This is a genomic window from Guptibacillus hwajinpoensis (assembly GCF_020171785.1).
In the GTDB taxonomy this organism is placed as follows: domain Bacteria; phylum Bacillota; class Bacilli; order Bacillales; family Guptibacillaceae; genus Guptibacillus; species Guptibacillus sedimenti.
This window is the reverse complement of the sequence record NZ_JAIVAE010000011.1, coordinates 115,343-163,345: the sequence shown is the minus strand read 5'-3', so window position 1 is coordinate 163,345 and position 48,003 is coordinate 115,343. Positions and strand designations below refer to the sequence as shown.

The 48,003-nt window shown below is 39.1% G+C and carries 48 protein-coding genes, 7 tRNA genes, 1 pseudogene, 2 riboswitches and 1 other annotated feature (1 of these 59 running past the window's edge); of the genes and pseudogenes, 13 read left to right on the top strand and 43 right to left on the bottom strand.

Going from position 1 to position 48,003, the window contains the following annotated elements; all coding sequences use genetic code 11:
- Window positions 1-203 precede the first annotated feature (203 nt).
- Entirely contained in the window at window positions 204-1,256 is a 1,053-nt protein-coding gene (locus LCL91_RS16895; RefSeq protein ID WP_224884015.1) for a M42 family metallopeptidase, read from the bottom strand.
- Between the two features lie 108 nt (window positions 1,257-1,364).
- Here LCL91_RS16895 and LCL91_RS16890 point away from each other — a divergent pair, with 108 nt between their 5' ends.
- Complete coding sequence (locus tag LCL91_RS16890) at window positions 1,365-2,273, top strand: hypothetical protein (protein WP_224884013.1); 909 nt, start codon at window positions 1,365-1,367, stop codon at window positions 2,271-2,273.
- Between the two features lie 13 nt (window positions 2,274-2,286).
- Here LCL91_RS16890 and LCL91_RS16885 read toward each other — a convergent pair whose 3' ends face one another.
- From LCL91_RS16885 to LCL91_RS16810, 16 genes are all read right to left on the bottom strand, one after another.
- Complete coding sequence (locus LCL91_RS16885; protein ID WP_224884012.1) at window positions 2,287-2,994, bottom strand: HAD family hydrolase; 708 nt, start codon at window positions 2,992-2,994, stop codon at window positions 2,287-2,289.
- Window positions 2,995-3,108: 114 nt separating this feature from the next.
- Window positions 3,109-3,282 (bottom strand): hypothetical protein, encoded by a 174-nt coding sequence (locus LCL91_RS16880; protein ID WP_224884010.1) that lies wholly within the window; start codon window positions 3,280-3,282, stop codon window positions 3,109-3,111.
- A 67-nt stretch (window positions 3,283-3,349) separates the two neighbouring features.
- A complete protein-coding gene (gene nhaC, locus LCL91_RS16875) occupies window positions 3,350-4,711 on the bottom strand; it encodes a Na+/H+ antiporter NhaC (protein WP_224884008.1) in 1,362 nt (453 codons plus the stop codon).
- A gap of 86 nt (window positions 4,712-4,797) precedes the next feature.
- Window positions 4,798-4,994, bottom strand: a binding site (T-box leader).
- A gap of 113 nt (window positions 4,995-5,107) precedes the next feature.
- The gene (locus LCL91_RS16870; protein WP_224884006.1) at window positions 5,108-6,127 is read right to left on the bottom strand and encodes a ThiF family adenylyltransferase; all 1,020 of its coding nucleotides are present in this window, start codon (window positions 6,125-6,127) and stop codon (window positions 5,108-5,110) included.
- Window positions 6,128-6,724 (bottom strand): molybdenum cofactor guanylyltransferase, encoded by a 597-nt coding sequence (gene mobA, locus LCL91_RS16865; protein WP_224884004.1) that lies wholly within the window; start codon window positions 6,722-6,724, stop codon window positions 6,128-6,130. It abuts the gene before it with no gap.
- Window positions 6,721-7,491, bottom strand: a complete 771-nt coding sequence (locus tag LCL91_RS16860) for a DUF92 domain-containing protein (protein WP_224884001.1) — start codon at window positions 7,489-7,491, stop codon at window positions 6,721-6,723. Before LCL91_RS16860 ends, mobA begins: the two co-directional genes overlap by 4 nt.
- Window positions 7,488-8,054 carry a 5-formyltetrahydrofolate cyclo-ligase gene (locus tag LCL91_RS16855; protein ID WP_224884000.1) on the bottom strand — a complete coding sequence of 189 codons (567 nt, stop codon included), beginning with the start codon at window positions 8,052-8,054 and terminating at the stop codon, window positions 7,488-7,490. The genes LCL91_RS16860 and LCL91_RS16855 overlap by 4 nt, the downstream gene beginning before the upstream one ends.
- A gap of 78 nt (window positions 8,055-8,132) precedes the next feature.
- On the bottom strand, window positions 8,133-8,282 hold the full coding sequence (gene rpmG, locus LCL91_RS16850; protein ID WP_048308894.1) for a 50S ribosomal protein L33: 150 nt from the start codon (window positions 8,280-8,282) through the stop codon (window positions 8,133-8,135).
- A 76-nt stretch (window positions 8,283-8,358) separates the two neighbouring features.
- Entirely contained in the window at window positions 8,359-10,341 is a 1,983-nt protein-coding gene (locus tag LCL91_RS16845) for a glycoside hydrolase family 15 protein (protein WP_224883998.1), read from the bottom strand.
- 114 nt (window positions 10,342-10,455) lie between these two features.
- Window positions 10,456-11,115 carry a phosphate signaling complex protein PhoU gene (gene phoU, locus LCL91_RS16840; protein WP_159783180.1) on the bottom strand — a complete coding sequence of 220 codons (660 nt, stop codon included), beginning with the start codon at window positions 11,113-11,115 and terminating at the stop codon, window positions 10,456-10,458.
- 21 nt (window positions 11,116-11,136) lie between these two features.
- Window positions 11,137-11,958, bottom strand: coding sequence for a phosphate ABC transporter ATP-binding protein PstB (pstB, locus tag LCL91_RS16835; RefSeq protein ID WP_224883996.1), 822 nt, complete (start codon window positions 11,956-11,958; stop codon window positions 11,137-11,139).
- 41 nt (window positions 11,959-11,999) lie between these two features.
- On the bottom strand, window positions 12,000-12,878 hold the full coding sequence (gene pstA, locus LCL91_RS16830) for a phosphate ABC transporter permease PstA (RefSeq protein ID WP_160918775.1): 879 nt from the start codon (window positions 12,876-12,878) through the stop codon (window positions 12,000-12,002).
- Window positions 12,878-13,810, bottom strand: a complete 933-nt coding sequence (pstC, locus tag LCL91_RS16825) for a phosphate ABC transporter permease subunit PstC (protein WP_098444237.1) — start codon at window positions 13,808-13,810, stop codon at window positions 12,878-12,880. Before pstC ends, pstA begins: the two co-directional genes overlap by 1 nt.
- A gap of 79 nt (window positions 13,811-13,889) precedes the next feature.
- Window positions 13,890-14,849, bottom strand: a complete 960-nt coding sequence (locus tag LCL91_RS16820; protein ID WP_224883994.1) for a PstS family phosphate ABC transporter substrate-binding protein — start codon at window positions 14,847-14,849, stop codon at window positions 13,890-13,892.
- A gap of 290 nt (window positions 14,850-15,139) precedes the next feature.
- Window positions 15,140-17,161: a peptidoglycan D,D-transpeptidase FtsI family protein gene (locus tag LCL91_RS16815; protein WP_224883992.1), complete on the bottom strand. Its 2,022-nt coding sequence runs from the start codon at window positions 17,159-17,161 to the stop codon at window positions 15,140-15,142.
- Window positions 17,162-17,274: 113 nt separating this feature from the next.
- Window positions 17,275-18,525 carry an MFS transporter gene (locus LCL91_RS16810; RefSeq protein ID WP_224883990.1) on the bottom strand — a complete coding sequence of 417 codons (1,251 nt, stop codon included), beginning with the start codon at window positions 18,523-18,525 and terminating at the stop codon, window positions 17,275-17,277.
- 101 nt (window positions 18,526-18,626) lie between these two features.
- Between LCL91_RS16810 and LCL91_RS16805 the strand changes: the two genes are divergently transcribed.
- Complete coding sequence (locus tag LCL91_RS16805) at window positions 18,627-18,914, top strand: hypothetical protein (protein WP_224883988.1); 288 nt, start codon at window positions 18,627-18,629, stop codon at window positions 18,912-18,914.
- A 47-nt stretch (window positions 18,915-18,961) separates the two neighbouring features.
- Here the strand turns inward: LCL91_RS16805 and LCL91_RS16800 are convergent, their stop codons facing one another.
- The 10 genes from LCL91_RS16800 to LCL91_RS16755 all read right to left on the bottom strand — a co-directional run bounded on the left by LCL91_RS16800 (window position 18,962) and on the right by LCL91_RS16755 (window position 23,020).
- Window positions 18,962-19,573 carry a superoxide dismutase gene (locus LCL91_RS16800; protein WP_224883986.1) on the bottom strand — a complete coding sequence of 204 codons (612 nt, stop codon included), beginning with the start codon at window positions 19,571-19,573 and terminating at the stop codon, window positions 18,962-18,964.
- A gap of 271 nt (window positions 19,574-19,844) precedes the next feature.
- Window positions 19,845-19,920: transfer RNA gene (locus LCL91_RS16795), tRNA-Phe, on the bottom strand.
- A gap of 133 nt (window positions 19,921-20,053) precedes the next feature.
- Window positions 20,054-20,127 (bottom strand) — tRNA-Met (locus LCL91_RS16790).
- Window positions 20,128-20,205: 78 nt separating this feature from the next.
- Window positions 20,206-20,298: transfer RNA gene (locus tag LCL91_RS16785), tRNA-Ser, on the bottom strand.
- A 10-nt stretch (window positions 20,299-20,308) separates the two neighbouring features.
- Window positions 20,309-20,385 (bottom strand) — tRNA-Ile (locus tag LCL91_RS16780).
- Window positions 20,386-20,397: 12 nt separating this feature from the next.
- Window positions 20,398-20,473 (bottom strand) — tRNA-His (locus LCL91_RS16775).
- Window positions 20,474-20,499: 26 nt separating this feature from the next.
- Window positions 20,500-20,576: transfer RNA gene (locus LCL91_RS16770), tRNA-Met, on the bottom strand.
- Window positions 20,577-20,579: 3 nt separating this feature from the next.
- Window positions 20,580-20,654 (bottom strand) — tRNA-Asn (locus LCL91_RS16765).
- A gap of 133 nt (window positions 20,655-20,787) precedes the next feature.
- Window positions 20,788-21,270, bottom strand: a complete 483-nt coding sequence (locus tag LCL91_RS16760) for a DUF456 domain-containing protein (RefSeq protein ID WP_224883983.1) — start codon at window positions 21,268-21,270, stop codon at window positions 20,788-20,790.
- Between the two features lie 121 nt (window positions 21,271-21,391).
- Window positions 21,392-23,020 (bottom strand): Na/Pi cotransporter family protein, encoded by a 1,629-nt coding sequence (locus LCL91_RS16755; protein ID WP_224883981.1) that lies wholly within the window; start codon window positions 23,018-23,020, stop codon window positions 21,392-21,394.
- 238 nt (window positions 23,021-23,258) lie between these two features.
- On the opposite strand from LCL91_RS16755, the gene LCL91_RS16750 reads away from it, so the two are divergent.
- The 5 genes from LCL91_RS16750 to metH all read left to right on the top strand — a co-directional run bounded on the left by LCL91_RS16750 (window position 23,259) and on the right by metH (window position 31,923).
- On the top strand, window positions 23,259-24,056 hold the full coding sequence (locus tag LCL91_RS16750; protein ID WP_224883979.1) for a DUF1189 domain-containing protein: 798 nt from the start codon (window positions 23,259-23,261) through the stop codon (window positions 24,054-24,056).
- 94 nt (window positions 24,057-24,150) lie between these two features.
- Window positions 24,151-24,261, top strand: a riboswitch (SAM riboswitch).
- Between the two features lie 74 nt (window positions 24,262-24,335).
- The gene (locus LCL91_RS16745; protein ID WP_224883977.1) at window positions 24,336-25,463 is read left to right on the top strand and encodes a methionine biosynthesis PLP-dependent protein; all 1,128 of its coding nucleotides are present in this window, start codon (window positions 24,336-24,338) and stop codon (window positions 25,461-25,463) included.
- The gene (gene metC / locus LCL91_RS16740) at window positions 25,453-26,646 is read left to right on the top strand and encodes a cystathionine beta-lyase (RefSeq protein ID WP_224883975.1); all 1,194 of its coding nucleotides are present in this window, start codon (window positions 25,453-25,455) and stop codon (window positions 26,644-26,646) included. The genes LCL91_RS16745 and metC overlap by 11 nt, the downstream gene beginning before the upstream one ends.
- Entirely contained in the window at window positions 26,643-28,499 is a 1,857-nt protein-coding gene (locus LCL91_RS16735; RefSeq protein WP_224883973.1) for a bifunctional homocysteine S-methyltransferase/methylenetetrahydrofolate reductase, read from the top strand. Before metC ends, LCL91_RS16735 begins: the two co-directional genes overlap by 4 nt.
- Window positions 28,480-31,923: a methionine synthase gene (metH, locus tag LCL91_RS16730; RefSeq protein WP_224883971.1), complete on the top strand. Its 3,444-nt coding sequence runs from the start codon at window positions 28,480-28,482 to the stop codon at window positions 31,921-31,923. The genes LCL91_RS16735 and metH overlap by 20 nt, the downstream gene beginning before the upstream one ends.
- 89 nt (window positions 31,924-32,012) lie before the next feature.
- Here metH and LCL91_RS16725 read toward each other — a convergent pair whose 3' ends face one another.
- From LCL91_RS16725 to LCL91_RS16680, 10 genes are all read right to left on the bottom strand, one after another.
- On the bottom strand, window positions 32,013-32,594 hold the full coding sequence (locus LCL91_RS16725) for an NAD(P)-dependent oxidoreductase (protein WP_224883969.1): 582 nt from the start codon (window positions 32,592-32,594) through the stop codon (window positions 32,013-32,015).
- Window positions 32,591-33,334 (bottom strand): sirohydrochlorin chelatase, encoded by a 744-nt coding sequence (locus LCL91_RS16720; RefSeq protein ID WP_224883967.1) that lies wholly within the window; start codon window positions 33,332-33,334, stop codon window positions 32,591-32,593. Before LCL91_RS16720 ends, LCL91_RS16725 begins: the two co-directional genes overlap by 4 nt.
- A 13-nt stretch (window positions 33,335-33,347) precedes the next feature.
- Window positions 33,348-34,133, bottom strand: a complete 786-nt coding sequence (cobA, locus tag LCL91_RS16715; protein ID WP_224883965.1) for a uroporphyrinogen-III C-methyltransferase — start codon at window positions 34,131-34,133, stop codon at window positions 33,348-33,350.
- A 55-nt stretch (window positions 34,134-34,188) separates the two neighbouring features.
- Window positions 34,189-34,794, bottom strand: a complete 606-nt coding sequence (gene cysC / locus LCL91_RS16710) for an adenylyl-sulfate kinase (RefSeq protein ID WP_159783212.1) — start codon at window positions 34,792-34,794, stop codon at window positions 34,189-34,191.
- A 14-nt stretch (window positions 34,795-34,808) separates the two neighbouring features.
- Window positions 34,809-35,957: a sulfate adenylyltransferase gene (gene sat / locus LCL91_RS16705; protein WP_224883963.1), complete on the bottom strand. Its 1,149-nt coding sequence runs from the start codon at window positions 35,955-35,957 to the stop codon at window positions 34,809-34,811.
- A 25-nt stretch (window positions 35,958-35,982) separates the two neighbouring features.
- Complete coding sequence (locus LCL91_RS16700; RefSeq protein ID WP_224883961.1) at window positions 35,983-37,047, bottom strand: inorganic phosphate transporter; 1,065 nt, start codon at window positions 37,045-37,047, stop codon at window positions 35,983-35,985.
- Entirely contained in the window at window positions 37,044-37,766 is a 723-nt protein-coding gene (locus LCL91_RS16695) for a phosphoadenylyl-sulfate reductase (RefSeq protein ID WP_224883958.1), read from the bottom strand. The genes LCL91_RS16700 and LCL91_RS16695 overlap by 4 nt, the downstream gene beginning before the upstream one ends.
- Window positions 37,767-37,864: 98 nt before the next feature.
- Entirely contained in the window at window positions 37,865-38,008 is a 144-nt protein-coding gene (locus LCL91_RS16690) for a YezD family protein (RefSeq protein ID WP_098444257.1), read from the bottom strand.
- A gap of 96 nt (window positions 38,009-38,104) precedes the next feature.
- A riboswitch (SAM riboswitch) is annotated at window positions 38,105-38,210 on the bottom strand.
- A 116-nt stretch (window positions 38,211-38,326) separates the two neighbouring features.
- Window positions 38,327-38,983: an NfeD family protein gene (locus tag LCL91_RS16685; protein WP_160918758.1), complete on the bottom strand. Its 657-nt coding sequence runs from the start codon at window positions 38,981-38,983 to the stop codon at window positions 38,327-38,329.
- Between the two features lie 71 nt (window positions 38,984-39,054).
- Window positions 39,055-39,930: a DUF1002 domain-containing protein gene (locus LCL91_RS16680; protein WP_160918757.1), complete on the bottom strand. Its 876-nt coding sequence runs from the start codon at window positions 39,928-39,930 to the stop codon at window positions 39,055-39,057.
- Between the two features lie 184 nt (window positions 39,931-40,114).
- Between LCL91_RS16680 and LCL91_RS16675 the strand changes: the two genes are divergently transcribed.
- On the top strand, window positions 40,115-40,444 hold the full coding sequence (locus tag LCL91_RS16675) for a hypothetical protein (protein ID WP_224883955.1): 330 nt from the start codon (window positions 40,115-40,117) through the stop codon (window positions 40,442-40,444).
- A gap of 140 nt (window positions 40,445-40,584) precedes the next feature.
- Window positions 40,585-41,703: a flavodoxin-dependent (E)-4-hydroxy-3-methylbut-2-enyl-diphosphate synthase gene (gene ispG / locus LCL91_RS16670; RefSeq protein WP_098444261.1), complete on the top strand. Its 1,119-nt coding sequence runs from the start codon at window positions 40,585-40,587 to the stop codon at window positions 41,701-41,703.
- Between the two features lie 70 nt (window positions 41,704-41,773).
- Here the strand turns inward: ispG and LCL91_RS16665 are convergent, their stop codons facing one another.
- On the bottom strand, window positions 41,774-42,175 hold the full coding sequence (locus tag LCL91_RS16665) for a DUF4190 domain-containing protein (protein ID WP_159783226.1): 402 nt from the start codon (window positions 42,173-42,175) through the stop codon (window positions 41,774-41,776).
- A gap of 151 nt (window positions 42,176-42,326) precedes the next feature.
- Between LCL91_RS16665 and LCL91_RS16660 the strand changes: the two genes are divergently transcribed.
- Entirely contained in the window at window positions 42,327-42,905 is a 579-nt protein-coding gene (locus LCL91_RS16660) for a hypothetical protein (protein ID WP_224883953.1), read from the top strand.
- A gap of 12 nt (window positions 42,906-42,917) precedes the next feature.
- Here the strand turns inward: LCL91_RS16660 and LCL91_RS16655 are convergent, their stop codons facing one another.
- Genes LCL91_RS16655 through LCL91_RS16645 form a run of 3 tightly spaced genes read right to left on the bottom strand, consistent with a single transcriptional unit; the run spans window position 42,918 to window position 44,971 of the window.
- A complete protein-coding gene (locus LCL91_RS16655; protein WP_224883950.1) occupies window positions 42,918-43,334 on the bottom strand; it encodes a Fur family transcriptional regulator in 417 nt (138 codons plus the stop codon).
- Between the two features lie 17 nt (window positions 43,335-43,351).
- Complete coding sequence (locus LCL91_RS16650) at window positions 43,352-44,191, bottom strand: metal ABC transporter permease (RefSeq protein ID WP_098444265.1); 840 nt, start codon at window positions 44,189-44,191, stop codon at window positions 43,352-43,354.
- 3 nt (window positions 44,192-44,194) lie between these two features.
- On the bottom strand, window positions 44,195-44,971 hold the full coding sequence (locus tag LCL91_RS16645) for a metal ABC transporter ATP-binding protein (RefSeq protein ID WP_160918751.1): 777 nt from the start codon (window positions 44,969-44,971) through the stop codon (window positions 44,195-44,197).
- Window positions 44,972-45,114: 143 nt separating this feature from the next.
- Here LCL91_RS16645 and LCL91_RS16640 point away from each other — a divergent pair.
- Window positions 45,115-45,630 (top strand): annotated as a pseudogene (locus tag LCL91_RS16640) (hypothetical protein).
- A complete protein-coding gene (locus tag LCL91_RS16635) occupies window positions 45,623-45,832 on the top strand; it encodes a hypothetical protein (RefSeq protein ID WP_224883949.1) in 210 nt (69 codons plus the stop codon). Before LCL91_RS16640 ends, LCL91_RS16635 begins: the two are co-directional and overlap by 8 nt.
- An 85-nt stretch (window positions 45,833-45,917) precedes the next feature.
- Here the strand turns inward: LCL91_RS16635 and LCL91_RS16630 are convergent, their stop codons facing one another.
- Complete coding sequence (locus LCL91_RS16630; RefSeq protein ID WP_224883946.1) at window positions 45,918-46,718, bottom strand: lytic transglycosylase domain-containing protein; 801 nt, start codon at window positions 46,716-46,718, stop codon at window positions 45,918-45,920.
- 78 nt (window positions 46,719-46,796) lie between these two features.
- Entirely contained in the window at window positions 46,797-47,663 is an 867-nt protein-coding gene (locus LCL91_RS16625) for a YitT family protein (protein WP_098444269.1), read from the bottom strand.
- Window positions 47,664-47,812: 149 nt separating this feature from the next.
- Between LCL91_RS16625 and LCL91_RS16620 the strand changes: the two genes are divergently transcribed.
- Window positions 47,813-48,003, top strand: partial view of a DUF2624 family protein gene (locus LCL91_RS16620; protein ID WP_098444270.1) — the 5' portion only. Its footprint extends 70 nt past the window's final position; the window shows 191 of its 261 coding nt (coding positions 1-191); the start codon lies at window positions 47,813-47,815; its stop codon lies off the right edge, out of view.

Here is a 48,003-nt window from a genome sequence, read left to right as displayed (position 1 = left end):
ATCACTTGATTCATGTTATAATCTTTAAACATAAGGGCACCTCCGATGGTTATTGTGTGGTAACTATAATTTTATCAGAGGTTGCCCTTATTTTATTGTTAAATTAAGATGAAAATATAAAAAGAGTGGCCCTGCGAACAAATTCTTTGTCCGCAGGGCCACTCTTATTTTAATTTACTGGGTTTTGTCCCAGCCTCTTTACTTCAGTCAATCATCTGTGATAAAAGATAGCGATAAATTAAATGAGCTGTATGAAGCATTGAATCCCCATGGGTGCGCTCATATGCATGGGAAGCATCAATACCAGGACCAATTAGAGCATGCCGGACATCGACACCTGCACGGATCGCTGCTGATGCATCTGAGCCATAGTATGGATAAATATCTAGCTTATACTCAATATCGTGTTCCTCTGCAAGGCTGACCAAATGCTCTCGGAGGCGATAATGATAAGGACCACTCGAATCTTTCGCGCAAATGGAAACGGTATATTCATCTGAGGATTGCCCATCACCAAGTGCCCCCATATCCACGGCTATGTATTCTACTGTTTCTTCAGGAATATTGGAATTTCCACCATAACCAATCTCTTCGTTATTAGAAATTAAGAAATGTGTTGTATGAGGAAGCGTTTTGTTATCTTCTTTTAGTTTTTTTATATTTGCAAGAAGCAGGGCAACGCTTGCTTTATCATCTAAATGTCTGGACTTAATAAACCCACTCTCTGTTAACTGCACTCGAGGATCAAAGGAAGTAAAATCGCCGACGCGTATTCCTAATTTCTTTACGTCTTCCGCGTTAGCAACACGTTCGTCCAGGCGTACCTCCATATTTTGTTCATCTCGTTTGATCTCTCCATTGTTTTTATAAACATGGACAGAGGTTTGGTGTAAAAGTATTGTGCCAGTAAAACGCTTACCATCTCCTGTAATAATTTCACAGTACTCTCCTTCTATTGCATTAAATCGAAAGCCACCAATTAAAGATAGACGCAGGCGACCATCACTCTTGATTTCTTTAACCATCGCGCCTAGCGTATCTACGTGAGCTGTTAACATGCGCTGTCGAGATGAATCAGCACCTTCTATCGTAGCAATTAGCCCACCTTTATGATTTCGCTTCGTTTCTACACCTAGTTCTTGCATTCTTCCTTCCACCCAACTAATCACTTCATCCGTGTAACCTGATGGACTTGGTATACTAACTAATTCTTTCGTCGTTTGTAGAAGCTCTTCTGCATGGAATAAGTCTCTCATTGCAATCATCCTTTCAAATTAGCTTGTAATAGGGAAAAAACGATCTTCATATTTTTGTTTACTATCTCATACATATGATGACAAGCTTAATGAATCGGAGGGCTCCGGATGATCAAAAGAATTCACTACGTTATCATGCTGGGAATGATTGGTTTTTTTGCGCTCATCCTTGTTAATACAAGTAGTAATCCTGTCAGGGAATCATTTACGTATTTCCCTCCTGACCCGGACGTTTCATTTGATTCAGCTAGTACATCTCTCACTATTTTAACGCAGGAAGATGAAGATGAATACACATTGAACTGGAAGACGGAGTCAACTCTTTCGGAAACGGCCTATTTACGTCAAGATTTATCATTTCTTTATGAAGAGGGGCGCTTAATTGACTCCATGTCAATCTGGAAAGAGAATACGGCAACCATTCGCCAAAAAAAAGGAATCACGAGTGAAGATAGTGGTCATTTTGAAGCTATCACTTACCATTATGGCGAAATACACTACCCAAATGATGTGATAAAAAGCGCTCAAAAAATGAGCTACGACCAGCTATACGTGATTGATTCGCCAATGACTCCACTAGAATCATTTAAACAAGCTTCAAGTGAAGAAGAAAAAGAATGGCAATATATTCTTGATCATGCAATCGATCAACAAGCTCAATTGGTTTTCAAATCTATGGTAGCTGAATATAACTTACATCCTGGAGATTATACGATTTTACCACTCACTTCTTTAAATCAATATGAAAACAAAGCACTTCCTGGCTTATCTCTAAAACAAACCACTGATGCTATTGGAGGAATATGGGAAGGGTTATATAAGAACTATTTTCTAGGCATCTTGCTCCCTGATAGTTCTACTGAAACACCTATAGGAAGCACCATTCCAGTTATACTCATTCATAAACAATCCCCTTATCTACTTATCTTATTTCAAACAAAAAGTGGAAAAAACGTTCAATTAATCCAATACTTTAATGAACCCTTACTAGAGCGTAAAGATGACTCACCAAATTAAAGGGAAGTGTTTGCTAATCAAATAAAATCTTCTTCAATTCATCATAAGAAACGATTTCAGAGACTTTATCCTCAAGATCCTGATCAACCTTTTCGTTTCGAGAATTGAAATAAATCGCATCAAAGCCTGCTTCTAATGCAGGTTTAATGTCATGTTCAAAGGTGTCGCCTATGTATAGATATCGCCCGGTACTACCTAAAACGTAGTGAAAGATAGAAGTTTCGGGTTTTTCCAACCCTACAACTTCTGAAATATAGATGTTTTCTCGAGGAATCCACCGTAACAGTTGTAACGCTTCAATCTTTGCTGTTTGAGTTTCCTTCCCACCGTTCGTAATGATGCCTAGTTCAATCCCTCTATTTTTCAGTAATGATAATATAGAATCACTTTCTGGATATAACTCAGCGAAAGAGGCCACTTTAGACTGATATTCTTCTTGAAAATCAATAGCTTCTTGTTCGGAGCATGTTAAATCAAAAAATTCATTCGTCTTACAATACCGATTAATTTGATAACGCTCTCTTGACCATTCTCCTTCTTCATAAAATCCCCAAAATTTATCACAGTTACATTTGAAAACAGTAAACCATTTATGAACTGGAAGAGATGATTTTTTCTTATATAACATGTTTTCTGCACAATGCAAAATGGTTTTTTCAAAAGCTTTTTCATGATCGTACAGAGTATTATCTAAATCAAAATAGATGTGTGTCCATTTCACAAAATCGCCTCCAATCTGAGTAGGATCAAATCTTACCTTTCTTATCATGATTCTTATTTTACTCTTTTCTATTTTTAGAAGAAAGGAAAAAACCTCCACCTTTCAAGGTAGAGGTTAGGATAAAAACGAGCTAAAAAGTTTGTTTCGTAAACCAGGAAATTTTAGTGAATTGCCCACGATGAAGCGTCTAATTACCGCCACACCTAATAGTCCATTTAATAAACGATACCGATATTCATAAATGACCACGACTAAGGATAAAAGAACGAGCACCTTCGTTATTTTCATCATACGCCTCCTGAAACTGTACTATACCTCTACTGTTTGCAGGTTATGGCGTTTTTATCCATAGTACCTATCCAAGTTTCTTATTATTCCAGTAGCCCAATATAATTGTAAATAATGGAGATAACCAAAGGAATATGGCAAATGGAAGATAGCTCATTACCGGTACACCTAGCGTATCTGCAAAAAACGCCCCCGAAACGCCCCAGGGAATTAATGGATTAATTAATGTTCCAGCATCTTCAAGTGTGCGAGAAAGGTATTTACGATCTACTCCTGCTTTGTCATAAAAAGGCTCAAACGTTTGCCCTGGAAGTAAAATTGACAAGTACTGCTCACCCGTTAATAAATTCACCCCAATGGCTGATGTCGCCGTCGCAGAGATTAAATGACCTCGCCTGTTTAGGAGCTTTGTTAAACCGCTCATGAGCGATTGAATGATGCCCATAGCTTGAAGTACACCCCCAAGTGCAAGTGCTAAAATAATAAGGGACACGCTCCACATCATGGATTGTAGTCCACCTCTATTTATAATTCCATTTACGAGATCACTGGACGTTTCACTTGCAAAACCATTTTGCATAGTTCCTATAATCAAGGAGGCTGAATTAACACCTTGTGTGACCATTGCCACAATAATTCCTGCAAGTAACCCAGCAAATAAAGTAACGAGAACCGGCACTCTTTTAACTGCAAGTATAAGCACAAGCAGTGGTGGGACTAACGTCCATAGCGATATATGAAACTCGCTTTTTAGCACCATCATTGCGTTGTCTAGATCCTCTGGATCAACAGAAGAAGATAAGTTTTTACTCATGATAAAAAAGAAAATAACCGTTACGATAATCGCTGGAATTGTTGTTCGCATCATGTGTCGAATATGCGTAAACAAATCTACTTTTGCCACTGCAGGTGCGAAGTTAGTTGTATCAGAAAGAGGAGACATTTTATCACCAAAACATGCACCAGAAATAACAGCTCCTGCTGCTAGCGCCGGACTTACCCCCATTGCAGCACCAATCCCCATCATCGCAACTCCAATTGTACCTATCGTTGTAAAAGAACTCCCCGTAAAGGTTGATACGATAATGGTAACAATTAACGCACTTATTAAGAACCATTCAGGTTGGATAAATTGAAGTCCTCCATACAATAATGTTGGCACAGTTCCACTTTGCATCCAGACAGCAATCATCATACCAACCACAAAAAGGATTAAAATCGGTTTTAACCCCGTTGTAATGCTCTCTAAAAGAGCCTTCTCAATTGCCTCCCACTTCATACCGAGTAAAAGTCCCATTATTCCCATGCCAACTACGCCCGCAAGGAGAGGAATATGAGGCTCCACCTTTAACCCAATAATACTAAATAACATCCAACTCATTAGTAAACCAATAACAACAAGCGCGATTGGAAATGATACTTTTTTCATTTTCTTTCTCTCCCTTAATCTATGTGTTCTCATCGATTAGTTTTGCTCTATCTGTATTTTTCCATTAAAAAAAGCCCTTCTTTAATTGAAGGGACGAAGTTCTTCGCGGTACCACCCTTATTGACAACATTAGCTGCCCACTCATCTCCCTTTTAACGGCGGGGATGCCGCGTACTAGTTCATCAGATGTAATTTCACTTCTAGACGCTCTGGTTTACAGCAACCACCAGATCTCTTCTGCTGCTCTTCTAAAGAAGTTACTTGTCTGAATCTTCACTTTTGTACTTTTATGCTTTTGTGCGTTTAAGTAACATCGTTATTTTATACTTGAATCCATCTTCCTGTCAAGAAAATCACGGATGTAAAAAAGCACCAGCCATGTGGCTGATGCTCTTTCTACATTCCGATATACCTTGCATAAAGCGCTTTTGCTCTTCCCCTATCTTCTGTTCCTTGGACAAGAACGCGACCGTCAGGAAATAATACAAGCCTCTCCCCTTCTTCTAGCTGAGCTTTAAGTAGGAAAGGTGTTTCCTTTACTTTTGTGGTTTTTTCAAGTTTGTCTGCCCATTCTTTTAAATCAAAATGACTTTCAAGCTGAATCTGAATCGTTTCTCTCCCACATAAAGAGGTAATATCATGCATTACTCCTGTCTTTAAAGAAGGATACTCGTTCGTTTGACAAGTTGGACAATCTTTTTTTGGAGAAGCAAACTTCATAGCATAACTGTGATTGTGCCAAATATCCATGGTCATTAGACTACGATGGAGCTTTTCATGATCTCCTGCTATATATTTCATAATTTCTGTCACTTGATACGATGCGATAATATCTACGATCGGAGAGATAACACCAATCGTATCACACGTTTCACCTGTCGTTCCTTCTCCTCCCTGAATAAAGCACCGTAGGCAAGGAGTTTCATCTGGGACAAATAGAGCTGTCATCCCCCTCGAACTAACTGCACCCCCATAAACAAATGGAATTTTATTTTTAAAACAAGCATCATTTAGAAGAAATCGCGTCGAAAAGTTATCCGTACCGTCCATTACAAAATCCATACTGGCAATAAATTCAGTAATGTTACTTGGGTTTACGTCGGCTGTAATGGCTTCGATTTCGACAGCGGAATTCATTTTTGTTAATTTATTTTTTGCAGCAACTGTTTTAGGTAATGCCGCTGCAACATCCTCTTCGTCAAATAACATCTGTCTTTGAAGGTTGCTTTTTTCTACATAATCTCGATCGATTATTCTTATGTAGCCAAAGCCTGCTCGAACAAGATGATTCGCAATAGCAGTGCCGAGCGCCCCCATCCCGACAATAAGAGCTCTCGACTGACTGAATTTCTTTTGCCCAACTTCGCCGATAGGAGAAAAAAGCATTTGTCTAGAATATCTTTTGAAGTCATCCATTTAATCTATCTCCTTTTGAACAAGTTTAAATTCTTCACGTGTATTTACATTTAAAAATTGTCTTTCTCGATTTTCAACTTCTACAAAATGGACATCAATTGATTGGAGAAGATCATGCATTCTTCTTTTCCCTGATATGAGTAGTTCTTCGATAACAGGCTGACATGAAGAATGGTAAAGAGCACAAAGTGGTTGGCGCCTTCCTGAACTAACAGGTATAATTGCCATTGCATCGCGATGCATTAATTGCTCTTCTATTAAAAGCGAAAATAAACCATCTGTTACAAACGGCATATCACAAGCTACGGTAAGATAATAATCCCCGTTCGATTGATTTATCCCAGAATAGATCCCTGCTAACGGACCCATCCCCTCGAAAGCTTCCTCATCTTTTATTACTCTTATATTTTCAGTTACCTGCATGTTAAACTGCTTTAAAAAATTTATTTTGGTTACAATCATGGCTTCATCTACTACAGGATGAAGCTGATTTAACACCACTTGATAAAATGGTTTGTCACAATAAGTAGCAAATGCTTTTGGAGACCCAAATCTTCGTGACTCGCCTCCTGCTAGCAATAAACCAGTTATTTTCATAACAACGCTGCACCTCCAACGAGTGCGCCAATAATAGACGAGACGAAATTGACTACATCATTATTCAAACCTTTTAAGCCTTTTATTTTGTCGGTCTTATTTTCACAATGAATATGGCGCTCGGTTTTTGTTCCACACCTTTGGCATTGAAACTCTTCTTGCAAGGTTGCTCCAAATAACGTATCGCTTAAACAACCGACAAAGCCTGCGAGCGTAACAAAGGCTATTGCTTGAAAAGATAAGTCAAAAACGAAAGCACCAACAACACCAATTAAACCCGCTCCTAGAATAGATGCTAATAAACCAAGCATACTAACTGCTCCAGAAGTGCCTGGTTGAACGAATTTCAATGTTTTTATATGAAGCGGTCTTCGCGCCGATAGAACGCCAAGTTCAGATGCCCAGGTATCAGAATTAGAAGTTGCAATCGCTCCTAAAAAAAGCAACAACCATGCTTCTCCAGGGGAAATAACCATCATTACTCCAGCAAAGGCGGCGATCCCACCGTTAGCAAGGACCTGAAATTCATCTCTTGACGAACCTTTCTCTACAATTTCTTCTACGTTATCTTTCAACTCCGTTTTATACTTACTCCAAATCGTTGAAGATAGAAAAAAGAGACCGAGAAGCAAAAGCCCTTTCCATGCAAAACCAAGTGCAATGGCGCACCCTATTCCTGTAGCAGCAACTGCTCCTCTTTTCGAAAGGGCTTTAGCTTTGTAACCTAGAAAACCTGTCAAAGCACATATAAAAAAATAAATACTCATTTAACGTTAACAATCTGTTCATCCGTGATTATTGCCTCTACAGGCAAATCAAACGTTTCGGTTGGTACATTTTCGACAACTTGAAATTGGTAAGCAAGCGAAACGGTTGAGTTGGAATAGTTCTTCAAATAGCGATCATAGTAGCCACCACCAAAACCAATTCTAAACCCATTTCGATCAAAAATGAGGCCTGGTACAAGCAAAAGTTCTATTTCGTCAGGAGGACACATTTCTGTTTTTTCGGGTCGTGGTTCTTCTAGACCAAAATATACTATTTCTAATTGATCCCATTCCGTTAAATAATAAAAAGTCATCTGTTTGGTTTTTGGATTACACTTCGGTACTGCTACTCTTTTCCCTTCACTCCATGCTCGTTCTATAATTTTTTTTGTATTTATTTCACCTTTCATTGCCACCGTTAAGCCGATCGTTTCTGCATTTGTGTACGGTTTATATGTATATAGACGATCAAGTATTTGTTGATCAAGCTTCCCTTTATCAGCAGCAGTTATTTCTTTTAATTTTATTTTCATATTTGTTCGCCACTCGTGTTTTGATTGCATCATCATTCCTCCTACTTTTCTCACTTACTAGTTTACGGGAAAATGAGCAAATAAAAAAGCAGTAGGATAACCTACTGCTTACTTTGTTTCGCGATGTAACGTCTGCTTTTTAAGTCTTGGGCTGTATTTTTTAAGTTCAAGACGATCAGGGTTAGTACGTTTGTTCTTCGTCGTGATGTAGTTACGATCGCCTGTTTCAGTGCAAGCCAATGTAATTTGTACGCGCATGAATATCCCTCCAAATCCTATCAAACTGTTCATTTAACAACATACTTCATTATGATAACAAACAAATCTCATTCAATCAAGTTGTTTTTGTTGTGGAAAGTGCTTCATACTTTTCAAGGTAATCTTTCACAACATCCACAAACGTAGCATGCGACCATGTTAAGGGCGCTACTGATAATGGTTTTCCTGTATACGGATGTACCTGCTCTGGTAGTATACCACTTGAAAGAGCCTGTTTATATACCCAATCTATGTGATGTTTCGCATCACGTAATTGTTTCAGGGTTTGGGCACGGGAAATTTTCCATTTAGCGATCCACAGAGTACAAATTACCCAAGGATTACCGGGTACTTCTTCAACATTTTGCGATTGTTGAAAATAATAATCGCTAACATAACGCGCTACGCCACCAATGCTCGTTTTTACAGAAAGTCTTTTTTCAATCTCTTCCATCGTTCGAACCATACGAGGATCATTAGCAGGAAAAACCCCAAATGCAAATAATCCAAATAGGCTGCTTTCGGTTGTATAATCTTTCGTTATTTCACCTGTTTCATTATTTCGATAAAGCCCCCTTAAGAAGCAGGAACGTGTTTCGTCATAGAGATGTTCCTCTATCCCCTTTTTAATCCGCTCTGCCCCTTTATAATAGCTCTCAGCACGATCATCTTCTCCGAACAACCTTGCAAACGAATGAGCAGCCATAAGACCACCATAGCAAGCGGATGCTGTAAAACTAAAAACACCAAACCTTTCTTCCCAAAGATCATAAGAAGGAAGTGGCAGGTCGAGGGTTTCATCCATAAATTGCAACAGAAATTTTGCACCAGGTCGAACTAAAAACTTATAAAGCGATTGAGCAAATTCAATATCACCTGTTGATTGGTAATGTTCCCAGAACGCCCAGAGAACAAGAGCCGTCTCATCCTCTTGTATCGGAAGCTGAGTTTTCTTTAAACGATCGACATAAGGATGCCAGCTCGACCCTACAGAACCATCAGGATTGTATTTATGATGTAAATACCCTTCTTTTGAAAGAAGTTCTGCACAGCAGCGATAAAAGTTTGTAACCATTCCATGATACCCTGCTTTAGACATGGCAGAAGCAATTAGCGCACCATCTCTAGGCCACATATAGCTATAATGATCGCGGTTATAATGCAAAATATCTGAGTCATTCGCTGCGATAATTGTACCATTTTGATTTGTTTGCGTTCGCACAATTAATAGACTTCTTTTATAAAGAGATACGATATTTGGACCTAAATCAGTCTCCGGAAGCACGGATTTGTTTACCCATCGATTCCAATACATTCGAATTTTTTCCACCGTTAATTGAGTACCAATCTCGCTCACATATTCATGAATGCTACTAACTTCTTCTTTAGTTCTACCTACTGTCATCCAGTAATAAGCTGTTTTTTGTCGATGCGGTTCCAACTTTGTCTCGAGTGAAAAAGTACTATCAACTGAACCTTGCGCAATTGGATTAACATGTAGATGGCCATCTTCAGCATCACGCCACGTGCCTTCAGCGGCCTGAAATCGCTTTACTCCAGTCGTGTACTGTTCAATTCCCTCTCCATCTAGCTCACCATTGAACAGAAAATACCTGTAGCGTTTATAATGAATCACAGACTTTGTATCTGGACAAAAGTAAGCTGTGTCGCCTACTTCTGTTTCATAAATATTTAAATCTTGATGAAAAAATAGTCTTACATCGCGACTTTGATTTTCTAAATTAACAATCGTAATTTTACGAATCATTAGCATTTCACGTTGATGTACGCCTTCTTCAAAAACAAGTTTAATTCCAAGATGAGGATGTACCGCAGTACTATACGTCACGAGCGTATCTTGATCATAATTTGGCTGGATATCCCATTCCGATGAGTGGAGCCATGAAAACTTCCCATCTACCCAAACCCCGATTCGATTTGCATGACCCTGAACGTGATTCTGTTGACCTACATAAGGGTAATAAATATCTCGAATTTGTAGAAATTGATCCATATTGATAAGCAGTTGACCGTTTCCAATAACTAAATGTCTTGGCATCTTGCTCCCCCCTATCCATCTCCTACACTAGTCTATTGCAGAAGTGGACAGGTCATTACTTAACCTTACTAAATAGATTAAAAAACCACACTCATTTAGAGTGTGGTTTTATGATTAAGCATTTAGGTCGTAGCGCTTCCCCTTCACAACGTAGATCACGCTTTCTGAAATATTTGTGCAATGGTCTCCAATACGTTCTACATAGCGGCAGATAAAAGAAAGCTGTTGAATTTGGCTAACACTTTCAGGATGTTCTGTCATCAATTCAAGTAGTTCTTTTACCAGTCGTCCGTACATGTTATCAATTTCATCATCAGCATCCGCAACAGCCATTGCTTGATTCACATCTTCATCATAAAAGGAGGCAAGTACTTCCTTTAACATATTATTTGCTTTTTGAGCTAATGCTGGAATTTCTTCAATCGGTTTAACAAAAGGTTTGTCCCCGATTCGAATAATTGACTTAGCAATATTAACAGCAAGATCGCCAACACGCTCAACATCCGTTGTTATTTTCAATGCCGAAATAAGTCTTCTTAGATCTGTTGCAAGCGGCTGCTCCTTCGCAATTAACCATATCGCAGTTTCATTAATTTCTTCTTCAAGGCGGTTAATTTTATAATCATTATCAATGATTTCAAGTGCTTTATCAACATCCTGATTCTTCAATGCAGTAATTGCTTCGTCAACCGCCACCTGCGCTAAAGAGCCTAGCTCAAGAAGCTTAGTTTTTATTTCATCTAATTGTTCTTGGAAATTTTCTCTCACTACCATAAATGCTCACCCCCGAAATAATTAACCGAAACGGCCTGTAATATAGTCTTCTGTTCGCTTATCTGTAGGATTAGAGAATAACTGGTTCGTATCAGAAAACTCTACGACTTCACCGTTTAAGAAAAAGGCCGTTTTATCAGAGATACGAGCTGCTTGTTGCATGTTGTGCGTTACGATAATAATACTGAAATCTTTCTTTAATTCTTGAACAAGTTCTTCTACTTTAAGAGTAGAGATTGGGTCAAGCGCAGATGTTGGCTCATCCATCAAGATAACATCAGGCTCAATTGCTAGACAGCGAGCGATACAAAGGCGCTGTTGCTGACCACCAGATAAACCGTACGCATTTTCGCTAAGACGATCTTTTACTTCTTCCCAAAGCGCTGCACCTTTTAAGCTTTTTTCGACAATTTCATCAAGTACTTTTTTGTTTTTAATGCCATGAATTTTGGGACCATAAACGACATTTTCATAGATTGATTTTGGAAATGGATTCGGCTTTTGGAAAACCATTCCCACTTTTGTACGCAAATCTTCTACTTTGTATTTGTTCTCAAAAATGTTTTTCCCACGATAGTTAATATCACCAGACATTTTTACAATTGGCACCATTTCAACCATTCTATTAAGAGCTTTAATAAACGTGGATTTACCACAACCGGATGGCCCGATAATTGCTGTTACCTGTTTTTCTGGAATTTCGAATTTAATATCTTTTAGAGCCTGGTCTTTTCCGTACCATAAATTAAAATTTTGAATGCTATATACAGAATCTTTTTCTTTTATCTGTTCTTCTGACCGAGGAGCTTTTACGACTTTCTTTTCATCCATAACTGTTTTCATTTTCAAAATCCCCTTTACACATTGATGAGAGTTTTACGTAGCTACAGTCTTTTAGAAAACTTATTTCGAATTAAGACAGCAATTGAATTCATAATGAGCAACATCGCAAGAAGAACGATAATTCCAGCTGCCGCAACATCATGGAACTCTGTCTGAGGTCGACTTGTCCAGTTGAAAATTTGGATTGGCATAACGGTGAAGCCGGACAAGAAATTCTCAGGCAAGTAAGCTACGAACGTTAATGCACCAATCATAAGAAGTGGCGCTGTTTCACCGATTGCGCGTGATAGCGCAAGAATTCCTCCTGTTAAAATCCCAGGGATCGCAGCTGGTAATACAACCTTTTTGATTGTTTGCCATTTCGTAGCACCCATGGCATAAGAAGCCTCTCGAAGCTCTTTTGGAACCGAACGTACAGCTTCTTGAGCAGCAACAACGATTATTGGCAAAATTAATAAACTCATCGTTAAACCACCGGCTAGAACACTGCGCCCCATTTCCAACATCCGAACAAATACAGTTAGACCAAGTAAACCAAAAACGATCGAGGGCACACCTGCTAAATTTGAAATATTTATTTGAATAAACGTTGTAAACTTATTTTTCTTTGCATATTCTTCAAGATAAATCGCGGTTCCAACTCCAATTGTAAGTGCCACTGGAGCTATCACTGCCATCATCCATAAAGTACCGAAAAATGCTGCTTTAATCCCTGCTTTTTCAGGGAAACGAGACGCGAAATTTTGAAAGAACTCAAGATTTAAGTAACCAATTCCTTGAGTGAATATCCGATATAACAAGATAACAAGCACTACGAGTGCTAGCATTGTTGCACCAAAGAAAATTCCTTTAAGAATCTTATTTTGTGCTAATCTGGTTTGCATTTTACTTTTTACTTTTGCCTGATCTACTAATTGCATTAGTATTCCTCCCTGAATCTACGAGAAATATATTGCGCGATAAGGTTCATGATAAGTGTGAAAAGGAAGAGCGTCATCCCAACAGCATAAATGCTGTAGTAAATTGTTGTTCCATAACCAGCATCCCCTAGACTTACCTGCACAATATAAGATGTCATTGTCTGTATAGACTCCGTTACATCTAGAGTAAGTTTTGGTGTTGCACCACCTGCGACTGTTACGATCATTGTTTCACCGATTGCTCTTGAAATCGCAAGTACAAAAGATGCAATAATTCCTGATAATGCTGCTGGTAGAACTACTTTCACAGCAACCTCAAATCGTGTAGCGCCAAGTCCGAGTGCACCTTCTCGAATTGCGTTCGGTACAGAGCTCATCGCATCCTCTGAGAGAGATGCAACCATAGGAATAATCATAATCCCTACAACGATACCGGGGCTCAATGCGTTGAAAATAGGAAGACTCGGAATAATATTTTGTAGAACTGGTGTAACAAAAGTTAAAGCAAAGAAACCATATACAATCGTAGGAATACCTGCTAATACTTCCAGAATCGGCTTAATGATTCTTCTAACGCTATCACTTGCATATTCACTCAAATAAATGGCTGCTGCTAAACCTAACGGAATGGCAACGAGCATGGCGATCCCGGTAATCATTAATGTTCCAGAAATCAGTGGCCAGATTCCATAATCAGGGTTGTCTCCAAAAAACGGGTACCAATCTTTATTCGTAAAGAATTCAATAATTGAAACACGGTTGAAAAACGTAATTGTTTCTACAATCAATGTAAAAACAATACCAAGCGTTGTTAATACAGAGATAATTGCACATAAAAGCAATAAGCCCGGTACAAGTTTCTCCATAAACTTCGCTCGTGATTGATTTTTCTCTTTTTTGTCTTTAATCATCTGACGAACAGAGCTTTGCATTTATTACTCCCCCTCACAAAGAGCAAAACAGGATAAAGTGAGGAGCCGTAACTCCTCACCAACCTGTTTCATTTTATTCTTACTTACCAGCGATTTCTTCTAGTTTGTTCATGTCTTCTGTATACTTTTCTTCTGGAAGAGCTACATATCCAACTGCTTCTGCCATTTCACCAGCGTTTTCTAGTGCATATTTAGTGAAATCATATACTGCAGGATTTTCTTCTACTGCAGAGTGCTTCACATAAGTGTATAGCGGGCGAGACAGTGGCTCATATGTTCCATCTTGAATTGTTTCTGCATTTGGTTCTACAGCTTCACCGTCACCATTAACGATTGGAACAATGTTAAGGCTATCTTTGTTTTCAAGGTAGTAAGCATAACCGAAGAATGCCATACCGTTTTTAGAGCCAGTTACACCATTTACAAGTACATTGTCATCTTCAGAAAGTGTTGCTTCTTTCACCATTTGCTCATCTTCTAGTACTACTTCATTAAAGTAGTCATACGTTCCAGAATCTGTACCAGGGCTAAATAATTCGATTTTTTCTTCAGGCCATTCAGGGTTGACGTCGCTCCACATTGTTGCTTCGCCTAACCAGATTTTCTTTAAGTCGTCAATTGTAAGCTGATCTACCCAATCATTCTCAGAGTTAACAACGATAGAAAGACCGTCTTTTGCAATTTCAAATTCTGTGAAGTCAATACCAGCTTCTTCAAGTGCAGCTGTTTCTTCTTCTTTGATTGGACGAGAAGCGTTACTCATGTCTGTTTCACCAGCAGAGAATTTCTCAAATCCACCACCAGAACCTGAAACACCAACACTAACTTTTACATCAGGTTGTACAGAAGCGTATTCTTCAGCAACTGCTTCCATAATTGGGAATACTGTAGAAGATCCGTCCATTAGAACTTCGCCAGATACTTCATCACCTGAAGCTTCTCCGCCGCTGTTTGTGTTACCAGAGTTATTTCCGCAAGCTGCTGCGAAAATCATTACCATCGACATAACTACCATAAGCATAATGCCCTTGAACTTCATGTTATTTCCCCCTAAATGGATGTTTGTACTTGTGACTAACCAGGTTGTTTGTGTACTGGCCTCTCAATCACAATTCTTAGAATACAGCCCAGATATTAATGTCGTATAAACCAATTGTAAAGAGATTGTAAATGCTTGTCGGAAAACGTTTTAATTTCTCTTTTTTTGGGGAAATGATAGATTTTTCTCTTCAATTAGCTTTAAGTTACATTTCATCCAGGAGGATTCTATTGTTAATTTGTCCTTATAATATAAAAAAAACCGCTTTTTCAGCGGTTTTTTATTCTTGCTTATTCAGTTTCTTTTTCTTCATACCCAATTGGTTTCTTAGCTTCATCTTTCAGTTCAAAATAGGCATCAAGAATTCGACCACCTATTTTTTTGTTCACGGAACCAGAAGAAGAATCATTCACTTCTGGCACAACAACCGAAATCGCAACTTCTGGATTGTCATAAGGGGCATAGCCAACTAGAGTTAAATTATACCCATCTCCAATCTGAGCTGTACCAGTCTTTCCAGCTGCTTGATAGTCATCACTTTGGAAGTAAGGATAGTGTGTGCCTGCAGTACCATTTTCAGTATTCATAACCATCCACATTCCCTTTTGGACATGAGCCACTTCTTCTTCACTCATTTTAATTTTGTTTAACACTTCCGGAGTATTTTGGAACAGAATCGTATCAGACAAACCATCTTTTTCAGAAGGTTCATGGACTTCTTTCAAGAGATGGGGTTCAATACGATAACCTCCATTTGCAATTGTAGAAGTATATTGAGCCATTTGCAATGGTGTATACGTATCGTACTGTCCAATCGCAAAATCTAGAATTTTACCAAATTCACTTATCCCACCATTTAATCCTGAACTTTCCCCAGGCAAGTCAATTCCTGTTTTTACTCCTAAACCAAACTGAGAGAATGACTCTTTTAGCTCATTATAAGCTGCCGGGTCATAACCACTACTTTCATAAGGAGCGTAGTCATAATCAGCCATGCTCATCGCAATTTTCCACATATATACGTTTGAGGATCTTTGTAAAGCAACAAGATCTGAAATAGGTCCCATTGCATTAGCCGTATAAGATGACTTTTTACCTTCATCCTTAAAGTATAAGACTTCGTCTACAAGAGTTGTATTTGGATTAATTACCCCATACTGATAACCTGTTAAAACTGTTGCTCCTTTAACTGTTGATCCCATCGCATAAGCGTCTCCAATCACACCAAAAGTGCGATCTTTAAACTCGCCATTATTATATTCTTTCCCTGCAAACGACAAGATTTCCCCAGTATTTGGATCCATCATCACAACATAGCCTCTCGTTGCTCCATATTGCCTTGCATCGTTAAGCTCTTCATCAAGAATTTTCTCAACTTCTTTTTGAAGATCAATGTCTAATGAGAGTACCAAATCATTTCCTCTTTGTCCTTCAATCACTTTTGGCTCGCCTATTGGCTCACCTGATTTATCTGTCACGTAAGTTTGCTTTTCTTTTTGACCTTTAAGGTACTCTTCGTATTCTTTTTCAAGATAGCTAATGCCAACTTTGTCATTTCGCTCATAATCTCTTAATCCATAATAACTCAATTCATCTTTAGGAATAGGTCCGACTCTCCCAAAAATGGTTTGAAGGGTGTTTCCATAAGGATATTCTCTTGTGGCATCTGCTTGTATCTCTATGCCTGGTAAAGAACCAAGATTTTCACTCACTTTAGCAATTTCATCTTCATTTAAACCAATTTTAATTGTCTGAGACGACAAAGCATAACCAGTGTCCATTGCTCTTTTTATAGCAGCAACTTCAAGCTCTTGGGGATTGTCTTTAATTTCTTCTAGATCTTTATCACTAATGCGTTCAATTTGTAGCTGATAAGCTTCACTAGACTCCATCTCTTCCCATTCTTTTTCCGTTAACTTCGCCTTCGCTTTTTCTGGATTCGTAACAATCCAATAATCTTTTAAATCTCGATCTATAACATCTTCCGTATCCATCTCAATATATTCAGCTAATTTTTGAGCTAGTTCAAGCCTTTCAGCTTGTTTTGTATTCTGCGTTCGAATATATGTAAGAGCAAACTGTGGATTATTATCTACAAGAACTCGTCCGTAACGGTCATACATTTTTCCACGAGGTGCAGTTGACTCTGCAGTCACGTTTTCCGTTTGCTCAGAAACACGCTCGTATTCTTCTCCATTTACAATCTGAATAACACCCAATCGAAGAATTAAGGTAGAAAACAAAAGGAAAACCGATAAAAATAATATATTTAGCCTAAAAGGTACATGATTTTTCTTTTTCTTAGCTTTCACAATAAACTCCCTTCCCCTTAAACAAATATAGACACCTGTTTCAGACAGGTGTCTCTGATCTCTCTTCTCCTTACTATACTTAGTGATAATAAAAAAGTAAAGGGACTAATGAGCTATTGTAATGGGTCAGGAGACGGTTCTGCCACGGTTGGTGAAGCCGATTGAAGTTTTCTTACGAACAGGTAAATAAACGTATGTCCCGCTCCAACAATTAATAACAGAATTGGAATGCTTTTTTCATTGTTAAACAGCGACACTGTTAGTAGGAATAAGAGGATTGATACAATTCGACCGAGGTTTAAGTAAACCTCTCTAACAACAATATACTCAATACGCATTTCTGCAGCATTCCATGCTTTACCAATGACATCATAAGTTAGTGAAATGTACGGAACAAGAAGTAATGGATAGGCAAGAGAGATACAAACACCGTACATTAACAATCGCGCAAATGTTAGATCTGTTACAAGTAAGAATACCGATGCATAAAGGATTAGCCCTCCATATAAGATTGCTTTTTTTCGAAACCTTGGTTTTATTAGACGGGTCGCCAAGTAATACGCTAAAAAGGAAACTGCCGAGTTTACAAGTCCGAATGTACCGATAGCAAGTTCACTTTCCGTCGTTATAAAAACAAGAACGACGATAATAAAAATAAAAGTACCTTCTCTTATCCCTTGAAAAAAATGCGCGTGCAATATATTGAGCCAATCGGCATTCGCTTTTCTTTCTTGGAAAATTCGGGTAAATGAAAAGTTGCCTTTCGCAGATCGCCGTTCAAGAAAGAAACTTAAGATGACGGCTGCAAAAAACAAGGATAGTGAAACTCCAAAAATCACCTTATACCCCGTAAATGCTTCGAGACTGGAAATAATCACACCCGCAAAAATCGGACCAATCATACCTGCAAAAGAAGTGAGTAAGCCGAGAAAACCATTAAAAAAATCCCTCGTTTCTGGCTCAGTAATTTCAAATGTTAACACATTAAACGCTAGCCAATAAAAACCAAACCCAATTCCAAGTAAGGAGCCAAGTAAGACCAATAAATGGCTCGCATTTTGGCCTAAAGAAAGAACCGTTATATAAAAGAGGGCTAGGAAAATGACACCTATTCGTAAGACGATCACTCTATCCATTTTCTTCGCCCACCTGCCTGCGAGAATAAAGGTAAGTGGCTGGCTAATAACAGCGGAAAGGTTATATATACCAATGTCAGCAAACTCTCCAGATTGCTTCCACAAATACACATTCACAAACGTATTTGAAAGTGCAATGCTCAGGGCATATAAACCACCGATTGTTAGCAATAACAACAGATCTTTTGTTACTTCTATTTCACCAATCATATGTTTTATCACTTTCATTAGAAACTCCCCTTTTTTCATCCACCCTTATTTTGACTTAATTCTTCCTCGTTATGCGGAAGAATCAAAAAGGATAAACTACGTTTGAAAGGGGACTATGTATGTATTACTTTCTATATCGAACAGATTATCTTACTAAACAGCTACGTAAACAACTAATTCAAAGCATTGAAACTGTAGTAAATGAGGATAGAGATTCTTTTTTCATTTGTAAGATGACGCACTATTTCGTTATTAGTTATCGAAAAAAAGAAGTGTCACTCACCTTATCTGATCAACAAGTACTTGTAGGTTCACCTACCGACTTCGAAAATGGTTGTGATTTCACCGATTATTTAATAAATCATATCCTTTATCAATTAGGACCTATTTATACACTAATCGAATGAGAAATCAAAAGCCCTCAGCAAAGTGCCGAGGGCTAAGATAACCTATTTTATTTAGCTGCTTCGTAACGCTTAGCAACTTCATCCCAGTTAACTACATTCCAGAATGCAGCGATGTAATCAGGACGTTTGTTTTGATACTTAAGATAATAAGCATGCTCCCAAACATCTAGCCCAAGAATTGGTGTAACACCTTCCATTACTGGAGTATCTTGGTTTGGAGTGCTTGTTACTTCAAGTTCTCCACCTTTTACTACTAGCCAAGCCCAGCCTGAGCCAAAACGACCAGCTGCAGCATTAGCAAATTCTTCTTTAAAGCTTTCAAAGCTACCAAATTTCTTTTTAAGTGCTTCGCTTAAATCACCTGATGGTTCGCCGCCACCGTTAGGGCTTAGCAATTGCCAGAAAAGTGAGTGGTTAACGTGTCCGCCACCATTGTTTCGAACAGCAGTGCGAATGCCTTCAGGAAGTGCGTCAAGGTTGCCAAGAAGATCTTCAAGGCTCTTAGATGCATGCTCCTCATGACCTTCTAGTGCACCATTTAATTTTGTTACATATGCGTTATGGTGCTTGTCGTGGTGGATCTTCATTGTTTCTTCGTCGATGTGTGGTTCTAGTGCATTGTAGTCGTAAGGTAGTTCTGGTAGTTCAAATTTAGCCATTGTGAATCTCCTCCTTAAATATAGTATGTAACTTGCTGTTAGGGTAGCGTTAGCCACCACTTGAACATGATGTCGTCACAAGTTTACACTAGCAGAATTGTCATGCGTTTTCAAATAATAAACCTTTGAATTTCCGCAACACAGGTAAAGTTTCCCCTCATTATATGGAATTAAACATCTTAAAGGAAAAATCAATAATTAATAGTGGGAACTAGTGCACTTAAAACATAAAAAAACTCGTCATTAAATGACGAGTGGGATCTTTATTGAGTGGTGGCTCCGGACGGAATCGAACCGCCGACACGAGGATTTTCAGTCCTCTGCTCTACCGACTGAGCTACAGAGCCAAATATGTATATCGGGTATTGTACATTTACTTTTAATAGTAATAACACCTTGTTATGAGTTTAGGGACCCCCTGGGGACTCCGATTAAATTCTAACAAAGAAGTAACTCGACGTAGTCAGAATTTGGTATTAGTTGCGGGGGCAGGATTTGAACCTGCGACCTTTGGGTTATGAGCCCAACGAGCTACCGAACTGCTCCACCCCGCGATGATATAAATGTAATAATGCTTAACCTGCTTTAAGATGATGCTGCACCTATTGCAAGCCATTACGGGAAATGAAAAATGGAGGAGGAAGAGGGATTCGAACCCCCGCGGGCGACTAAGCCCCTGTCGGTTTTCAAGACCGATCCCTTCAGCCAGACTTGGGTATTCCTCCGATATGCATTTGGTGGACCCTGCAGGACTCGAACCTGCGACCGGACGGTTATGAGCCGTCAGCTCTAACCAGCTGAGCTAAGGGTCCTTATGTAAATAGTGGGGCGGCTGATGGGAATTGAACCCACGAATGCCGGAATCACAATCCGGTGCGTTAACCACTTCGCCACAACCGCCATGCTTAGTTATATTTTAAATGATATGGTAGCGGCGGAGGGGATCGAACCCCCGACCTCACGGGTATGAACCGTACGCTCTAGCCAGCTGAGCTACACCGCCATATGGCTCCACAGGTAGGATTCGAACCTACGACCGATCGGTTAACAGCCGATAGCTCTACCACTGAGCTACTGTGGAATATCTCTTAACGACAAGAACTAATATACCATATGATTAATTAAAGCGTCAATGCTTTTTGTGAATTAAATTTCATCACTTTGCAAATCAATCATGAAAATACTATATCACTCTTTCATTTCACCATCAAGATCTACAAAACGTAGACCAAAAATACGGTAATCATGATGGCCTGAAGAACCCCTTTCATAACTGCACCCCCAAGGAAACCAAGTAAAGATCCTACACCAACTTGCACAGACTCTTTAAATGGTTTTCGATGAATCGCTAACTCTGCTACCACCGCTCCAATAAATGGACCAAGAATAATTCCCGCAAATGGAATAATAAACGGGCCGACCAACAAACCGATCGTACTTCCCCAAATCGCCGCTTTAGAGCCTCCATACTTTTTAACACCAAACAAATTACTTGCATAATCTGCTGCAAATAATAAAAGCGTGAGCATTACCTGAATGATCCAGAAAGATAATGTCATTGAACCAAAATCATAAAATATACCGTACAAAATAAAACCAGTATAAATAAATAAGACCGCTGGAATAATTGGGTAAATCAATCCAACAAATGCGATAATAAATGAGGCAACGATTAAAGACCAAATTAAAATATCCATACCTTCTCTCTCCCCTCTAACTGTAGTCTATTTTATAGTAAATAGTATTTTCCTTCTATATAATATACAAAATCCCTGTGAAAATAAAAAAGAAGCAGAGGCAATCCTCTGCTTCTATCGTTTACTCTTCTCCAATAACGGCTTCTGCGATATTTACCGCGTGATCACCAATACGCTCAAGGTTACTGATGATATCAACAAAAACGATTCCAGCACTTCCAGTACATTCACCCTCATTTAGGCGAAGGATATGCTGTTTACGAAGAGTTCGTTCCATTTTATCAATTTTATCTTCCAGTTTCACAACTTCCTGTGCCTTTGCAATATCCCACTTATCAAGTGAATCAAAGGCTTCATGAAGTGCAGAAAGGGTTAGATTGAACATTTCATCAAGGTCTTGCATAGCAACGTCAGTCATTTTTACTTTATTGCTGATTTGATAATCAACCAATTCAACAATATTCTCCATATGATCGCCAATACGCTCGATATCACGAACAGAGTCCATTAACATACCGTGACGTGTTGACTCATCACCTGATAGAGAAGTTGCGGATAGCTGAATAAGATAGTCTGTAATCTTAGTATCTAAATTGTTAATGGCTTCTTCATACTGAGCGGTTTTTTCTGCGCTTTTCTGACCTTTAGATATTAAGTAGTTAGATGCTTCTTTAACACCTTTATAAGCAAATTCACTCATTCGAATTACTTCTTCTTTAGCCTGTCCTAAAGCGACAGAAGGAGAACGTTCGATGAATACTGGATCAAGATGCTTCGGTTTATATTCGATCGTCGCATCGTCACCAGGAATAATTTTTGTTACAAGATAAGCAAGTCCAGCAATGAACGGGAATTGGATCACAGTATTCGTAATGTTAAAGATCCCGTGTCCGAATGCAATTGTCATTTCTGGTGTCAAATTTAACGAATCTCTAAGATACTCAATAAATGGTGTATAGGCGAACAAGAAAATTAAGAATATCGCCGTACCAATTAAATTAAAAATAACGTGAGTCAGCGCCGTGCGTCTAGCTGCAACAGAGGCACCGATCGAAGCAAGAACTGCTGTAATTGTTGTACCGATATTATCTCCGAAGAGTACTGGCAACGCAGCTTGGATATCCATCGCATTCTGTGAATAAAGTCCTTGTAATACACCAATTGTAGCACTAGAACTTTGCACAATAACTGTAAATACCGTACCAATTACAACGCCTAATAGCGGGTTTGAACTCATGCTCACTGTGAGTTCTTGAAAAGCCTCAAGACTTCTAAGTGGCTTCATTCCTGTACTCATTAATTCAAGTCCAAAGAATAACGCACCAAAACCAAAAACAATTTGCCCTGCGTAATTAATTTTCTTGTTTTTAAAGAAGAAAATTAATAGAGAACCAATAGCAATGATTGGTAGAGCGTAATCTTTAATAGGAAAACCAATAATAAATGCTGTAACAGTTGTTCCAATGTTAGCTCCCATTACAACACCAATCGCTTGCTTGAGAGTCATAAATCCTGCATTAACAAGACCGACTGTTAAAACCGTTGTCCCTGAACTACTTTGGATGAGAATCGTAACAATGACCCCGGCTAGCACACCCATAAATGGGTTCGTCGTAAAGCGATCAAGAATGTCTCTTAATCGATCACCTGCAGATCGTTGAAGGCCATCTCCCATATACTTTAGTCCAAACAGGAAAATACCAAGACCTCCCACAAACTGAAAGATCATCTCCTGAACGTTGAGTTCCATCATTTCAACCCCTTGCACTCATGTTTTATTTTTTTCGACAATACTCAACAAAGTCCCTTGTCTATTATCTACATCGCTCCCCTCTTTGTAAAGAGTTAATATAGAATTGTAATGATATTATGATGAAATCAATTTTGTTTCAAGAAAGTTTCAGCAAGTTTATTGTTCCCATCTACTTATATAAGATAAACTGGTTTAGTGGGATTACTCTCACATACTTAGAAAGGAGATTTTCAATTTGAACGTTTTTAAACAACTATATTATAGCTTATTTTCCCCAAAAATGATGGCGCGATTCCGTTTTCAGAAACTAGGGAAGCCGATCTTGTATGTGTTTCTCCTAATGCTACTTTCTTCTGTACCTATAGGGATTATGACCGCGGTTTCGTTTACCAATGCTTATGAAGACCTTAAAACACATATGGGAGATTTACCTGAATTTACTTTAGAAGATGGCATACTAAAAAGTGACCAATCTGAACCACTCATAAAAAAAGAAGATGGAAATACATTTATTTTTGATGCTACAGATAAAATGAAGCCAGACGACGTTGATTCCTATGAATCAGCTATTGCGTTCCTTAAAGATCGAATTATCGTAATGGATAGTGGGACAAGACAAGAGTTTAATTATAGTAATTTCAGTTCAATGACTTTTACAAAACAAGATGTAAGTGAACTCACGAAAAATTTAGATAACTTACTTCCGATCTTTATCCCACTCTTAATCTTTGTCGTCTATTTATTCCAAACTGGCCTCAAATTTATCGGAATTACCGTTCTAGCGACAATCGGTTTATTATTAAAGTCACTCGCGGGTAGAAAAGTATCTTATAAACAACTCTGGGTCCTATCGGTTTATTCCGTTACGATTCCAACCCTTTTCTTTACTATTATGGCGTTAGTAAGAACAACTGTCCCATTTGGATTTCTCCTCTATTGGTTTGTAGCCATCATGCTACTCTACCTAACCATTAAGGAAATTCCTCTCCCGAAAAAACGTGTAACGAACGAAAGACCTAATTCACCTGAGTAAAAATTTTGATTATTTTATCAAATCACTTGATTTTCGCTTTAAAGTAATGTAGATTATGTAAAAAGCGACACATTAAAATTCCATATACTTTCAATTCTTATCTAGAGAAGCAGAGGGACTGGCCCGAAGAAGCTTCAGCAACCACCGGATATTTTCCGGAAAGGTGCTAACTCCAGCAAGTTGTATTCAACTTGGAAGATAAGAAGAAGAGCAACCAAAGTCTTCTTCTTATAGAGGGCTTTTTTTTATTGCCCTTACTTAATGAAAAGGAGATTGATTATGTCAAATAACCATTACGATACACTGCTTGTTCAACTAGGTAATAAATCAGATCCACAAACAGGCGCTGTAAATCCACCTGTTTATTTTTCCACTTCCTATAGGCATGAAGGAATTGGCCAATCAACAGGGTTTGATTATTCAAGAACAAAAAACCCTACTCGCTCGATTCTAGAGTCTGCAGTAAATGAACTTGAACATGGTGACCAGGGCTTTGCATTTAGTTCCGGCATGGCTGCCATTCAATCAATTATATCTTTATTTAAAACCGGAGATCATATACTCGTTTCGGATGACCTATATGGTGGCACATATCGATTATTTGCTCACGCAGAAAAGCATTACAACTTATCATTCACGTATTTTGACAGCCAAAATATTGATAGCATCGTAGCATTAATAACTCCGTCTACTAGGGCAATCTTTATCGAAAATCCTTCAAATCCCCTAATGAAGTTAACCGATGTTGAAGAGATCGTGACGATTGCAAAGACATACAATTTATTGTCAATCGTAGACAATACGTTATTCACCCCTCTTCTACAAAACCCTCTTTTACTTGGGGCTGATATTGTTATTCACAGCGCAACGAAATACCTTGGGGGTCACAATGATGTGCTTGCAGGACTTGTCATTGCCAAAGGTGAAAAGCTCTGTGCTGAGATTGAACAATATCAAAACGGTGCTGGAGCGGTTCTTTCTCCGTTCGACTCCTGGCTCCTCATTCGAGGAATGAAGACATTACCTCTTCGACTAAAGCAACATGAGGAGAATGCTCGAGCTATCGCAACATACTTAAGAAATCACGACGCAATATCTGACGTCTTCTATCCTGAAAAAGGCGGTATGCTGTCGTTTCGATTACAGTCTGAAGCTTGGGTTGATCCATTTCTAAGGAATTTGAAACTGATTACCTTTGCGGAAAGTCTTGGAGGCGTTGAGAGCTTTATTACTTATCCAGCCACACAAACACATGCCGATATCCCAGAAAAGATCAGACTCGAGAAAGGTGTTTGTAATCGACTTCTCAGATTTTCAGTAGGAATTGAACAAATCAACGATTTAGTGAAAGATTTGGATCAAACGCTAGCAATTTTCAAAGAGGATGGTGTGCGACATGACAACTAATTCATATACATTTCAAACAAAACTTCTTCACAACGAACATAAATTTGATAAAAGCACAGGAGCTGTCAGTGTTCCAATTCAACAAGCATCTACCTTTCATCAATTGGATTTTGATCAGCCAGGAAAATATGATTATAGCCGCTCTGGTAACCCAACACGTGAAGCTCTAGAAGAAACGATTGCAGACCTTGAAGGTGGCGTTAGGGGGTTTGCATTTGCTTCTGGCATGGCTGCTATCGCTACTTCTTTTATGCTCCTGTCACAACATGATCATGTTTTGATTTCAGAAGATGTTTATGGCGGGACGTACCGGATGATTCACGATGTTCTCTGCAGATTTGGCATTAGTCATACTTTTGTTGATATGACTGATTTAAATCAAGTGGCGAATGGGATTCAATCCAATACAAAGGTGATTTACATCGAGACACCTTCGAATCCCTTACTTAAAGTGACTGATATTCAAGCGGTCGTTAAATTAGCAAAAGCGAATCATTGTTTAACGTTCGTTGATAACACCTTCATGACACCTGCCCTCCAAAGACCACTGGATTTCGGTGCGGATATCGTTCTTCATAGTGCCACAAAGTTTATTGCAGGACATAGTGATGTTGTTGCGGGGCTTGCCGCAGTTAAAAATGAAAAGCTGGGTGAAAACCTTGCTTTTTTGCAAAACTCTTTCGGTTCCATTTTAAGTGCTCATGATTCCTGGTTAGTTCTTCGTGGATTAAAAACGTTACATTGTCGGCTCGAGCAATCTTCTAGAGCGGCTTTCCGGCTTGCTCATGCACTCCTTAAAGAGCCGCTTGTAGAAGAAGTTTATTATCCTGGATTCTCTTTCCATCAGGGACATTCGACTCACCTTTACCAGGCAGCGGGTCCTGGGGCTGTTCTTTCTTTTCGACTACCTGATGAAAACGCGGTTCGATTGTTTACAAAGCACGTGCAACTGCCAGTTTACGCTGTTAGTCTTGGTGCGGTTGAATCAATTCTCTCTTATCCAGCGAGAATGTCTCATGCCTCTATGTCACCTGCCGAACGAAACAAACGCGGAATTACAGATGGCTTGTTACGCTTATCTGTGGGACTTGAAAATGCTGATGATTTGCTTCAAGACTTTAAACAAGGTTTTGCTGCCATTACTAAACTTTACGCTCCTACAGCCGGAGGTGCTAAAGGATGAGCTTACTTGAAGATCTCGAGCACAAAATTTTGATTGGTGACGGTGCGATGGGGACCCTTCTTTATTCATACGGCATCGACCAATGTTTTGAAGCGCTGAATCTTTCACATCCGGATCAAGTATTAAATGTTCACCAAGCTTATGTTCATGCCGGCTCAGATGTGATTCAAACCAATACGTACGGCGCGAACTATAGCAAGCTATCACGATATGGACTTGAAGATCTAGTAAAAGAGATCAATAAGGAAGGCGTTAAACTCGCTCGTAAGGCTGCGACAGACTCTACTTACGTTCTTGGGACAATAGGAGGAATACGAGGAATCAATACACGGTCGACGCCCCTTGATGAAATTAAGCGTAGCTTTAGAGAACAGCTCTATTGCCTTCTATTAGAAGGAGTCGATGGTCTTTTATTGGAAACGTATTACGATCTAGAAGAGATCATAACCGTACTTAAAATAGCTCGAAAGGAAACGGACTTGCCTTTAATTGCACAAGTTTCCATGCATGAGCCAGGCATTTTGCAAGATGGCACTTCTCTTATTGCTGCCTTAGAACAGATTGAGAATGCAGGAGCGGATGTAATAGGCGTTAACTGCAGACTTGGCCCTTATCATATGATTCAATCATTAGAACAAGTGCCTCTCTCAGGTCGTTTTCTTTCTGCCTATCCTAACGCTAGTTTACCTGATTATGAAGAGGGACGTCTTGTTTATCCTACCGCGCCAGACTATTTCAAACAAAGCGCAGAAGCCCTACGTCAACAAGGCGTTAGACTTATTGGTGGTTGTTGTGGAACAACTCCTGAGCATATAGCTGCTGCAGCTAATGCACTAAAGGGTTTAAAACCTATTACAACGAAAGAAGTAACCGTTAACGAAAAAGAGGCTGGGATCATCGATTTTGAGGAAGAAAGGCTCCCTCACTTACATGAAATAGCAAGAAAACAGCGATCTGTTATCGTTGAGCTCGACCCTCCAAAGAAATTATCGATTGATAAATATCTTGAGGGAACAAAAGCGCTACAAGAAGTTGGCGTTGATGCGATTACGCTGGCTGATAACTCTCTTGCCTCACCGCGAATTTGCAATACCGCCATGGCTTCTACGATTAAAGCACAGCATAACGTTCGACCACTTGTTCATGTTGCCTGTCGTGATCGGAATTTAATTGGCTTACAATCCCATTTAATGGGGCTTCATACACTTGGAATTAATCAAGTTCTTGCCGTAACAGGCGACCCTACTAAAATCGGCGATTTCCCTGGCGCTACTTCGGTTTACGACGTCTCATCATTTGACCTAATTCGTTTAATGAAACAATTTAATCAAGGACGTTCTTATTCTGGTAAATCACTTGGAGTTAAAACTTCATTTTCAATAGCAGCCGCCTTTAATCCGAATGTACGCCATCTAGATCGCGCTGTCGAACGACTTGAAAAAAAACAGCAGTGTGGAGCGGATTATTTTATCAGTCAGCCCATTTACAGTGAAGAACAGTTACTAGAAGTCTATGAAGCGACGAAACATTTAACTTGTCCCATTTACATTGGGATCATGCCACTTACAAGCTACCGAAATGCTGAATTTCTCCATAATGAAGTACCGGGAATTAAACTATCCGATTCCATACGCAATCATATGTTACACGCTAAAGATTCAACGCAATCAATTGAAGCAGGGCTTGCAATTGCGAAGTCGCTAATTGATGCTGCTTATGATTTGTTTAATGGAATTTATTTAATCACCCCCTTCTTACATTATGAATTAACCGTAGAATTAACGCGATACATTAACGAGAAAACTCGCCTTGAAGAAGAAAGGAAGAACCGAAATGGCCTACACCTCATTTGAAGATCTACTTACGAAAAGAATCCTTGTTCTTGATGGAGCTATGGGAACAATGATTCAACAGGCTAATCTGACAGCTACTGATTTTGGTGGTGAAGAATATGAAGGCTGTAATGAGTACTTATCCTTAACTAGGCCAGAGCTTATCTCCTCTATCCATGAAGAGTACTTAGCTAGCGGAGCAGATATTATTGAAACGAACACCTTTGGAGCCACAGATCTTGTCTTAGATGAATATGATCTCGGTCATCTTGCAGAAAAGCTAAACTACACCTCTGCAAGGCTTGCAAAGGAGGCTGCTGCTAAATTAACTACGCAGAATAAACCACGTTTTGTTGCAGGCGCCATGGGACCAACTACCAAAACATTATCCGTCACGGGCGGAACGACTTTTGAATCACTTTCTAACTCATATGCCATTCAGGCTAGAGGCTTACTTAACGGAGGCGTGGATCTTCTATTAATTGAAACCAGTCAGGACATGCTTAACGTAAAAGCTGCTTATATTGGTATTTCGAGAGCATTTCAAGAATTAGAAATGACCGTTCCTTTAATGATCTCGGGGACTATTGAACCGATGGGCACAACACTCGCTGGTCAGAGTATTGAGGCATTTTATTTATCGCTTGAACATATGAATCCAGCAGTCGTTGGACTAAATTGCGCAACAGGACCAGAGTTTATGAGAGATCACCTCCGCTCCCTTTCTGATCTTGCCACAACTTCAGTAAGCTGCTATCCCAATGCGGGTCTTCCTGACGAAGAAGGAAATTATCACGAAACGCCTGAAAGCTTAGCAGCTAAAATTCAAGGATTTGTAGAAAAAGGTTGGCTTAACGTTGTCGGTGGCTGTTGCGGAACAACTCCTGCTCATATAAAAGCCATTTCAGAAGCTATAAAAGGACTACACCCGAGAAAAGCTCCTGTGAGTCATCCTCACGCTGTTTCTGGAATTGAACCATTTATATACGATGATAGCACTAGACCTGTACTCGTTGGAGAACGAACAAATGTCATTGGATCGCGTAAGTTCAAACGTCTTATAGCAGAGGAGAAATTTGAAGAAGCATCTGAAATTGCGCGTTCACAAGTAAAAAAAGGTGCACAGGTGATCGACATTTGCCTGGCAAACCCAGACAGTGATGAACTTAGAGATGTAGAGAATTTTATGAAATATGTTGTAAATAAGGTTAAAACCCCTCTTATCATCGATTCTACAGACGATGCGGTTATTGAAAAGGCCCTCTCTTATTCACAAGGGAAAGCGATCATTAATTCCATTAACCTTGAAGACGGCGAAGAACGTTTTGAAGCTGTCGTTCCACTCATTCATAAGTACGGCGCTGCCATTGTTGTTGGCACAATTGACGAAACCGGCATGGCGGTTACAGCAGAACGCAAGCTTGAAATCGCAAAACGCTCACATGACTTACTTGTTACAAAATACGGACTTAACGCATCTGATATTATTTTTGACCCTCTTGTTTTCCCAATCGGTACTGGTGATGAACAATACATTGGCTCAGCTTCCGAAACCATCGAGGGGATTAGACTCATTAAATCGCAATTGCCAGAATGTCAGACAATTCTCGGGATAAGTAACGTCTCTTTTGGTCTTCCTCCAGTAGGGAGAGAAGTACTAAACGCTGCCTACTTGTATCACTGTACAAAAGCCGGATTAGATTATGCGATCGTAAACACTGAAAAGCTAGAAAGATACGCTTCTATTTCTGAGAAAGAAATCCAGCTTGCCGACGACCTCCTTTTTCAAACAAATGATCAGACATTAGCAGATTTCACTGCATTCTATCGAGGTAAAAAGAAAGAAAGTAAAGTGCAAACTTCCACACTCACACTGCAAGAACGTCTAGCTTTATATGTCGTCGAAGGCACAAAAGAAGGACTTCTACCAGATTTAGAAAAAGCCTTAATTGAATATCATTCGCCGCTTCAAATCATTAATGGTCCTCTAATGAAAGGAATGGCAGAGGTTGGAAAGTTATTTAATGATAATCAATTAATTGTTGCAGAGGTACTCCAAAGCGCAGAAGTCATGAAGGCCTCTGTCGCTTTCCTTGAACCTCATATGGAAAAAGAAGATTCTTCTAGTTCTAAAGGAAAAGTACTTTTAGCGACTGTAAAAGGTGACGTGCACGACATTGGCAAGAACCTTGTTGAAATTATTTTAAGTAATAATGGTTTTGAAGTTGTTGATCTTGGCATTAAGGTTACTCCACCAGACCTCATTAAACAGGTTCAAGACCACCAGCCAGACTTTGTCGGTCTTTCTGGACTACTTGTTAAATCTGCTCAGCAAATGGTATTGACTGCTCAAGATATGAAGCAAGCTAAAATTTCAATACCCATTATGGTAGGTGGTGCCGCCTTATCGCGAAAATTTACTGACAATAAAATTTCAGCTGAATATGACGGACCTGTTTTCTATGCAAAAGACGCTATGGAAGGATTAGCCCTTTCAAATCAGTTAAGTAACGAAGAAGATAAAAGAAAACTTGTAGAAGAACATGCGATCAAAAAAGCTTCTTCTGAGTTGCAACCAAAACCGATTTCAAACGGTGGAACAGCGGTTGCCATTAAACCAGTTTCTACTGTATCGACTGATGTACGCGTTTATCAACCTTATGATTTAGAACCTCATATATTAAGAAACCACTCGATTGCACATATCGAACCATACATCAACATGCAAATGCTAATCGGTCATCATCTCGGCCTTAAAGGAAAAGTATCAAGATTACTTGCAGAAAAAAACGACAAAGCCGTTCATTTAAAAGAAGTGGTGGATCAGCTTTTAACACGAGCCAAAACTGAAAGTTGGATACAACCTTCAGCAAAATATCAGTTCTTCCCAGCACAATCTGTTGGAAATGACGTCATCATTTACTCTCCTCATGATCATCAGACGATCATTGAACGCTTTTCATTTCCTCGTCAACAAAAAGAACCTTTCTTGTGTCTTGCCGACTACCTTCGTTCCGTATCTAGTGGCGAGATGGACTACGTTGGATTTTTTGCGGTTACAGCTGGAAGAGGCATTCGAGAACGTTCAGTAGCGTTGAAAAATCATGGGAATTATCTGGAAAGTCACGCTTTACAAGCCCTTGCGCTTGAAACAGCTGAAGGTCTAGCCGAACACGTTCATCAATTGATGCGTGATAAATGGGGCTTTCCTGATCCAACGGATTTTACAATGCAAAATCGCTTTTCAGCTAAATACCAGGGACAGCGCTTTTCCTTTGGCTACCCCGCTTGCCCTGAGCTAGACGACCAGAAAAAACTTTTTAAACTTATCCAGCCTGAAGATATTGGTGTAGAACTAACAGATGGGTGTATGATGGAACCAGAAGCATCTGTTACTGCGATGGTTTTCGCGCACCCTGAAGGAAGATACTTTAATGTTTTATAAGACGTAAAAAGAGGAGCCTGGGCTCCTCTTTTTATGTCTTATTACATGATTAATACCATCCTGACACACCATTTATGTAAAAGTCTAGACTAATCAATTTCAAGTGGTTCGGTTAATGCATGATTCATAACTTTTTCCAATTCGTTCTTCTTTTCAATTTCGCTTATGTTTTCGCTCTTTATGGCCAACCGCTTTTCATATAAATACTCCAAACGTTTGCTATATGACTCATCATACTTAGAAGAGAGATCATCTCGGATTTTTCTTGCGAGCAGAGGACTCGCTCCACCTGTAAAAACAGAAATAATTAGTCTCCCTCGCTTAAGCGTAGCAGGTAAAGACACATTTCCTCGATCAGCCTGGTGAGAAGCATTGACTAGCTGATGATCTCCTGCTTGATTAATGACAAATTCATTCACTTCAAACGAGTTTGTCGCTACAATAATCAAAAATGCGTCTTGTAAATCACTTCCTTTAACTTCTCGTTCAACGAAAGTGATAGAGTCAAAATCCACAAGATTTTTGATCTCTTCATTAATTTCAGGACTAACCACTGTAAGAATAGCACCGCACCCAAGTAAACCTTTAAGCTTTCTCAGTGCGATACGACCTCCGCCAACTATAACGATTCTTTTTTCTGTCAAGTTTAGAGAAACAGGATACTCGCTCATCCGCTTCCTCCCTCAAATGCTTCTACAACCCTTTCTTTCAATACATCTATCAATAATTTGTGGTAGCCAAGATAGTGACAAAGATAAAAATCTGGACCACCTTTTTCTAGACTGCTTATTTTTTGTTCCATTTCTTTCATTAATATACCTGTAAATAGAAGGTAAGGAATGACAAAAACCTGACTATTGTTGCCTAATTGGGCCTGTTTAATCCCCTCATCAAAAGTTGGGTTCGCTGCTGCAAGATAGCACACAGACACTTTTTGAAACGGTATCTTCTCAAGTATTCGATTTGCGATTTGATCTAAATCGCTTAGGGTATCAGGGTCACTACTTCCCCTCCCCACGAGAAGCGCACTAGCATCCTTTCGAGGGGAGACATTCATTTCCATTACTCTTTCTTCAATGACAGAGATCAACTTATCATGAATACCGAGTGGACGACCTATGTGAAAAGTTACCCACGGGAATTGTTTAGAGACACGCTCTACTTCATTCGGAATATCTTTCTTCACATGAGTAGCAGCAAGTAACAAAACCGGTATGACTACAATTTCGAGCGCACCTTTTTTGACGCAAGCAGTGATGCCTCCGAAAATATCAGGCTCTGAAAGCTCAAGAAAACAAGTTTCTTGAATTGGGTACGAAAGTTCTTCTTTACATTTATTAACGAATTCTAAAGCTTGATTTCTTCCCTCTTTTACACGGCTACCGTGACAAATATAGAGAACAGCTTTCACTTTCATTCACCTCCTATAATGCACTTACGACAGTCTTCGTGGTTTGTTTATCTAGCGACATTTTTTCAAACCAGTTTAACTTCGCCCTTAAGTTCACAACTTCCCCTACTATAATCATACTCGGATTTTGAATATCTGCCTTTCTCACATCGTCTGTAATTGTTTCAAGAGTTCCTGTAACTGTTTGTTGAGTATGAGTTGTACCCCAATGGACGAGGGCAACCGGTGTCTCTTTCTTCTTGCCATACTTACGAAGCATTGAGCATATATACGGTAAGTTTTTCACTCCCATATAAATGGCAAGGGTATCGATTCCCTTTGCAAGACTTTCCCAGCGTAATTCTTCCTCTTCACCATCTTTACGATGTCCTGTTACAAACGCAAATGTTGAACTTAAATCGCGATGTGTCACCGGTATGCCAGCATAGGCAGGTGCAGCTATCCCGGAAGTAATACCAGGTACAATTTCAAACGGAATCCCATGGTTCGAAAGAGCTTCAGCTTCTTCTCCTCCTCGACCGTATACAAAAGGATCACCACCTTTTAATCTTGTCACAATCTTTCCTTTTAGCGCATGTTTTACGAGAAAACGATTAATGGTTTCCTGTTTTAAAGTATGGTAGTCTGGTAGCTTGCCGCAATAGATTAGCTCAACGCCTTCTTTGGCATACTCTAATAGTTCTTTGTTAATGAGTCGATCATAAAGGATGACATCTGCTTGCTCAATGCATTTCACACCTTTTACTGTAATTAAATCAATGTCACCTGGCCCTGCTCCAACTAGGAAAACTTTCCCCATTTCATTTCCTCCTCTATATGATTTATTTCAATAAACCCAACTGTTTATTGGATACTCATGTTGTGATTAACTGATGATCTACTAGATAAGAAAGAACGATTTCTGCGCACCTCTCTCTTGTTTCATTGTACGTATCAACGATCAATTCAGGGTTAACGGGTTCTTCATAGGGAGAGGACACCCCAGTAAAGTGAGGGATTTCTCCACTACGAGCTTTTTTATATAACCCTTTAGGATCTCGGAGCTCACACTCATTTAAAGGACACTTTACATACACTTCAATAAACTCATCCTTCAAAAGGAGTTCTCGCACAACTTGTCGATCACTTTGATAAGGAGAAATAAACGCAGTAATCGCAAATTGACCGCTATCTACGAGGAGCTTTGATACCTCTCCAATACGCCTTATGTTCTCCTTACGATCTTCTTCTTTGAAACCAAGGTCTTTGTTTAATCCCTGTCTAATATTATCTCCGTCAAGCACATAGCTTTGAACGTTTAATTCATGGAGCTTTCGTGATACGTCATTCGCTAATGTAGATTTCCCCGACCCTGACAACCCTGTAAAGAAGAGAACAGCACTTTTGTGCTGGTTTCTCTTCTGTCTCATTTCCTTTGTTACTACTGTATCGTGCCACGTTAAATTATTGTTTACTGTCATGACGAATCTCCTCCTTATGCTTTAACCGCATTTTTGCTCATTCCTTTAATAAGAATCTCAACTACCTCAGGACGACTGAACGTTGCAGGAGGTTGCTCGCCATTTCGTAAAAGCGCCCGTACTTTCGTACCTGATAAAATGACGTGGTGTTCCTTCCCATGAGGACACGTCTTCGCTGAAGCCATGCTATCGCACTTCTTGCAATAGAAACTATGTTCAAAAAAGAGCGGAGTGATCCCTAATTCTTCACTTGTAAATCGACTGAAAATTTTCTGGGCGTCATACGTGCCATAATAATTACCTACACCAGCATGGTCTCTGCCAACAATAAAATGTGAGCACCCGAAATTCTTCCGAACAATCGCATGGAAGATTGCCTCTCTAGGCCCTGCATAGCGCATCGCAGCCGGGAAGACTCCAAGATGAACACGATCAGCAGGATAGTAATTTTCAAGCAAAACCTCGTAGCTCTCCATGCGGATTTCTGCTGGAATGTCATCTGATTTCGTTTCACCTACCAGTGGATTTAAGAAAAGCCCATCCACTGTTTCGAGAGCTGTTTTTTGAATATACTCATGGGCTCGATGAACAGGGTTTCTCGTTTGAAATCCAACCACTGTCTGCCAACCTTGATCTTCAAAATAAGCTCTCGTTTCAGCTGGATCAAAATGATAACGATCGAACTGACCTTTTTCGCTTCTTTTAATAAGTGAAATAGGTCCACCAATGTATACATTAGGTCGATCATAGACTTTTTTGACACCCGGATGATCTTTATCCTCTGTTAAATAAACATGTTTTGCTTCTACTACCTTATCTGGTTGATAGATCGATTCAACGGTCACAGTACCATATACGGTTCCTTCGCTTATAAGCTTCACTTCATCGCCAAGAGAGAGTTTCTTAGCGACTTTATCGGTTACTGGTAACGTAATGGGAATACTCCATGGCAAACCGTTTTCTAATTTAAGATGATGAACAACTGATGTGTAATCACTTTCATTAAGAAAACCGGTTAATGGACTATATGCTCCAGTTCCAATCAATTCCAGATCGCTTAAAGCGGTTTTATCTAATTCTATTTCTTTTTGAATTCCTTCTATCTTTTTATCTGGGTTAAAACGATCGATTAGTTTTCCACCATGTGCTTGAATTGTTGTCATGATAATTCCTCCAAAATAAAATGTATTATAAACTTTCTTTTTCTTGTAAGGTTCTTTTTTGTGTACGAATTGATCGAATCAAACTTCCTGATCCTACCGTTGCAAGAATAACGCTTCCGATTGCGATTAACGTGTACAGGTCACTTTCTAGAAAAAGCTTAATCATACTGTAAGAAATAACTAGTGAAAAAACTGGTGAAACGGCCCATACCTTCAGCATTTTTGTAATAACATCTTTTTGCCAGAGCTGAAAACCATCTTTTGCAGTTCCTATTCCAATGATTGAAGAAGTGGTGATTTGAGTAAGTGGTACTGGAATGCCAAACAAGGAAGCACCGATTACTAGCCCAGCGCTCGTACCCGATATCGCACACCCTTCACCTAGCGAAAACCGTGTAATGCGATAGCCATTTGTTTCAAGTACGCGGCTTCCAAATACAAGTGCACCTAAAGCAACAAATGCCCCTCCTAACCACGCACCGTGAGAAAGGGAAAGAACTCCCGCTCCCACTAAAGGACCAACTGCATTGGCTACATTATTCATTCCTGCAGAGAATGCTTCAAGAAATCCAGCAACTATTAGTACAACAGTAAGCGATCTTTGCCATTTTGTTGTAAGGTTTAAACGCTTTTTGAAAGCATTCAACACCTTCCCCACTAATAAGGCTGCCACAAAAGCAATAACCGGAATAATAATCCACAGGAGCATAATGACCATCACATTTGAAAAAAACAATGCACGATATGCAATGCCCACCCCTACAACCGAGCCAACAGTCACTTCGCTTGTTGATAAAGGGATGCCCATTAAATTTGCTAGAAAAAGTGCCGTTGTAGCTGAAATGAATATTATTAAAATCACTTTTAGATTTAGTACTGAGGTGGGAATAATCCCACTCCCCATCGTTTTTATAACATTTCCTCCACCAAAAGCAGCCCCGGCTACTATTCCTAAAGCACATAATGCTAGTGCAGTTCCTCTTCTCTTAATGGCCCCAGCTCCATAAGCCACACCCATTGAGGCAGCTGCACCACTTGCTCCAATATTCATTGCAAAGAACAGCGCAACTATAATGACGAGAATCGTCATCGGCCTGATGCAGAATCAAGATGCAATCCGCACTCTGTTTTCTCCTGACTTGCCCATCTTCCCGCTCTAGAATCGCTCCCACTCAAAACACTTTCTGTGCATACGGCACAGCCGATACTCGGATAGCCTTGATCATGAAGGGGATTATATGGTAGATCCTTCTCGTAGACGTAGCGCCAAATTTCTTTCCACGTCCAATGAATGAGTGGGCAAACTTTTATGGACTGAAATTTTTTATCTCGATTTAAATAATTCGTTTTTTGTCTTAGAGGCGACTGTTCTCTTCTTAAGCCCGATATCCAGGCACTTACGCCGTCTAATTCTTCATGTAAAGGAACAATTTTTCGTAAATTACAGCATTGCCCTGGATCCTTCTCCCAAAGTGCCTCCCCTTTACTTAATGCTTGCTCTTCTACAGACTCTTCTGGTTGCTTCATCTTTATCTTAAGCTTTGGATATCTTGCTTTTACTTTCTCAATTAATTGATACGTTTCTTTAAAGTGAAGTCCGGTGTCTAAAAAAACAATTTCAGCTTCCTCATTTACATGAGAAATCAAATCAATGAGAACAATACCTTCCACACCGAAACTACATGCATATACGATGTCTTCTTTATAAGTTTGATAGGCCCAATTAAGAACTTCCAATGCTCCTTTTGTATCTGAATCCTGATTGAATTCCGGCTCCTCGCCTGACCAGTTCTCATATAACCATTCCATTACAAAACCTCCTATGGCAATCAAATTATCCTAAAAAAAGAGGCAGTCCTAACCACCGTGGTTAGAACCGCCTCTAGTGTCTCTAGTCAGCGCTAAAATTAAAGTCGTTCTTTTTCTTTTCTTTCAAGTTGAATCACCTTTCCATCTTGAATGACAAGTGTAATCGATCCATACTTCAACGTGCTTAGCATTCGTTCAATACGCGCTGCAACGTCTGAAAAGTTCTGCTCCTTGCTTCCCATCTTGCAACCTCCCTTGCTCATCATAATCTATAGGAGAGGCTAAACAACTAAAAAAGCCTTCCCAAATTGGAAAGACAGATTAGGTTACCTTAATTCACCTTATCTTCCAAAATGGACTCCATTTTGCTGGAAGTAGCACCTTGCCTCGAAGGCAGGTTGCTGGACGTCATCGGGCCAGTCCCTCGGTCTCTCTTGATAAGTTATTTTCTAAATCTTAACTATTATCTAACAATCTGTCAACCCTAGTTTAGAGATCGGGATAAACGGATTAGTAAAGAATATGAAAAAAACCCCGAATCTATGACTCGAGGCTCAGTTTTATATCGGATGACGTTTACTTTCTACCTTCTTTTCTTCCACTACAATGCGCGTTCCATCAACGGAGGTTACGACAACTACCGTATCCTTATCGATCCAGCTTCCTGCTGAAATCGCGCTATACTTTTTATCGTTCATTTCAATTGTACCACTCGGTCGAAACGGAGTAAGAGCGATAGCTGTTTCTCCAACTAATTTTTTATACTCCACATTCATTGAGTTGTACCCCATTTCACTACTAAGACGATCTTTTAGCGTCATCTTCGTCCACATAGACCTGGCAGGAAATACTCTTAAAAATAGAAAGGACGCCGCGGTTCCAATTAAAAATCCACTTGAAACAAGCAGTCCATATAGAAAAGTTGGGGAAGGTATAGCAACTGCCGTTACCATCATTGCTAATCCAATCAGGCCAAACGTTCCGTCATTCAATAATTTTCCGTCTAGAATAACTAATCCTAGACCAACTGCAAACACAAGACCCATCCAAACCATAGATGATAATGATGTTAAATGGTAACTGAAATAGAATGTAAGGATTAGGATTCCAATCAATCCAAAAATCCCTTTTACTCGAACAAGCAACTCTCCGAATAAGAAAAGCACGCTAAGTAAGACAACAAGAAAACCAACTGCAGGCAAAGATAGGATTTCCATCCTCGCTCCCTCCTTTTCTTTCCACTCTTAATACGTATAACGAGAGAAGAAAGTTTCAGTCCATTGTCACTTTACGATTGAAATACCCCTTTTATTCCATCAATAAGCGCAATAAAGAAATCAATTATTTTCTTAATAAAAGATTGTGTTTCATCTTTGTTTAAAAATTCATCAAGATTTTCTCTCGCATTCTCGAGCTGACTCTTCATTTGATCCCAGTCGATATCGAGATTCTTCATTCGATTAAACAGTGCTACAAGTCCGTCTAGTTCTTCTTGAGTTAGTTCAATTCCTGAATCGCTAGCCGTTTGTTTAATCATCGTTCTCATGTCTTCTTCTGTCTCAGGGGGGTTTGTAGCAATTTCATCTTTAATTTTCGTCATTAACTCTGTTGCTTTATCAGCACCAATACTATCACTTAATTGAGCAGTCGTTACTAACTCCTCATTTGCAACCTGTTTCTGTTCCTCAGGAATGACTTCATCTGAACTTAACTCATACGCTTTAATCAAACCAGTTAAAGCTGCCGTACCGGATACTTCCGTTGGTGCTGTTACGTAGATATCAGCGTCTTTTACTCCAGCTGTTATTAAAGCATTGGCATACATCTCATCTGTAACCCAGTTGATATTTTTTGTTTCCACACTTAACCCAGCATCTTTCTCACCAATTGTAATCGAGGAGGAAGACAAGGCACGCGTTCCAATTAAGGCTTTACTAATATAGTTGCCAAGGTATTTATGCTCTTCTTCATTTGATACCGTCACGGTCATGACGTCGTCTGGTGCTTTCATTTCTTCTAATAGCGTTTGCTTTTGTTCTTCTGATAAATCTTCACCAAGTGTCACAATGACATCACCAACACTAGCATCAGCGAACGTTACAATTGGCACAATGAACATGATCAACAACATTGACAGAAAAAATGGCATTACTTTTTTAAACATGTTTTGATCTCCTTTTTTAACGTAAGGCTTGCTCGATGAGTAAATGTTAAGACTTCTCATCTCCTTGTATTCTACTCGACAGTTGCTCGAAAGAAAAGATAATTCATTAAGAAACCTGTCATATCATGGAAGGACAAGCATACTTATATATAAAAGAAATAAACACGATAGGAAGGTGAGAGCGATGAAAAAGCTGCTAATGGGAATCCTTTTACTCCTAATTCTTCACACCACTTACTATGATTTAACAACTGGGACACTCCCCTCACCCAGAGTGGAGTCTGAAGCAGCAGAAGTACTCGCTCCACCCAAAGACGATGCCCCCTATGTGGTATACAAAATTAGCGCTGGTGATACCGTTCTTTCTTTAGTGGAAAAGGCAAATGGATCGGTTCCTGTAGCAATTGAAACGATTGTTCACGATTTTGAAACATTAAACAAAATTCATCCTACAGGGATACAAATAGGAAAAGAATATAAGATACCAACTTATCCCAACACATCTGCTCAGTGATTATTTCTTGTCAATAGCTCTGTAAAGTTGCTACAATGGGATAGTATTACAGATGAGTCTTATTCCCTACTAGGGAAGCATATAAAAGCGATCTAAATCATGAGGTAAGCAATCCTACATGTAAAAGGAGCGATTTTCGCATGAATGAAATTACCCACCGTAGTAAAACAAGACCTGTTAAAGTAGGTCCTTTAACGATAGGCGGTAACGATGAAGTTATTATTCAAAGTATGACAACTACTAAAACGCACGATGTGGAAGCAACAGTAGCTGAAATTAATCGTCTTGAAGAAGCTGGTTGTCAGATCGTACGTGTTGCTTGTCCAGATGATCGAGCTGCAGATGCGATTCCAGAAATTAAAAAAAGAATCAATATTCCTCTTGTCGTTGACATCCATTTCAATTACAAGCTTGCCCTTAAAGCCATTGAAGGTGGAGCTGACAAGATTCGAATTAACCCAGGTAACATTGGGCGTCGTGAAAAAGTGGAGGCAGTTGTAAAGGCAGCTAAAGAAAAAGGTATTCCAATTCGTATTGGGGTAAACGCTGGTTCACTAGAGCGTAAAATCCTTGAGAAATACGGATATCCAACGGCTGAAGGTATGCTTGAAAGTGCCCTTCACCACATTAAAATTCTTGAAGACCTTGATTTCTACGATATCATTGTCTCAATGAAAGCATCTGATGTACAACTTGCTACAGAAGCTTATGAGCTCGCAGCTCGCTCATTTGATTATCCATTACACCTTGGGATCACAGAATCTGGAACGCTATTTGCTGGTACAGTGAAAAGTGCCGCTGGTTTAGGTGTTATTCTTTCTAAAGGTATTGGAAACACGGCACGTATCTCTCTAAGTGCTGACCCTGTTGAAGAAGTGAAAGTAGCTAGAGAACTTCTTAAATCATTTGGTCTTGCTGCAAATGCTGCGACATTAATTTCTTGCCCAACATGTGGACGGATTGAAATTGATTTAATTTCGATTGCAAATGAAGTTGAGGAGTATATTTCTACGATTAAAGCACCAATTAAAGTAGCTGTGCTTGGCTGTGCCGTTAACGGTCCTGGGGAAGCACGTGAAGCTGATATTGGTATTGCAGGCGCTAGAGGTGAAGGTCTTCTCTTCCGTCACGGAGAAATCATACGCAAGGTTCCTGAAGAAACAATGGTAGAAGAATTGAAAAAAGAAGTAGATAAAATAGCAGAAGAACACTACAAAAAAATGGCAGAAGAAAAAGAGAAAGCGGAAGCTAACTCTTAAGAAACTGTTCCTGTAGACACGAAAAGCCAGGCACGAAAGAGTGCCTGGCTTTTCTATTTCTGTTACTTAACTAAAAGAACGGTGCGAAGAATAAGCTGATGATCATTGAAGCGGCACCGACACCTATCGCCCATGATCCAAGCGTTGTCAGTCCCTTTCTCCTAGCAACAAATCCTACGACAATTCCCGCTGCTCCAAGAATCACGGGAAGAATAAACAAAGAAATAACGGACAGAGCAAGAGCTGCTACACCAATACCTACTCCCGTTTTTTCTTGTTCCTGTCTTTTAGCTTCAAAGTGTTCATGATGCTCTTCAGAAGTTGGACGTTCATTTTCAGGTGACTGTAAATAAGGGCGGTCCATTACACCGGGAGCTACTTCCGCTGCTGCTTCTTCATAGTAATCCTCTTCAGCGCGTACCTCTCGCTCCTCGATTAGGTCCAGATCCTCATCTTGTCTGTCTTCTGTCATATACATCCCTCACTTTGCCTTGTTGTGGAGCATGCTTAGTATTCGTAAGCAAACCAAAGATTATGTTTCATTCTTCAGTAAGATCCTTCCAACTCAAGGTCATTGCTTCTGTGTTATGATAATATGTGAGATCACAAAAAGGGGTTTTATCATGACTATCAAAAGACTCGGACTTGATATTGATGGAACAGTCACAAGTCCTAAAACATTCCTTCCATACTTAAACTCATCATTTAATAAGAAATTGTCACTTGATGATCTAACAGAGTATAATCTTGCGAATATTCTCGGCATTCATAAAGATGAATTCTTCAAGTGGTTAAAAGCAAATGAGAAAAACATTTATGCTAACGCAATAATCGCTGATGATGCTCATTCAATATTAAAATCTTGGGAAGGAAAGTACGACCTTTTCTACATCAGTGCCAGAGGAAACCACCTTCTAGACACAACAAAAAATTGGTTTGCTGCAAATTCTGTTCCGTTCCATCACATTGAGCTTATTGGAAAACATGATAAAATTGACGCGATAAAAAAACATGGTGTTGACGTATTTTTTGAAGACAAACATGATAATGCTTGTGCCATTGCAGAGGAGTGTCAAATACCTGTTATTCTTTTTAATACACCTTATAATCAAGGAACCGTACCTTCTAATGTTTCCCGATTAGAATCGTGGCATGAAGCACGTCAATGGATTCAACTACACAACAAAAGCGGCAGAGCCTGAGCTCTACCGCTTTTAATTTACTTGACATTCGTCACAGCGTCCATACACCTCAAATTTATGACCAGTTACTTCAAACCCTGTATCCCCCACTGGAATAGCTTCCATAGGACAAGAATCAATATGACGTGTTTTTCCGCAGTCCAGGCAAATGAGGTGATGATGATGACTTTGTGTTGCACAGCTAAGTCGATAGCGCTTTTCACCATTCCATTCCGTCTCTTCTAAAATAGTTAGGTCGGTAAATAGCGTCAAATTTCGGTAAATCGTATCTACGCTCATCCCTGGATAACTTCTCTGCATATGGTTCAGTACATCTCTCGCGGAGAGATACCTCTTCTCTTTAGCAAATAACGTCACAAGATCTTCGCGCTTCTCCGTATATTTATAGCCTTGTTCTTTTAAAATACGCAATGCTGTAGAGACATTCATACTTCCACCTCATCATGTTAAGATTTCCATTGTTTAATTCGTTTTACCAAAAGTACGAACAGTAAAATAAATGCTGATAAAAGAACGATTGTTCCACCTGGCGCGATATCAAGATAATAGGCCAGGACAAGTCCTCCAAGTACAGCCATCTCACCGAAAATGATTGAATAGGCAATCGTCTGCTTAAATCCACGTGCAATTCGAATGCTAGCGGCCACAGGAAGCGTCATTAGTGCAGAAACCAATAAGACCCCTACAATTTGCATTGAAACAGCAATTACAAATGCCACGAGTAAAATAAAAATGAAATGAATCCATTTTGCCCTTACCCCTGATACAATTGCTTGTTCTTCATCGAATGAAAGGAAAAACAGTTCTTTATATAATAGCGTTACGACAATAACGACAATCACACTAATGATTGCAACTGCCATTAAGTCACTTCGACTAATAGCAATAACACTTCCGAATAAATAATTAAACAAATCCGAATTAAATCCATCTGCTAAAGATAAAAAGACAACCCCTAGACCAATGCCACCAGACAGCGTAATCGGAATAGCAAGCTCTTCAAAATGTTTATATACTTTACGAAGCTGTTCGATAAATAACGAGCCCGCTGCTGAAAAACCCATTCCCATATAAACAGGATTAACACCTTGCCAAAATGTAGAATACTTGCCCAGAAGCAGGCTAGCGGCAATTCCAGCAAGTGTTATATGTGATAAGGCATCTGCAATTAATGCCTGTCTTCTAACAACGATAAATACCCCAAGAAGCGGTGCAATAACTCCAATTAAGATACCTGCCATAAAGGCATTCTGTAAAAACTCAAATTTCCATAAAGCTTGAATCATTTTCTAAAAGCCTCCATGATCATGATCGTGACTTAATACATGAACATGATGGCCATAAAAACCTGATAATTCACGTTCATTAAACTGTTCAAATTCATTCGTTTCTCCATGAAAATGAAGCGTTTTGTTTAGACAAGCAACGTGCGTCACTTTGTCCGTAATCGTTCCGATATCGTGTGTAACAAGCAATAAGGTAATCCCATTATCCTTATTCAGCTTACCGAGAAGCTCATAAAAATCACTTGTAGAATTCGCATCTACTCCTACTGTCGGTTCATCAAGAATCAGGATTTCCGGTTGACTGACCAATGCTCTTGCAATAAATACCCGTTGTTGCTGGCCGCCTGAAAGTTCCCCAATATTACTGGATGCAAAATCACTCATTCCAACTAATTGCAGAGCATCCATGACTGCCTTACGATCATTTGTTTTCATAAATTTGAATAAACCCAGTTTGCTTGTCAGTCCCATTGAAACAACTTCAAAAACAGAAGCAGGAAAACCAGAATTAAAACTATTGGCTTTTTGTGAAACATAACCAATCTTACTCCAGTCATGAAATTTACTCATTTTTTTACCGAAAATATGAACAGAACCTTTTTGAGCTTTTAATAAACCGAAGATAATTTTAATTAAAGTTGATTTTCCAGATCCATTCGGTCCCACCAATCCAACAAAGGCCCCTTGAGGGATCGAGAAAGTAATATCCTCTAGTACATTGCCATCTCCATAATGGAAAGAAATGTCCTTAAGATCAATTAAATTATTAGAAGTACTCATTTTATTACCTACCATCTATAAGAATCATTACGATTTACATTATGTAGTATACATGACATCAGGAGTGTTTGTAAATTTAAAATACCGATGTCACTTCCCTTTTTCATCTTCATGTATAATGAAAACAAAATTCATTTTTAGAAATGAATTTCACCTTGTCTCGAAAATCTTATTATGCTGTCATCGATATGGGATCCAATACGATTCGGCTTGTTATCTATAAATTAAATTCATTCGGTGAATTACAGGAAGAACAAAATCTCAAAGTTACAGCTCGTTTGCGCTCCTATCTTGAAGAAGACTTAACAATTAATCCAGAAGGTTTAAATGTCATCCTCACGACTTTGCAGCACTTCCAAACCGTCACAAGATCGTATGACTTAAAAACAGTTAACTTAATTGCAACTGCAGCTGTCCGACAAGCGAAAAACCGAAGTGCGATTATGGGATTAATAGAGAATGAAACAGATTTCAAAGTTAACATTCTAAGTGAAAAAGAAGAAGCTTACTACGGTTATCTTTCTGTCATTTAGTCCACAAACCTTCAAGATGGCTATACAATTGATATAGGTGGAGGCAGTACGGAAATCACTTATTTAGAAAATCGTCAAATGAAGCATTACCACAGTTTTCCTTTTGGAGCTTTTACGAATGGATAAGCGAATTGAAATCTTATTTCCTATACTCCAATCCAATTTAAAGGAAAAAGTAAAATTAACGTTAGACCTGATTCTAAAGGATAATGAGAAAGCAAGAGTTCAGGATAGTAATGGTATTTATCACTATGTTGAAAGAAATACAAATGAACCCCCCATTAATAGTCAACAAAAATTAATGCAGAATCCATTTTCTTATTTATAAATACTAAACCATCAAAAAAACCCTCTAGTTTAAAGTAGAGGGTTTTTTCGCTTCCATTATGAACGAAGCGAAGGTGCTATTTCAACTACATATCATGGTTACTAGCCATTTCTTGAATCTCGTCTGAATAACCACTTCTAGGTGTTCCTTCATTTGCTACATAGGTTTTTAATCCACCGATGCCACGGTTATAAGCCGTCAGCGCTTCATCCCAATTATCATATTTGTCATAAAGATAATCAAGATAAGTGACAGAAAGGGTTATTGAAAAATAAGGGTCAAATAATTTTTCTTCTGAGTAGTCAATACCAGCCATATCAGCAATCCACGGGGCGGTATTCTTCATAAATTGAGCCATGCCATACGCATGCCCATATTTTGTTTCTGGACCGATAAGCTCTGGATCAAACGTATTACCTGTTTCTACCTTTAGAAGCTCATAAGCAATTGCAGGATCAATATCTACTTTCATTGACTGGTAAGTTAGAAATAACCCCCACTTTTTGTTAAACTTTCCTTCACTGTCATTATAAAATTGCTCAGAGTATGCTTTTGCTTGTTTCCATTCTTCTACACTCACTGATTGCGTACCGAGTGAATAGCCCGTTTCTTTCTCTAATCTAGTTATCGCTGTCTGTGTTTTGATCTGATCGTTCTGGGAAGATTTTTGATCCAACTCCCCAACCGTTGTTTTCGCATCGGCAACTTGTTCGTTAAAAAAGTGAAATTGTACGAGAATGATAGCTAGTACAAGTGTTAGAACAATAGCAGTGATCATTGACAGAGTTTTTTTTAGGTTGTTTTGAATAAAGTTGATAGTGTTGCACTCCTTTACAACTGGTTTTAATAAAGCTGAAGAGCACCAGTTAAGTTTATACCCTAACATTTATATCTCAAACCTTTCTACTATTTTGCTCAGCAATGAACATCTTTATATAAGAAAAAAGGCCCCAATTTAAGGAGCCTAATGAATTGGTGATTTAAATTTTGCACCTCTCGTTTCCTGCGTATTCATAATCGTAAGAAATGCATGGGGGTCAATATCATAAATAACACTTTTAAGCTTTGTAACCTCAAGACGAGTGATAACCACGTAGATTACTTCTTTTTCTTCATCAGTATAACCACCCTTGCCAACCAGTTTTGTTGTTCCTCTACCAAGTCGATCAAGGATCGCATCAGAAATCTCCTCATATAAATCTGATACAATTAATACTGCTTTTGTTTCATCAAGACCTTGAATGACAGTATCTATTGTTTTAAATGCAATATAATACGCCATTACAGAATACATGGCATTTTCCCAACTGAATACAAAACCAGCCCAGGTAAAAATAAAAATGTTTGTAAACATAACAAATTCGCCAATTGAAAAAGGGATTTTTTTTGTTAAGAGAATACCTAATATTTCCGTCCCATCCATTGAGCCTCCATGTCGAATAACTAGCCCAACTCCAAGTCCTAAAGTTAGCCCACCAAACACCGTACCCAAAATTGGCTCAGTGGTAAATGGCGCAGTATGATGAAGAAGCGTTTCAAAAGTCGCAAGCCCTATAATTCCAAATAGGGTTGAAAATGCGAACGTTTTTCCAATTTGTTTGTAGCCATAATACATAAACGGAAGATTTAAAACAACCACTAAAATAGCAAAATTAAAGGGTGTGAGGTGATCGAGAATCAGAGAAACGCCAATTATTCCTCCATCAATTAATTGATTAGGAACAAGAAACAATTCAATAGCGGCTGCAGCGAGAAAAGCGCCAATCATAATCATAAGTAAACGGTAAATTAAGTGCGTTTTACTTTCTTTCCTATGCTGTTTTTTTTCCATTACACCCTCCAGAAAGTTCCAAAGTAAAATCTTATTACTTATTATATTAAAATTCTCTTTGTACTAAAAGACATGAAAGCTTCTTATACAATTTTGAACACCATCACAAGGAGGATGCATAGTATGAGATAGGCAAAGGGGGCATCGTGATGAATCCAATACAACTTCAACTTGTAAACTTCAAATTGAACCGTATTACGGCTGAAGAATTACTTCAGCTATCTAAACAATATGGTATTACACTTACCACAGGAGATGCAAAGAAAATTGTCCAAATATTGAAACAAGAAAATATCGATATTGCAAATCAAACACAGCGAAAGCGCATTTTATTGAAAAT

Bases quoted from the DNA above. Each gene is read 5' to 3' on its own strand.
- LCL91_RS16700 (WP_224883961.1), bottom strand. From the start codon at position 37,047: ATGACGATTCTCGTCATTATAGTTGCGCTGTTCTTTGCAATGAATATT.
- LCL91_RS16685 (WP_160918758.1), bottom strand. From the start codon at position 38,983: ATGGAAATCCTATCTTTGCCTGCAGTTGGTTTTCTTGTTGTCTTACTT.
- metC (WP_224883975.1), top strand. From the start codon at position 25,453: ATGACAACTAATTCATATACATTTCAAACAAAACTTCTTCACAACGAA.
- LCL91_RS16635 (WP_224883949.1), top strand. From the start codon at position 45,623: ATGGATAAGCGAATTGAAATCTTATTTCCTATACTCCAATCCAATTTA.
- LCL91_RS16745 (WP_224883977.1), top strand. From the start codon at position 24,336: ATGTCAAATAACCATTACGATACACTGCTTGTTCAACTAGGTAATAAA.
- LCL91_RS16690 (WP_098444257.1), bottom strand. From the start codon at position 38,008: ATGGGAAGCAAGGAGCAGAACTTTTCAGACGTTGCAGCGCGTATTGAA.
- cobA (WP_224883965.1), bottom strand. From the start codon at position 34,133: ATGGGGAAAGTTTTCCTAGTTGGAGCAGGGCCAGGTGACATTGATTTA.
- LCL91_RS16845 (WP_224883998.1), bottom strand. From the start codon at position 10,341: ATGCCAAGACATTTAGTTATTGGAAACGGTCAACTGCTTATCAATATG.
- phoU (WP_159783180.1), bottom strand. From the start codon at position 11,115: ATGGTAGTGAGAGAAAATTTCCAAGAACAATTAGATGAAATAAAAACT.
- LCL91_RS16625 (WP_098444269.1), bottom strand. From the start codon at position 47,663: ATGGAAAAAAAACAGCATAGGAAAGAAAGTAAAACGCACTTAATTTAC.
- LCL91_RS16880 (WP_224884010.1), bottom strand. From the start codon at position 3,282: ATGAAAATAACGAAGGTGCTCGTTCTTTTATCCTTAGTCGTGGTCATT.
- LCL91_RS16645 (WP_160918751.1), bottom strand. From the start codon at position 44,971: ATGAGTACTTCTAATAATTTAATTGATCTTAAGGACATTTCTTTCCAT.
- ispG (WP_098444261.1), top strand. From the start codon at position 40,585: ATGAATGAAATTACCCACCGTAGTAAAACAAGACCTGTTAAAGTAGGT.
- pstA (WP_160918775.1), bottom strand. From the start codon at position 12,878: ATGCAATTAGTAGATCAGGCAAAAGTAAAAAGTAAAATGCAAACCAGA.
- LCL91_RS16665 (WP_159783226.1), bottom strand. From the start codon at position 42,175: ATGACAGAAGACAGACAAGATGAGGATCTGGACCTAATCGAGGAGCGA.
- sat (WP_224883963.1), bottom strand. From the start codon at position 35,957: ATGACAACAATTCAAGCACATGGTGGAAAACTAATCGATCGTTTTAAC.
- LCL91_RS16870 (WP_224884006.1), bottom strand. From the start codon at position 6,127: ATGGATGACTTCAAAAGATATTCTAGACAAATGCTTTTTTCTCCTATC.
- nhaC (WP_224884008.1), bottom strand. From the start codon at position 4,711: ATGAAAAAAGTATCATTTCCAATCGCGCTTGTTGTTATTGGTTTACTA.
- LCL91_RS16695 (WP_224883958.1), bottom strand. From the start codon at position 37,766: ATGGAATGGTTATATGAGAACTGGTCAGGCGAGGAGCCGGAATTCAAT.
- LCL91_RS16755 (WP_224883981.1), bottom strand. From the start codon at position 23,020: ATGGAACTCAACGTTCAGGAGATGATCTTTCAGTTTGTGGGAGGTCTT.
- LCL91_RS16860 (WP_224884001.1), bottom strand. From the start codon at position 7,491: ATGAGTATTTATTTTTTTATATGTGCTTTGACAGGTTTTCTAGGTTAC.
- LCL91_RS16735 (WP_224883973.1), top strand. From the start codon at position 26,643: ATGAGCTTACTTGAAGATCTCGAGCACAAAATTTTGATTGGTGACGGT.
- LCL91_RS16725 (WP_224883969.1), bottom strand. From the start codon at position 32,594: ATGAGCGAGTATCCTGTTTCTCTAAACTTGACAGAAAAAAGAATCGTT.
- LCL91_RS16820 (WP_224883994.1), bottom strand. From the start codon at position 14,849: ATGAAGTTCAAGGGCATTATGCTTATGGTAGTTATGTCGATGGTAATG.
- LCL91_RS16895 (WP_224884015.1), bottom strand. From the start codon at position 1,256: ATGAGAGACTTATTCCATGCAGAAGAGCTTCTACAAACGACGAAAGAA.
- LCL91_RS16655 (WP_224883950.1), bottom strand. From the start codon at position 43,334: ATGAATGTCTCTACAGCATTGCGTATTTTAAAAGAACAAGGCTATAAA.
- mobA (WP_224884004.1), bottom strand. From the start codon at position 6,724: ATGAAAATAACTGGTTTATTGCTAGCAGGAGGCGAGTCACGAAGATTT.
- LCL91_RS16630 (WP_224883946.1), bottom strand. From the start codon at position 46,718: ATGTTAGGGTATAAACTTAACTGGTGCTCTTCAGCTTTATTAAAACCA.
- rpmG (WP_048308894.1), bottom strand. From the start codon at position 8,282: ATGCGCGTACAAATTACATTGGCTTGCACTGAAACAGGCGATCGTAAC.
- metH (WP_224883971.1), top strand. From the start codon at position 28,480: ATGGCCTACACCTCATTTGAAGATCTACTTACGAAAAGAATCCTTGTT.
- cysC (WP_159783212.1), bottom strand. From the start codon at position 34,794: ATGACAGTAAACAATAATTTAACGTGGCACGATACAGTAGTAACAAAG.
- pstC (WP_098444237.1), bottom strand. From the start codon at position 13,810: ATGCAAAGCTCTGTTCGTCAGATGATTAAAGACAAAAAAGAGAAAAAT.
- LCL91_RS16650 (WP_098444265.1), bottom strand. From the start codon at position 44,191: ATGATTCAAGCTTTATGGAAATTTGAGTTTTTACAGAATGCCTTTATG.
- pstB (WP_224883996.1), bottom strand. From the start codon at position 11,958: ATGAAAACAGTTATGGATGAAAAGAAAGTCGTAAAAGCTCCTCGGTCA.
- LCL91_RS16855 (WP_224884000.1), bottom strand. From the start codon at position 8,054: ATGCAATCAAAACACGAGTGGCGAACAAATATGAAAATAAAATTAAAA.
- LCL91_RS16805 (WP_224883988.1), top strand. From the start codon at position 18,627: ATGTATTACTTTCTATATCGAACAGATTATCTTACTAAACAGCTACGT.
- LCL91_RS16760 (WP_224883983.1), bottom strand. From the start codon at position 21,270: ATGGATATTTTAATTTGGTCTTTAATCGTTGCCTCATTTATTATCGCA.
- LCL91_RS16680 (WP_160918757.1), bottom strand. From the start codon at position 39,930: ATGTTTAAAAAAGTAATGCCATTTTTTCTGTCAATGTTGTTGATCATG.
- LCL91_RS16890 (WP_224884013.1), top strand. From the start codon at position 1,365: ATGATCAAAAGAATTCACTACGTTATCATGCTGGGAATGATTGGTTTT.
- LCL91_RS16660 (WP_224883953.1), top strand. From the start codon at position 42,327: ATGACTATCAAAAGACTCGGACTTGATATTGATGGAACAGTCACAAGT.
- LCL91_RS16675 (WP_224883955.1), top strand. From the start codon at position 40,115: ATGAAAAAGCTGCTAATGGGAATCCTTTTACTCCTAATTCTTCACACC.
- LCL91_RS16810 (WP_224883990.1), bottom strand. From the start codon at position 18,525: ATGAAAGTGATAAAACATATGATTGGTGAAATAGAAGTAACAAAAGAT.
- LCL91_RS16800 (WP_224883986.1), bottom strand. From the start codon at position 19,573: ATGGCTAAATTTGAACTACCAGAACTACCTTACGACTACAATGCACTA.